Source organism: Leptolyngbya sp. FACHB-711, assembly GCF_014695615.1.
Classification (GTDB): Bacteria; Cyanobacteriota; Cyanobacteriia; order Elainellales; family Elainellaceae; genus Leptolyngbya_A.
On sequence record NZ_JACJOR010000303.1, the window covers coordinates 1 to 57,671 of the forward strand.

33 protein-coding genes and 1 tRNA gene (1 of these 34 running past the window's edge) are annotated in these 57,671 nt (G+C 52.4%); 14 read left to right on the forward strand and 20 right to left on the reverse strand.

Features of this window, described 5'->3' with window-relative positions; genetic code table 11:
• From H6F80_RS12035 to H6F80_RS12075, 9 genes are all read right to left on the reverse strand, one after another.
• Positions 1-972 (reverse strand): TldD/PmbA family protein (locus H6F80_RS12035; protein WP_190791788.1); only part of this gene is annotated, 972 nt, incomplete at its 3' end.
• An 81-nt stretch (positions 973-1,053) separates the two neighbouring features.
• Positions 1,054-1,917 (reverse strand): Tab2/Atab2 family RNA-binding protein, encoded by an 864-nt coding sequence (locus H6F80_RS12040; protein ID WP_190791789.1) that lies wholly within the window; start codon positions 1,915-1,917, stop codon positions 1,054-1,056.
• A 43-nt stretch (positions 1,918-1,960) separates the two neighbouring features.
• Entirely contained in the window at positions 1,961-2,497 is a 537-nt protein-coding gene (locus H6F80_RS12045; RefSeq protein ID WP_190791790.1) for a cell division protein SepF, read from the reverse strand.
• 308 nt (positions 2,498-2,805) lie between these two features.
• Positions 2,806-5,604, reverse strand: coding sequence for a malto-oligosyltrehalose synthase (gene treY / locus H6F80_RS12050; RefSeq protein WP_242067309.1), 2,799 nt, complete (start codon positions 5,602-5,604; stop codon positions 2,806-2,808).
• Between the two features lie 280 nt (positions 5,605-5,884).
• Positions 5,885-7,714, reverse strand: a complete 1,830-nt coding sequence (gene treZ, locus H6F80_RS12055; RefSeq protein WP_190791791.1) for a malto-oligosyltrehalose trehalohydrolase — start codon at positions 7,712-7,714, stop codon at positions 5,885-5,887.
• Between the two features lie 204 nt (positions 7,715-7,918).
• A complete protein-coding gene (glgX, locus tag H6F80_RS12060; RefSeq protein ID WP_190791792.1) occupies positions 7,919-10,078 on the reverse strand; it encodes a glycogen debranching protein GlgX in 2,160 nt (719 codons plus the stop codon).
• A gap of 542 nt (positions 10,079-10,620) precedes the next feature.
• The gene (locus H6F80_RS12065; RefSeq protein WP_190791793.1) at positions 10,621-12,444 is read right to left on the reverse strand and encodes an EAL domain-containing response regulator; all 1,824 of its coding nucleotides are present in this window, start codon (positions 12,442-12,444) and stop codon (positions 10,621-10,623) included.
• 8 nt (positions 12,445-12,452) lie between these two features.
• Positions 12,453-15,608 (reverse strand): GAF domain-containing protein, encoded by a 3,156-nt coding sequence (locus tag H6F80_RS12070; RefSeq protein WP_190791794.1) that lies wholly within the window; start codon positions 15,606-15,608, stop codon positions 12,453-12,455.
• A gap of 522 nt (positions 15,609-16,130) precedes the next feature.
• The gene (locus H6F80_RS12075) at positions 16,131-17,585 is read right to left on the reverse strand and encodes a slr1306 family protein (RefSeq protein WP_190791795.1); all 1,455 of its coding nucleotides are present in this window, start codon (positions 17,583-17,585) and stop codon (positions 16,131-16,133) included.
• A 416-nt stretch (positions 17,586-18,001) separates the two neighbouring features.
• On the opposite strand from H6F80_RS12075, the gene H6F80_RS12080 reads away from it, so the two are divergent.
• Positions 18,002-18,967 (forward strand): glycosyltransferase family A protein, encoded by a 966-nt coding sequence (locus tag H6F80_RS12080; RefSeq protein ID WP_190791796.1) that lies wholly within the window; start codon positions 18,002-18,004, stop codon positions 18,965-18,967.
• Between the two features lie 12 nt (positions 18,968-18,979).
• Here the strand turns inward: H6F80_RS12080 and H6F80_RS12085 are convergent, their stop codons facing one another.
• On the reverse strand, positions 18,980-20,794 hold the full coding sequence (locus H6F80_RS12085; RefSeq protein WP_190791797.1) for an ABC transporter ATP-binding protein: 1,815 nt from the start codon (positions 20,792-20,794) through the stop codon (positions 18,980-18,982).
• A 602-nt stretch (positions 20,795-21,396) separates the two neighbouring features.
• On the reverse strand, positions 21,397-21,513 hold the full coding sequence (locus tag H6F80_RS12090) for an RNA polymerase subunit sigma (protein ID WP_206755064.1): 117 nt from the start codon (positions 21,511-21,513) through the stop codon (positions 21,397-21,399).
• Positions 21,514-21,721: 208 nt separating this feature from the next.
• Here H6F80_RS12090 and H6F80_RS12095 point away from each other — a divergent pair, with 208 nt between their 5' ends.
• Entirely contained in the window at positions 21,722-22,684 is a 963-nt protein-coding gene (locus tag H6F80_RS12095) for an SGNH/GDSL hydrolase family protein (protein WP_199296527.1), read from the forward strand.
• A gap of 76 nt (positions 22,685-22,760) precedes the next feature.
• Here the strand turns inward: H6F80_RS12095 and H6F80_RS12100 are convergent, their stop codons facing one another.
• Both H6F80_RS12100 and H6F80_RS12105 read right to left on the reverse strand, forming a co-directional pair.
• Complete coding sequence (locus tag H6F80_RS12100; protein WP_190791799.1) at positions 22,761-23,945, reverse strand: MFS transporter; 1,185 nt, start codon at positions 23,943-23,945, stop codon at positions 22,761-22,763.
• Positions 23,946-24,186: 241 nt separating this feature from the next.
• Positions 24,187-24,657, reverse strand: coding sequence for a GNAT family N-acetyltransferase (locus tag H6F80_RS12105; protein ID WP_190791800.1), 471 nt, complete (start codon positions 24,655-24,657; stop codon positions 24,187-24,189).
• A gap of 57 nt (positions 24,658-24,714) precedes the next feature.
• Between H6F80_RS12105 and H6F80_RS12110 the strand changes: the two genes are divergently transcribed.
• Positions 24,715-25,692: an NAD-dependent epimerase/dehydratase family protein gene (locus H6F80_RS12110; RefSeq protein WP_518523565.1), complete on the forward strand. Its 978-nt coding sequence runs from the start codon at positions 24,715-24,717 to the stop codon at positions 25,690-25,692.
• Between the two features lie 75 nt (positions 25,693-25,767).
• Positions 25,768-27,186 carry a low-complexity tail membrane protein gene (locus H6F80_RS12115; RefSeq protein WP_190791801.1) on the forward strand — a complete coding sequence of 473 codons (1,419 nt, stop codon included), beginning with the start codon at positions 25,768-25,770 and terminating at the stop codon, positions 27,184-27,186.
• Here H6F80_RS12115 and H6F80_RS12120 read toward each other — a convergent pair.
• Positions 27,183-28,391 carry a serine hydrolase domain-containing protein gene (locus H6F80_RS12120; protein WP_190791802.1) on the reverse strand — a complete coding sequence of 403 codons (1,209 nt, stop codon included), beginning with the start codon at positions 28,389-28,391 and terminating at the stop codon, positions 27,183-27,185. The genes H6F80_RS12115 and H6F80_RS12120 overlap by 4 nt on opposite strands.
• A gap of 329 nt (positions 28,392-28,720) precedes the next feature.
• On the opposite strand from H6F80_RS12120, the gene lnt reads away from it, so the two are divergent.
• On the forward strand, positions 28,721-30,382 hold the full coding sequence (lnt, locus tag H6F80_RS12125) for an apolipoprotein N-acyltransferase (protein WP_190791803.1): 1,662 nt from the start codon (positions 28,721-28,723) through the stop codon (positions 30,380-30,382).
• Here lnt and H6F80_RS12130 read toward each other — a convergent pair.
• A complete protein-coding gene (locus H6F80_RS12130) occupies positions 30,379-32,445 on the reverse strand; it encodes an N-acetylmuramoyl-L-alanine amidase (RefSeq protein ID WP_190791804.1) in 2,067 nt (688 codons plus the stop codon). The genes lnt and H6F80_RS12130 overlap by 4 nt on opposite strands.
• Positions 32,446-33,255: 810 nt before the next feature.
• On the opposite strand from H6F80_RS12130, the gene acsF reads away from it, so the two are divergent.
• The 4 genes from acsF to H6F80_RS12150 all read left to right on the forward strand — a co-directional run bounded on the left by acsF (position 33,256) and on the right by H6F80_RS12150 (position 45,756).
• Positions 33,256-34,332, forward strand: coding sequence for a magnesium-protoporphyrin IX monomethyl ester (oxidative) cyclase (gene acsF / locus H6F80_RS12135; protein ID WP_190791805.1), 1,077 nt, complete (start codon positions 33,256-33,258; stop codon positions 34,330-34,332).
• Between the two features lie 121 nt (positions 34,333-34,453).
• Positions 34,454-34,530 (forward strand) — tRNA-Met (locus tag H6F80_RS12140).
• A 220-nt stretch (positions 34,531-34,750) separates the two neighbouring features.
• Positions 34,751-43,888 (forward strand): type I polyketide synthase, encoded by a 9,138-nt coding sequence (locus tag H6F80_RS12145; protein ID WP_190791806.1) that lies wholly within the window; start codon positions 34,751-34,753, stop codon positions 43,886-43,888.
• Between the two features lie 20 nt (positions 43,889-43,908).
• The gene (locus H6F80_RS12150) at positions 43,909-45,756 is read left to right on the forward strand and encodes a type I polyketide synthase (RefSeq protein WP_190791807.1); all 1,848 of its coding nucleotides are present in this window, start codon (positions 43,909-43,911) and stop codon (positions 45,754-45,756) included.
• Positions 45,757-45,831: 75 nt separating this feature from the next.
• Here H6F80_RS12150 and H6F80_RS12155 read toward each other — a convergent pair whose 3' ends face one another.
• Positions 45,832-46,791, reverse strand: coding sequence for a methyltransferase domain-containing protein (locus tag H6F80_RS12155; RefSeq protein ID WP_190791808.1), 960 nt, complete (start codon positions 46,789-46,791; stop codon positions 45,832-45,834).
• A 218-nt stretch (positions 46,792-47,009) separates the two neighbouring features.
• Between H6F80_RS12155 and H6F80_RS12160 the strand changes: the two genes are divergently transcribed.
• Positions 47,010-47,327 (forward strand): hypothetical protein, encoded by a 318-nt coding sequence (locus tag H6F80_RS12160; protein WP_190791809.1) that lies wholly within the window; start codon positions 47,010-47,012, stop codon positions 47,325-47,327.
• A 15-nt stretch (positions 47,328-47,342) separates the two neighbouring features.
• On the opposite strand, the gene H6F80_RS12165 is transcribed toward H6F80_RS12160, so the two are convergent.
• A complete protein-coding gene (locus tag H6F80_RS12165) occupies positions 47,343-47,990 on the reverse strand; it encodes a helix-turn-helix transcriptional regulator (protein WP_190791810.1) in 648 nt (215 codons plus the stop codon).
• A 362-nt stretch (positions 47,991-48,352) separates the two neighbouring features.
• Here H6F80_RS12165 and H6F80_RS12170 point away from each other — a divergent pair, with 362 nt between their 5' ends.
• Positions 48,353-49,243: an alpha/beta hydrolase gene (locus H6F80_RS12170; RefSeq protein ID WP_190791811.1), complete on the forward strand. Its 891-nt coding sequence runs from the start codon at positions 48,353-48,355 to the stop codon at positions 49,241-49,243.
• A 23-nt stretch (positions 49,244-49,266) separates the two neighbouring features.
• Positions 49,267-50,988 (forward strand): glycosyltransferase family 39 protein, encoded by a 1,722-nt coding sequence (locus H6F80_RS12175; protein WP_190791812.1) that lies wholly within the window; start codon positions 49,267-49,269, stop codon positions 50,986-50,988.
• Here the strand turns inward: H6F80_RS12175 and H6F80_RS12180 are convergent.
• A complete protein-coding gene (locus tag H6F80_RS12180) occupies positions 50,973-51,185 on the reverse strand; it encodes a hypothetical protein (RefSeq protein ID WP_190791813.1) in 213 nt (70 codons plus the stop codon). The two genes, H6F80_RS12175 and H6F80_RS12180, sit on opposite strands and share 16 nt — an antisense overlap.
• A 239-nt stretch (positions 51,186-51,424) precedes the next feature.
• Here H6F80_RS12180 and H6F80_RS12185 point away from each other — a divergent pair, with 239 nt between their 5' ends.
• Positions 51,425-52,282 carry a Ycf66 family protein gene (locus tag H6F80_RS12185; RefSeq protein ID WP_190791814.1) on the forward strand — a complete coding sequence of 286 codons (858 nt, stop codon included), beginning with the start codon at positions 51,425-51,427 and terminating at the stop codon, positions 52,280-52,282.
• 60 nt (positions 52,283-52,342) lie between these two features.
• Here H6F80_RS12185 and H6F80_RS12190 read toward each other — a convergent pair whose 3' ends face one another.
• Together H6F80_RS12190 and H6F80_RS12195 are read right to left on the reverse strand one after the other, a co-directional pair.
• Complete coding sequence (locus H6F80_RS12190; protein ID WP_190791815.1) at positions 52,343-54,472, reverse strand: S8 family serine peptidase; 2,130 nt, start codon at positions 54,470-54,472, stop codon at positions 52,343-52,345.
• Positions 54,473-54,539: 67 nt separating this feature from the next.
• Positions 54,540-56,093 carry a S8 family peptidase gene (locus H6F80_RS12195; protein ID WP_190791816.1) on the reverse strand — a complete coding sequence of 518 codons (1,554 nt, stop codon included), beginning with the start codon at positions 56,091-56,093 and terminating at the stop codon, positions 54,540-54,542.
• A gap of 158 nt (positions 56,094-56,251) precedes the next feature.
• Here H6F80_RS12195 and ileS point away from each other — a divergent pair, with 158 nt between their 5' ends.
• Positions 56,252-57,671, forward strand: partial view of an isoleucine--tRNA ligase gene (ileS, locus tag H6F80_RS12200; RefSeq protein ID WP_518523566.1) — the start only. 1,763 nt of this gene lie beyond the right edge of the window; the window shows 1,420 of its 3,183 coding nt (coding positions 1-1,420); it begins with the start codon at positions 56,252-56,254; its stop codon lies off the right edge, out of view.

The following is a 57,671-nucleotide window of genomic DNA, read 5'->3' on the forward strand; positions in this document are numbered from 1 at the left end:
GCCCGGACGGAAACCATTTCCAGTCGTGCCGCTGCCCAACTGCCGACCTACTCGGCGATCGGTATAAAACAACTGCAACATGCCGTCTTTGATAAAGGTAATTGGTTTGGTCGGGGTGCCTTCGTCATCAAACGGACAGCTAAAGGGACCGCGATCGGGTTCCTGACTGAGCGTGATGCTGGGGGAAGTCACCGTTTCGCCTAAGCGATCGCTCCAGGGAGAAGCCCGCTCGATTACTTGTTTGCCGCTCAGAGCCGCCTGAACGGTGCCCCAGAGCATATCCGCAGCTTTTGCCGTAAACAGGACGGGCACTTTTCCCACGGGGGGAGCCGTATTGCGTTTTGCCCAGTCTAATCGCTGAATAATCTGCTGTGCCAGAAGCACCGGATCAAGCGGTTCACGCTGGGTTTGCCCGTCGGACACGCTGAGGAAATCATCACCGCGCACCCATTCAGCAGAGAGATAGCAGCTTAGGGTCGTGTCGGTATAGCCGCAGTCTAAGCCTTCAGTATTCATTAAGCGGGTCGTTTCTGCGTCGCACTCCCACTCAGCGGTACAAAGAATTTCCGGGTATGCTTCTCGCACCAGGGCGATCGACTCCTTACCCCATTCCACTAGCGTTTCAACAGGAATTGACTCACCCAAATCCGGGTAAGACTGACCCGAAGGCGGTGAGAGTTCGATCGTCTCTGGTTCATTCAGTTCGCTGAGGGCAAGGGCACGATCGACCAGAGCTTGAGGCTCAACCGCACCATAAGCAACCGCTAAGCCCGGACAGCCGTTGCGCCAGAGTCGAAGGGCAACGCCTTCAGACTGCGAGCTTTCAAGCTGTTTTAGCCGATTCGCCTCAAAAAAGACCGGACGTGAGAGCGAATGTGACTCAAACACCTCTGCGGCTTCTGCGCCCGATCGCTTTGCAAGTTGCAGCAGTTGCTCTGCCCGTAATTCCGAGGGGGAATGGTCAGATCCCATAGTTCTTGTGATTGGAGAAAAGGTCAATGAGGGAGAACAGAGACGTTTTGCTTCTTCCCTATCTTCCGGGATTGGGGGACATTAGGCTAGCTTCACTTCCTGGAGCAGCCAGAAGCCTGCGAACGCTTCGGTTTGGGTGGGCGACTGCACCGCAATAAAATGTACGCCGTTCGCCTCTTGTTTAGCAGCTTCAAACTCTTTTGCTTCAGATTGCAGCGCAGGTTTCGGCAGCGAAGCCAAAACCCAGGAGTCAAGCCCGCCCGTTTCCAGCAAGAGCTGAGCAGGCGATTCGCTTTTGTAACGAACAAAGGCAAGCTCTAAGCCCGACATCCAGGCGGCAAGGGGCAGGGCACGCGAGGAATAAATGATTATTCCAGGAATCGGCTGGTCGGGCGCGATGTCAAACAGACTCAGTGGAAAAGATTCGCTAAAGCCAATTTCCCATTCCGGCATTTCCAAAAAGGCAGCCGCCTCCAGCGTGACAGATGCCCATCGATCGCCCACGAGCGCATCCGGCAGAGGCTGGGGCTGGGACGTAGGCATGGCAACCGAGGGATTGTTACTCGCCTGATAATTCGGCAGGGTGGGGTAATAGTCCTGCATTCGTGATTGAATCCACTGTGGCAAAACGAGCGTACGCCGACTGGAGTAAGCCGGAATTCCTGCTTCTTCGCAGGCTTTGGTGATCATGTTGCTCATTTGTCGCCGAAAAAAGCGGATTTTATCCGGGGGCTGGCTTGCCTTTTCGATCGCCCGATCGATTGCTTCCCGCAGCCAAACCGAGTTGACTTGAGCGTTCGGGCAAAACTCGGCATAGCGAAACAGCGAATCTGGCTGTCGCTGAATGTCCATTGGACTTTCGCAAATCAGCACTTCCCAGAGTTTTTTTTGGTTCTCGTCCAGCACGGGGCGCGAGTAGAAATCTAGCTCCCAAACAGTTGTCATTGTTCGATGATCGGTGTCCGATGATGGGTGGCAGCGATCTCCATCATAGGGGGCGAGGGGGACGGGTGGATGAGGAGGTAGGGAGATAGGTGGATGAGGAGGTAGGTGAGGCGGAATTGGGGGGTATCCAGGGATTTTGTTGCGCTTGGGCGATTTGCTGCATGGTGGCTTCGACGCCGGATTGGGTGATTTGGACGAAGCTGGGGGTAAAGAGGAAGATGTGAGTGCTGAGCTGTTGCTGATGTCCGTCGATCGCAAATGCCCCGCCTGCCACATAGTCCGCGCAGCGTTGCGCCTGAACAGGGTCGAGTGATCCCAGGTTTAAAACGACCGATTTGCGTTCGCGCAGTGCCAGAACCGCCTGAGCAGCTTCTTCAAACGATCGCGGCTGCATAAGCGTGACTTCCATCAGCACACCGGGCATACCCACGACTTTTCCCGACGCAGACCGCTGCATAGGCGATCGGCCGTCGTTTGGCGGTTCGCCTTCGATTAGTTCGCCATCTTCGTCATACTCGTCGTACTCGTCGTAGCCCTCGCCTAACCCGATCACATCCCGCAACCGTTGGAAAAGATTCATGACCGTTCTGTCCTTAGACCAGATCGCTTGTTCTTATTGTAGTGCGATGTTGGCGATCGGATACCAATTTTGGACGCTAGATGTTGATTTTTCGTCTTAAAAGAATGCTTTATCGGTCAGGGTTCTTCCCCGACTGCCCCTTGCCTTCTAATCTTGCCTTCTAATGCTAAGAGGAACCTGGCTCGCTTGAGGGAACTCAAAGTTCCCCAGATTTGAGGAATTGAGGGGCTATATTGCCCCTTTCATCCTCTATTTAGGAAGCAATGTAGCCCCTTTTATCGCTTTCAAACCAGGGTCTCAAACCATTCCTACTCCTGACTCACCAACAGCGCAACCGGGAAATGAGTTAGTACTTCCTTAATCCAGATCGTTTCCTCGCTGGAGATTTCCCGTCCCGTAATCACATCGCGCCATAGCGAAGACGATCCGGGGGGTTGCAGCAGGCGAGTTTCGTGCCAGACCTGTTCGCCGATCGGGTATTCGCCTTCTTTCACGATCGCTGTCGGAAAGCGGGGCGCAATGACGATCGCCTTGGTGTCACCCAACTCGCGCATAAAGGCAGTCAAATGCGCCTTCAGGCTGCCTACTACAGCGATTTTTTCGTAGCTGCCGCGCTGAAACAGGTCGGCAAGGGCGTGACGCGCTTTGAGTACCTGGTGAATCAGGAAGAGTTTGATCCGTCCGTCGTCAGGAGACTTCAGCAGTTGATTAATGCAGCCGAAAATGTCGGTGTCGATCTGCTGCTTCAGGTCTCTGAGGAAATGGAACCGCTTTTCGTAATCCACCGGACGGCGGTTATCGGGATCGACCAGGCTCAAATCCCATAGCTCTGTGCCCTGGTAGAAATCGGGTACGCCCGGAGCGGTCATCTTCAGCAGCGTTTGAGACAGCGAATTACAAATGCCGTAGTGCTGAAGCTTGCGCTGGAAAGGGCGGAATTCTTGCAGGAACAGATTGTCGTCGGTGTTCTTCAAAATGCGATCGACAAACTGCGTATAGGCAGCCTCGTAGTCGCTGTCGGGCAGTTGCCAGGACGAGTGAACTTTCGACTCGCGGCAGGCTTTGATCACGTATTCTTTAACCCGATCGATAAACGTATCGTGTTCGGCAGCATCAAACGGATAAGCTCCCAGCAACGTTTGATACAGGAAATATTCGTCGTTGTGAGCAGGAGCATCCAAGCCGTCTACGGTGTCTTTGAGGGGTGCATTAATGGCATGCCAGTTTTTCAGATGGTGTTCCCATTCCTGAGGCAGTTCCGACAGCACGTTGAGTCGGGCACGTACATCTTCGCCCCGCTTGGTGTCGTGGGTCGCTGTTTCACTGATGGCATGGGGCCACTGGGCAGCTCGATTCTGGTTGTAGGCGTGAAAGTCTTCGATCGAGATGCCAAACTGAGAAATGCTCGAACCCACTTCATTCAGAGAAACCAGGCGATTGTAGGCGTACATTGCCGTGTCTTCAACACCTTTCGCCATCAGCGGTCCCGTAAACTGCTGCATTCGCATAATGAAATGGAGCCAGAGTTTTTTGTCTTCCTCTGGCAGTTTTTCGTCAAATTCCAGCAGCAGGAACTTTTCGATAAACGACACCTCATTGTTGAAGTTGGGAATCTTCTCTTTTGCCTTCTCAATGACCTGCCGCAGGCATTCCTGATCAGGTTTCCGAAATCCTTCGGAGCTGACATAGGTGCGATAAATCGGGAACATGGCCAGCACTTCCACCAGTGCCCGCTTCAAACCATACATAGTGAAGTCACTGGTATAGCGATAGCGTTCCGAAAGCTGTTTCAGCAAAATTGCCAGGTTATCAATATCGCCTGCTAGATGTTTGCCGATGATCAGGCGTTTCTTTTCGTCAATCAGTTCCTCGCTGGATATTGCTCGACCGATAAAGTTTTGATAGATAGCATCAAATTCGGTTTCGCTGGACTGTTGACAGAATAAGCAGTTTATCTTGCTCATAAAGTCATAGCCTGTCGTTCCCTGAACTGCCCAATTAAGCGGTAGCTCTTCATGAGGTTCCAGGATCTTCTCAACGACGAGATACACATCCGGGGCTTGTTCTCGCAAACGAGCAATATATTGTGCCGGATGATACAAACCGTCAATGTGATCAATTCTCAAGCCTGTAAATTTGCCTTCTTCAACAAGCTGAAAAATAAAGGAATGGGTCGTGTCAAAAACGCGCTCTTCCTCAACCCGCATTGCGATCAAATCGTTCACCGTGAAGAATCGCCGATAGTTTAGCTCTTCGTTTCCAACCTTCCAATAAGAAAGGCGGAAAAACTGTTCTGATAGCAGGTTGTCCAGCAAGTTAAAGCTTGCAGAATTGCCAACTTCACCGTTGAAAGTCTGAATGTTTTCTTCGATAAATGCTTTGATTTCAGGGCTGTCATTCCACAATTCCCAAAGCATTCGCTTAATAAAGGTGATCTGGTCATAGCGTTCTCGCCGCTCTGTTTCTGATGGAATGTAGCGCAGCATATACAGAACGCCCAGCAGTTTCACAAAACTCGGATCATTGCGTCCTAACTTCTCGCGAATCTGCGATAGATTGTGCATCAGCACATGGCTATACGACTCGATCCGAATCGGGAAACTGAGCGCGTAGTAATTAATCGAAATGCCTTGTTCGTTGTATTTAAGCTGGAGTTCACCGCTTTCTAAACAGTCACCGTAAAACTTACCTAAAAAGGGCGCCAGTACCTTTCCCTTTAGCCCTTCGTAAGGATGATTCCAGTCGATGTCAAAATAGTCGTGATATTGGGAGTCAGGACCGTTCTCCAGCACATCTACCAGGATGTAATTTTGGCTGTCGAACGCCATGTGGTTGGGCACAATGTCCTGCAGCCAACCCATATCCCGGGGCTTGAGTTCCTCAAGGAGTGCGTTAAAGGCTTCTTCCCCCCCTAACTCTGGGCTGATTTGTTTAGGGTTGACGGTATCATAACCGTGGGTGCTGCCCTGACGCGCTGTTAAAACGGGTGAGGCATAAATATCTGAAATGCCCAGTTCTGCCAGGTAAGAGACGATCGCCTGAGCGTGAGCAAACCTGAAGTCCGGGGTGAACTGAAGCCGATAAGTCGCTAAGGGAATTCGCATCATAGGGGGGCTAAAGGCTTTTAATTCAGAGACCAGTGAAAACTGCTGTTTGGTTTTTATGTAAACAATGATCGGCGACCAATATATGGGCAACCCATGTATAGTCAACCAATGCGCTCATATCCGGGGTGCGACGGCAATTTGCTTTTCAGGTATGAGTATATTGCCACACTTATTCTGAAAAGAGGAGTCCTGTAAGGTAGATTCCAGGCCGAGGAAATTCTTCCAACAGAACAGGCAAACGCTCGATCGCCTTACCGGGAACGGTTGACAGCTCAAAACGCTATTTGCTATACACTACAACGCTTTCTGCATTCAGCTGAAACGTCTGTGGCTGTGCTGCATTGACAGTGACGGTTTCGGCAGAGGTTGATCCACTTCCACTCCAAGCGGCATCGCTGGAATCAAGCAGCTTTTTCCAGTTGCCGTCCGCTAAAGTGAGGCTGAGATCCACAGGCTTCGCGTGAAAGTTAAATAAACAAACCACCTCCTGATCCTGATACCAGCGACGCAGCGTAAGCACCTGTTCGTCATCCAGCACGGCAACCTCCATACAGTTCCGGTCTTTATACGTCAGTGCTGGAATTTCTCGCCGCATGCGAATGAGGGTTTGGTAGAACTGCCAGAGGGTTTTGTGCTTGCCTTCATGCCGCTTTTCCCAGTTCAGCTTCGATCGCATAAACGTTTCTTCCGACTGCGGATCGGGAGCTTCGCCTTCTGCATGAAACGCAGCAAACTCTTCTTTGCGACCCTTTTGCACCGCTGCCACCAAATCGGGATCGCCGTGGCTAACAAAATACTGGAACGGAGCTTCCTCGCCGTACTCTTCGCCCATAAACAGCATCGGAAGAAAGGGAGACAGCAGCATCGCCGCCGCCGCCAGTTTCAGCGCGTCAAACGACACGATTTCAGTCAGTCGATCGCCCAGCATTCGGTTGCCGACCTGATCGTGATTTTGAGTGCAAATCACAAACTGACTGGGAGGGCAGTCGCTTGCTGTATTGCCGTGATGTCGTTTGCGGCTGGGCGCATAGCTCCAGGCATAAACAAAGCTATCCCGGTAGGCTCTGGCAAGCTTGTCGAGGTCGCCGTAGTCGGCATAATAGCCATGGCTTTCTTTAGTAAGAATTGTTCGCAGCGAATGGTGAAAATCGTCGCACCACTGCGCATGAACGCCATAGCCGCCTGCTTCCGGCGATCGAATAATGCGCGGATCGTTGAGGTCGCTTTCGGCAATTAAATATTTTCTGCATCCGGTTTCAGCTGCAATCTGATCAGCTGCTTCTGCCATTTCTTGCAAAATGTGCTTTGCGCCAAAATCGTAAATCGCGTGAACCGCGTCCAGCCGCAGCGCGTCCAGGTGATAATCTCGTAGCCAGTAGCGCACGTTCTCAACAAAATAATTCCGCACTTCGTCGCTGTAGGCATCGTCAAAGTTCATTGCACTGCCCCAGGGCGTCCGGTAGCGATCGGTAAAGTAGGGCGCAAACTGGCTGAAATAATTGCCTTCCGGTCCCATGTGGTTATACACCACGTCCAGCACCACCGCCATGCCCTGCTGATGACAGGCGTTCACCAATCGCTTTAAGCCTTCCACGCCGCCGTAGGACTGCTGCACCCCGTAGGGATATACCCCGTCATAGCCCCAGTTGCGATCGCCCGGAAACTGAGCAATGGGCATAATCTCGATCGCATTGATCCCCAGCTCCAGCAATTCGGGAATGCGGGGAATGATCGCATCAAAGGTTCCTTCGGCTGTGAACGTGCCGACATGAAGTTCGTAAATCACCAGATCTTCAAGCGGAACCCCTTGCCACTGCTCATCGCTCCAGGTGAACTTGCCCTGGTCAACCACTTCAGAAGCCTCATGAACACCCTGCGGCTGCGATTGCGATGCGGGATCGGGGCGATCGACCTCGTTATTGAGTCGATAGAAATATAGCGTGCCGGGTTCGGCAGCAATCGTGGTCTGCCAGTAGCCCTGTTCGCTGCGCTGAAGCGGAATGAGCTTGTCTTCGGGCGACACGAGATGAAGATCGACCTGCTGGCTGAGCGGCGACCAGACAGTAAATTGACACTGACCGTTACCAAGATAGCGGGATCCGATTTGCATGGCGGCGTTTGTGAAGTTCAGAATGCGGGCGAGAAAAAGCGGATTATCAAACAAATCCTTTATTTTTCTACACATTTCGGCAGGGATTCACATCACCCCTGAGAACTATCCCGTTAGAACCTCCCCGCCCTGATAGGGGGTTTGCTGGATTTGCCGCTCCCCCCGCTCCTAAACAACCGCGATGTCCACCTACCGTTCGAGCGATCACGCCATGCCCAAACACTTCAGCAGCACGATCGATCGCTCTGCGACTGTAATTGGCTTGTCATCGGTGTATTGATGCGAAGCAGTTCCCCCTTCATGGCAATCACCATCTTCGATCATGCGCGGTTGCGTGGTGTCGATCAGCGTCAGCCATGCCCATTTATTCAGTCCAGCCGGCAAGAAGAAGTCCAGCGGCTCGTAGTGGGCGTTAAACAGCATCAGGAAGCTGTCATCCACAATGCGTTCACCGTATGCACCGGGGGTGAGAATTTCCTGACCGTTGAGGAAAATGCCGATCGCCTTGGCAAAGCCATCGTGCCACTGCTCTTCGGTCATGCGTTTGCCGTCTGGGTTGAACCAGGCAATATCGTTTACGCCAGACCCGCGAATTGCCCGTCCCTGAAACCACTTACGCCGCCGAAAAATGGGATGATTGCGCCGGAAGTGAATCAGCTCGCGGGTAAAGTTTAGCAGTTGGTCGTTGTCCTCCTGCAAATCCCAGTGCAGCCAGGAAAGCTCATTGTCCTGACAGTAGGCGTTGTTGTTGCCTTTTTGCGATCGACCCATTTCATCGCCGCTCACCAGCATGGGAATGCCCTGGGATAGCATCAGCGTGACGAGAAAATTGCGCTGCTGTTTTTGGCGCAGAGCTAGAATATCGGGGTCGTCGGTGTCGCCCTCTGCGCCGCAGTTCCACGATCGGTTATGGCTTTCGCCGTCTCGGTTTTCTTCCCCGTTCGCTTCGTTGTGCTTTTCGTTGTAGCTCACCAGATCGTGCAGCGTGAATCCATCATGCGCTGTGATGAAGTTAATGCTTGCACTGGGGTTGCGTCCGTTGCTTTGGTACAGATCTGAACTGCCCGTAAACCGATAGGCAAACTCCGCCAGACGGCTATCCTCGCCCCGCCAGAAGTCGCGTACCGTATCACGATATTTGCCGTTCCACTCCGACCACAACAGCGGAAACTCTCCGACCTGATAGCCGCCTTCGCCCACATCCCACGGCTCAGCAATCAGCTTTACATCCGCCAGGATTGGGTCTTGGTGAATAATGTCGAAGAAAGACGCCAGGCGATCGACCGCATACAGTTCGCGGGCAAGAGCAGAAGCCAGGTCAAACCGAAAGCCGTCTACGTGCATCTCCAGCACCCAGTAACGCAGGCTGTCCATAATCAGCTTCAGTACCTGGGGATGGCGCACGTTCAGCGAATTACCGCATCCGGTGAAGTCCATGTAATAGCGGGGCATTCCTTCCACCAAACGGTAGTATGATGCGTTGTCAATGCCGCGCAGCGACAGGGTTGGACCCATCTGGTTGCCTTCGCCCGTGTGGTTGTACACCACGTCCAGAATCACCTCAATTCCGGCGCGATGCAGTGCCTTCACCATTTGCTTGAATTCCGTCACCTGCTGTCCCTGCTTGCCGCTAGCACTATAGCCTGCATAGGGAGCCAGGTAGTTGATCGAGTCATAGCCCCAATAATTGCGCAAGCCCTTGCCCGCTAAATGCCCTGGACAAGCCAGAAAATGATGCACGGGCATGAGTTCGACTGCGGTCACTCCCAACGATTGCAAATGCGAAATGGCAGCCGGATGCCCTAACCCTGCATAGCTTCCCCGCAGTTCAGGCGGAATCTCGGGATGCAGCTTGGTAAAGCCCCGTACGTGAACCTCGTAAACGATCGTCTCATGGCGCGGTGTTTGCAGCAGATCATCGCCTTCCCAGTCAAAATACTCATCAATTACGATGCTCTTGGGAACTAGATGGGCATCGTCTAATTCTGAGTAAGAGAGATCTTCTGCTTCATCGCCCCAGCGATAGCCAAAAATTTCTTCCCCAAACCGAATATCGCCGTCCACGGCTTTGGCATAGGGGTCAATTAGCAGCTTACTCGGGTTAAAGCGGTGTCCTTCCTGCGGGGCAAAGGGACCATGTACCCGAAATCCATATCGCTGTCCGGGACCGATCGACGGCACATACCCATGCCAGACAAAGTTGCTGACTTCGGTAAGTTTTAGGCGGGTTTCGCGTCCTTTCTTGTCGAACAGGCAGAGTTCTACTCCAGTGGCGTGTTCTGAAAACAGAGCAAAGTTGGTGCCCTTGCCGTCCCAGGTGGCTCCCAGGGGATAGGGCTTACCGGGCCAGACTGATAGGTACATAGCGAATGTAGATGTTTTGGATCTTTAAAGTAGCGAAACCGCTGATTTTAGACCAGGGGCAATTGACCAGCAGAAGCCGGAGCAAACTGAAGCGATCGCAGCTTGCTCCCACTGCATCAGACTTTCAGACCAATTGCTGGCAGTCAAGTCTTTTATTAGTTTTCATGATGAGGCGAAAAATTAGAGTCTATCCTGAGAAGGAGTTAATCAGAAATCTTTGTCTTCCTCATTTTTGCCCTGTCTCATGAGAGCCACGATCGAGTATTGCGCGAAACCGTACACAGCGCTGCGATTGGGTTGGATATTGCATCGTCCCCTAAATCTCCCAATGCTGGGGGACTTTGAGGATTCGTTCCCCCCAACTTTGGGGGGCTAGGGGGGCGAATCATACTCAAATTCAGCAACGCCAAAATATGCTGGCACGCTATGTTGGTACGCTGCTTCAGTCATGCCTATAGCATTATCCACAATTACAATTTGTACCTAGTTTGGCTCTACTCTTGAAGTCGAAATCGTAAATATATCCCGAACTGTTGCAACGTTTATCCGTTGGCGATACCGCCCAAAGATTGAGCTAACAAATTAGTCATTTCTTCTACGGGCAAAGGCTTAGAGAATAAATATCCCTGGCCCATCTGACAGCCTAACAATTTTAGTTGGGTCAGTTGCTCGGTTGTTTCAATGCCTTCTGCAATCAATCTCATGTCCATTGTTTTAGCAACTTGAACGATCGCAGTCACTAAACTCAAGCTACTTTCTTCATGAAGCCGTTGAATGAAAGAACGATCGACTTTGAGATGATCCAGGGGGAAGGAGTGAAGATAGCTGAGCGATGAATAACCCGTACCAAAATCATCGATGCTGAGCCGAATATGTCGATCGCGGAGATCGCGGATTACGCTGGCAGCAAAGTTATTGCTTTGCATAATTACCGTTTCTGTAATTTCTAAGTTTAAGCACTGAGGATCAAGCTGAGTTTTGGCTAAAACCTCATCAATCTGTTTGACATAGTTTTCCTGGGCGAGCTGGTGAGCAGATACATTCACACTGACAGAAAAAGATGAGTGAGCAAACCGCTGCTGTTGCCAGGCATAAAGCTGTTGGCAAGCTGCTTCTAATACCCAGTGTCCCAGCTTCAGAATCAGTCCTGTTTCTTCTGCGATCGGAATAAATTGGTTGGGCGGAGTTAATCCAGCTTCAGGGTGATACCATCGAACTAACGCCTCAACACCGACGATCGCCCCGGTTGCTAATTCCACGATGGGCTGATAATGCAAAACAAATTCTTCATTGAGAATGGCTTTGCGGAGATCGGTTTCAAGCTGAATTCGGTGACAAATTTGTTGATACATTAATGGATTAAAAATTTGATACTGATCCTTACCCAAGGATTTAGCTTGATACATTGCAATATCTGCATCTCGTAGCAGTTCTTCAGGATTGCGGTAAGCTAAACAATCTAAAACAATCCCGATGCTGAAAGAAATAAAAAACTCTCGTTCTCTCAAACTAAAAGGAGCGGAGCAGCAATTAGAAATCCCTTGAGCAATTTCAATCGCGGTGTCTGCTTCGGCGGGATGGTTTAATAGAACCACAAATTCATCTCCTCCTAAGCGAAATAGGAGATCTTGCGATCGTAAAACGGACTGTAGCCGATGAGCAATTGCCATCAGCAATTCATCCCCTGCTGGATGTCCTAACGAATCATTAACAATCTTGAATCGATCGCAATCCAAATAAAACACAGCAAAGCGGTGGTGCGAGTTGCTAGGTTCCAGAAGGGTTTGAAGCCGCTTCATGAGCAAAGCGCGATTGGGCAACTGGGTTAAGGGATCTCGAAATGCCATATTGAGCAATTGAGCATTAGCAGCTTCCAGTTGTTGGGTACGCTCTTTGATTCGCTGCTCAAGCTGCACGTTTAACTGGTGAATCGTTTGCTGCGCTGCAACGATCGCAAGTTGATGCTGTACTCGCGCGAGAACTTCCTCCATGTGGAAGGGCTTAGTGATGTAGTCTGCCCCTCCAATTCGGAAAGCCTCTACTTTATCGGTAACATCATCGGCTGCACTTAAGAAAATCACCGGAATATGGGCTGTTTTGGGATCTGCTTTCAATCGCTGACACACTTCGTAGCCACTGATTTCTGGCATCCGAATATCCAATAACACTAAACTGGGCAGCGTTGTTGCGATCGCCGTCAGTGCCATTTTGCCGTTTGTTGCTTTCCGGGTTTCATAGCCACTAGAGTCCAGGATGGTTGAGAGAAGATGGATATTCTCCAAAACATCATCCACGATCAGAATATCAGCCTGAGCCAGCGGATTCAGGGATGATGGTTGAGGGAGAAAAGAATTCTCATTGCTCATGGGTCTGGCTAAATGCTCCCTTGATCGATGGTTGAGTTTTCAGGTTGAGTCAGGCTAGTTAACTGATCAAATTGGTACCGTTTCACCAAGTTCGTTAACGCTGTAACTAGCGTGGAATGCTCTGAGGGAATTTGAGCAATTAATGCCAGGCTCTTCGTGTCATTTCCTTGAGCCGCTGCAAAGTGAAGCTGAGCAATCCAGTCCGGTGGCATCAGGGCAGCCAGGGTAGACGCATCAAGCGGGGACTTGTGGCCAGGAGAGCCCGACTGCGGAATTGCTGTTTTGGAACTAGGCTTTGGGAGAAATGTAATGCCGATATGCTTGGAGAGCACTGCTTGTAATTCTTCGCGCCGAAACGGTTTGCTGACAAAACTATCACAGCCTGCAGCAAGGGTCGCCTGTCTTTGTTCAGCAAAGGCACTGGCGGTAATGGCAATAATACAGGTGCGCTGTAAATTTGGTTGCTGTTGTTCTAGCTCCCGGATTCTTTGAGTGGCTTCATAACCGTTCACGATCGGCATATGAATATCCATTAAAATTACGTGGGGATGCCATTCTTGCCAAAGCGCAACGGCAGTTTGACCGTTCTCAGCTTCTCGAATGTCGAATCCTAAATGACTCAGAATTTTCTTAAGGAGTAACCGATTTGTTGCGTTGTCTTCGACAATGAGAAGGCGATGATTGACTGCTCTCCAAGGAATATCAGCGGAGGGGGCAGCGGATATATCGTTCATTTCGGGAAAGTTAGAGGCATTTTGAGCTAAACCAACGACAATCTCAAAGCTGAAGCAGCTCCCCTGGTCAACTTGGCTCCGCACCGTGATTTCACCGCCCATCAACTGCACAAATCGCTGGCTAATTCGCAAACCTAAACCCGTTCCTTCCTGGGATTTGCGTCCCGATCGAGTTTGTTTAAAGGCCTGAAATAAATTGCCTAACTCATCGGCTGCAATGCCTGCTCCCGTATCTTCAATCTTAAAGCTCAGCTCAATAGAGTCTCCAGATTTACCTGTAACTCGGTCAGAAGAGACAAGAGCATGAACTCGCAGGTTAATCCAGCCTTGCTCTGTAAACTTGACTGCATTTCCCAATAAATTAATCAAAATCTGACGCAGCTTGTTTTTATCTGCTCGAATTCGCTGGGGAACATCAATCGTCCAATCGAATCTGAGCTGTAAGCCTTTGGCTTCGGCTTTTAGCTGGAACATGGCTTGCAAGCTGTGGAGCAACTGGTACAGGTCAAATTCGGTTTCATCGAGCGTTACCTGCCCTGCTTCGATTTTTGAGACTTCCAGTACATCGTTGATTAGCCCCAATAAATGCTCCCCGCTTTGATTGACAATTTCGATCGATCGCCGCTGATCAAGGCTAAGGGATTCATCTCGCTGCATAAGCTGGGTAAAGCCCAGAATGGCATTGAGTGGCGTCCGAAGCTCATGACTCATATTTGCCAAAAACTCGCTTTTAGCCCGATTAGCCGCATCCGCAGCTTCTTTAGCCTGCTGTAGCTGTTTGGCTTGTTCCTGCGTTTGGGTTAACAATTCTGCCTGTTGAACCGCTACCCCTAACTGGTTGCTAATTTGAGTCATCATCTGAACTTCGGAGAGTTGCCATTCACGAGGTTCAGTATTGTGATAAGCCGCTAACAAGCCCCAAAGCTTATTACCAAAGAAAATAGGGACAATAGCGTAAGAGCGAGCCTGCAAAAACTCCAATAGCTGCAAGTAGCAAGTATCAAAACCTGCCTGATAGATATCTGTAACACAACAGTAATTTAACCGCTGGTGATACAGTTCCTCAGCGTTTTCCTGTAAATAGGTATCGCGAATAAGGACTTCTGCACCGTCCAGTTTCTTCACTATACAGCTAGGTTGCTCAAGGGTTGCAGGGGTCAATTCCTGCTGATAGTCTTCGATTGCAATAATTGTATTCCACCCTTCCTCCACGGATTCAGCCACAACCTGCCCAGTCCAATCGGGCTGAAAACGATAAATTAGAGTGCGATCGCAGCGAACTGCTCGACGAAGTTCCTTGGTTGTAGCGTCAAAAATTGCTTTTAAGTCTAGACTCTGCCGCATTTGCTGAATTACGCAGGCAGTCGTTCGCTCTCGCTCTGCAATCCGCTGAAGTTTTGCTTCAACCGCAATCCGTTCCTGAATTTCGATTTCTAGAGCCTGGTTAGCTTGAACGAATTCGGCTGTACGAGATTCAACCCGAAACTCCAATTCTTCATAGGCCTGACGTTTTTCCTCCTCAGCCCATTTACGTTCAAGTTCGGTAGCAGCCCGAGCAGCAAATACACTGAGCAAGGCTTCAGTGCAGTCATCTAGCTTCATAGGTTTAACATCCAGGATACAGAGCGTTCCGATGACTGCTTGGTTGGCATCTAGCAGGGGAATTCCCGCATAACTATCAAGTGGACTGTCTGCTGGAAGAAAATTATTATCAGGGAAAAGCTGCTTTAGCCTACCGCCGTAGCTACAGAGTTGTTTACCTTGCACCACTTGTTCACAGGCAGTTCCCGATAGGTGAAATTGGGTATTTGCGATCAAGCGGTCGTCCGACCAAAAAGAAAGGGTTTGCAGGGTCGCAGGAGAACTCTTGACTTTCTCTGAAACCACAACGCAAGGAACATTGAGAGCAGAAGCTAAGTTTTTTACCAGTGCCGGGAAAAAGTCTTGCCCTGTGACCGAAGCAGTCCCGGCTACGATGGTTCGCAGTGTTTCTTCCGCCCGCTGTCGTTCCATCACCTGTTTCTCGAGTTCCTGGTTTAAGCGTTCTAACTGCTTTGGGGTTCGCAACGTCAGGAATTGAGGCAGTAACTCAACTAGTTGTAATGCTGTGTAGCAAGACACCACAGCCGTAATTGCTCGCACTGCACTAGATAGCCAGTAGGCAGGATGCCAAAGCGTCCAGATATCGAGAAGATGCCCGGTTCCACAAAGGACAATGGAGGCCCCAAACAGTAACAATACTGGCGAGAACGGGATATCCTTCCGTCTCCATACAAAGCAGACCAACATCAGGGGAATCGAAAAGTAGGCAATTGCAATTAATGCATCGCTACTGGCATGCAGCCAGACCAAAGGAGTCTGCCAGAGATAGCAGTGTCCATGCGGAATGTAATAACTGGGGGATACAAGATTCCGGATGAGGTCGAACATTATTCAGAATCTAGAGATGTTCCTAATGTTCCCTTATCACCTGGTGAGTCTGCAATGAGGTTGGAAGGTATTATTTCCTTCACCCTGAAGTAGGAATCTTAATTTCTTCTGATCGATTCGCGGTGATTTACTCGGGTAATCTCGCTATTGATTCCGCTGAAATGATTAGGCTTTATCAGCAATAATTTATCAGCAATAAAACAAATGAGTAATAAATAGGATGAGTGGACCAGGGAGAGAAGTAGTTTCAATCCTGCTGCAATCAGGCAATCGCAGGCTGATGATGGCTGAATCGAAAGTTGTGCAATCCAAAAGCAACCTTCAGGACGGCATCGGCCAAGCAAGGGAATTAGAACGGATTTAGGAGCTTTAAGCTCCCCTCTAGCTCCCCTTCAAAAGGGGCGAAGTTGATCAACAAAAACTCCCAAACCGAAGCCTGGGAGTCTTGTATCAATTCAGCACGATTCGTTCAGTATTCGATCGCCCGCCGAATAACTTTGTTTGCAGTAACTTTGTTCGCAGTTATGATGCTTCAGCCGCAGCCGGAGGGGTCAGCCGACCGATCGCTTGCTTCACCAGGGTTTGCAGGAATGCCGACCGCTGGTTTGCCTGGAAGACCGATTGCAGTTTTTGCATTAGGCGATCGGGCTGGAACGCGGATTCAGCCTGCGTAAGATAGCTTTGTTCCTCGAAGTATTCGGTCAGGCTCAAGCCTGCGACCCGTGTGAGATAAGCTGCGCTCACCCCCTGGAGCATTCCACCTGCCACATAGGTAAGTGCGTGAGTTTTCAGCAGAGGCGAAATTGCTTGGCTTGCGACTTCGACTAAGCCTAGCTTCACCATTTGGCTTGCCAGGGCTCCGGTCATTGTCTTCGCCTGCTCCAGCGAGAATTTTTGCTGATAGATTGCGCCTAAATCCATCACCATTTGAGCATTTATCGTGGCGGTTGCCAGCAGGTCAAGACTGGAAACCGGGTTCGCAAAGGTTGCTGCTGCCGCAATCCACTGATATTGCTCGATAATGGGCAGGGCACGATCGCGCCGCACCTGATTCAGCTCGGTTTGGATCGATCGCTGGAGAGCCTGCGCCTGCCGCACGACGGTGGCATAAACAAGCTGCTGCTTCTCGCTGGTAAGAATGTGCTGAATCCGGGTCTGAAGGGCAGCAACTTCGGGTTCTGGATGCTCCAGTCGCTCTTGCATTGAGCCATCTGCCTGCACCTGACGCACCTTTACCGGAGCGGGCTTTGCCGAGACTGCGATCACATCTTCGGCTGCCAGAATGCCCGCCACGCGATCGCGCAACTGCTGCAAAATTACGGGGCGATCGTCTGACAAATACTGATCCTGCTTATTGAAGACCAGCAGCACGCGATGCCGCTGAGCTAGCAGCGTTTGGATGGTTTGAAACTCAGAGTCGGTCAGGTCGCCTGTAGTAAGAAACAGAATCAGATCAGCTCCGGTCACTTCCTCGGTATGAGCTTGTGGCGTTTCACAACTGCCTGCAATGTCCTGCGGCTGCTCAATTCCCCCCTGCCGGAAAAGCTGGGAGAGGGTTGTTTTCCCCGTAGCGCGTCCGCCCAGGAAAGACAGAGAAAGCTGCTGGCGATCGAGGCTTTGACTCAGGGTGCTGAGCTGTTCCTGAAAGCTAGTAATCGAAGGATGAATTTCGCTATTTTCTCCTCGCTCGGCAATAAGATGACTGATGCGCTGCTCGACAGCGGCAAGGGTTTTGTCAACCAGAGCGCGATCGGCAGGGGTGGTCGGCAGTTTCAGGCGATCGGTCAGAGATTTTGCCGTGCGCTGCTGAAGCCACCAGATTCCCGACCCCAGCGTGATTGCACCCCAAACGATCGTGCCGCCCCAATGAGACAAGCCAGCATCCAGACCGTTTAGCATGAGCGCGCCGCAGGTCAAGCCGAGTCCGCCCAGCAGAATCGGTCGCCGTAACAGAATCGAGGAGACAGGGGAATTCATAGGAAGTCCTGGCAAAAGAGAGGTCTGTTACTAAATTTACTAAATTTCTACTGGTTTGAGTTAGCAGCAGCGATCCAATAACCGAATTGATCAAGTACGGTATTCCTGCGGCGTTGTCCTGCTTGTCTATTTTTAATCCAATTTTAATCCAAAAAAATCCCTATCAGAAGAAATTAAGCGAAATCCTCCCCTGGTCAGACGCTTATAGCAAGCTGAACTGTTAACTATTCTGTAGGGTTTAATCGGATCAAGGATTAAATTGCAATGAAAGGAAGAAATTTTATTCACAAGCTGTTTCAGATTTAACTGCTGCTTCCTTAGAATTCTGTTTATCTAGATATTATTCGATCGAACTTCGATCGCTACTTTGTGAACCATTGTGTTGATTCCTTCTCGTATTATCCATAACACTTCAGATGCAAAAGATTGCGATCGGAATTCTCGGCTATAACGAGGAGTTTGGCATCGGGCGACTTCTGGACTCGCTGCGATCGCAGACGTTGATTCAGCAGGAGTACAGCATTTCCATTACTGTCGTGTCCAATGGTTCAACCGATCGCATGGCTGCGATTGCCAGAGAAGCTCTGCGGGAATTTGCCCCGTTTGGAATTCAAGCTCAGGTGATTGAACTTCCGATTGCTGATAAGTGCAATGCCTGGAATCACTTTGTGCATCATGCCACAGAGCCAGCAGACTATTACATTTTGCTTGATGCGGATGTCGTTTTCATCACCCCAACTGGACTCAGCGAATTAATTGATACCTTGAAGCACAATCAAAATGCTCGCCTTTGTGCAGGTAAAGTAATGGATCACAACGGCAATGTTGTCGTGCGGAAGCTGGACGGCAAATGCTACGCTGCACAGGGAGAAATCCTGCGGCAAATCGTGATCCCGGAAGGGATTGTAATGGATGACGCCTACGTTTTAGTCACAGCCGTCACCCATTGGTACGAGATTGACGTTGAGACGGGCATGCAAAAAGGCTATCTTGCCCGCGTGCAAAACCCGACCGTACAATCTGGCTCCACCCCCCGCGATCGGAACCTGACTTACTGGCTAGCTTGCCGCAAACGCACGATCATCGGCAGCTATGTGCAGGAACAGATCGACTTTTGCATGAGAACGCTGTTCGGTGGCGGCGATTCTGCCAAACAGATTGTGATGCAGCTTTTCCAGACCAATCCTCACTGGTTTTCAGAGTTTCTCAAACAGAAAGCCGATCGCCCCCCGTTTAAGCCTTCTGAGGTGGCGCGATCGGCTGGCTTAAAGAACATTATGCAGTTTAGCGTTTACTGCTATTGCTATTTGCTTTCCCTCAAAAGCGTTTGGAATCACGAGTTTGGACATCACGCCTGGAAGCTCAAGAGTCGATATTGGTAATCGGGTCGTCTGTTATGCCAGCAGTTCCCCGGTTTCCTGCAACTGGTGCAAGCGGTGATAAATGCCGCCCTGATTTAGAAGCTCTGTATGACTGCCCACTTCCACAATGCGACCCTGATCCAGCACTACGATTTGGTCTGCTTCGCGCACCGTGCTGAGCCGATGGGCAATGATGATCGTCGTTCGGGTTCCCAAAATCGATCGCATTGCCAACTGAATCGATCGCTCTGATTCGTAGTCCAGGCTAGAGGTTGCCTCATCAAACACCAGCACATCCGGGTGCATCAGCAATGCTCTGGCGATGCCCAAACGCTGACGCTGGCCGCCCGATAGGCGCACCCCCCGTTCGCCGACGATTGTGCGATAGCCCTGGGGCAGTACCCGCACAAACTCATCGACTCTGGCAATCTGACAGGCTTCTTCGACTTCTGCAAACGTCGCCTTCGGATTGCCGTAGGTCAGGTTGTCGAGCAGTGTCCCGTTAAACACATCCACTTCCTGATGGACGATCGCCAGTCTGCGCCGATAGCCTGTAACATCGAGCTGTCGGGTATCCTGCCCGTCGATCAAAATGCGTCCCTGCTGCGGATCAAAGTAGCGAAACAGCAGTTTCACCAGCGTTGATTTGCCAGAACCCGATCGCCCCACTAAAGCAATCGTTTGTTTCGGTTCGATCAGCAGGCTGATGTCTTGCAGCACTGGACGATCGGCTGCGTAGCCAAAGGACACGTGATCGAAATGCACCTTCCCCGTAAACTCATAATGTTTAACGGCTGCGGGCTGTTCCAGTTCAACTGTGTCCTGACCGTCGGGCAACTGCATAAACTCGTGGTAGCGCAGCATCGAGGAATAGCGGCGGGCAAAGACTTCGGCTAATCCGCTAATCGGTTCCAGTTCGGCATACGCCATGCTGGAAATGGTTAACGTTGTCACGAAATGACCCAGCGAAATCTCGCCGCGCACCGTTGCCCACAGTGTTAGTGCCAGAATCAGGAATACGCAAATCTGAATCACAAATCGCTGCCAGGTAAACAGCGTCACATAGCCCCGATGAACTCGGTTGATCACCACATTGAGTTCGCGATCGAATCGCTGTCTTTGCCGCTTTAGCTCCGCCGCCTCGGTTGCAAATGCCTTTACTGTTTTTATGTTGGTGATAATTTCCGAGGTACGACTCTCGGTGTTTTCCATATAGCGATCGAGGCTTTCTTCTTTGCGAATCAAGTGTTTTAAGCCCCTGAGCGTAAAGGCAAGAATGAAGATAAAAGACGCTAGAAACAGCAGCGCGATCCGCCATTCGATCAGCAAAATCACGACAAAAATTCCCACAATTCGAAATAGTTTGGGAACCAGTTCTCCGGCAATTTCGGGATATGTCCAGGTATGGTTTGATAATCCTCGTGCGACCCGTCCGGCAATACGACCCGGATTGTTTTCGTCATAAAATTCGATCGGTAATTTGAGAATTTTTGCCACCGATCGAATCGAATGATCGCGTCGTGCCCGCAGGGGAATCTCCCAGTGATACCAGTGACTAATCCAGGGCTGAATCGGCGCCCGTACGACCGTTACTAGAAAGATCAGTCCTAACAGCACCGCAAGGGTAAGCCCGCGACTCGCCGGAATTCCAGTCGTTGCCGCCAATCCTCCAAGCAACTGCTGCAAGATGGTATCGATCGGTTGACCCGATAGCACGTTGAGTGTTTGTCCGATCGCATAAGGCACAGCCAGATCAAGAATTTCAAACAAACTGCTTGTGGCAATGCTGAAGATAACCGCAGACCAATACGGTCGAAAATAATGTGCTAAATCACGAAAGTTAGCCATAGAAAAATGCGGTGGAGCAAATTGAAGTGAATGAATAAAATCAGCAAAGGATTAGCGGAAAAGTGTTAGTGAAAAGTGTTAGCCGAATTGGGGACAGCGAAACAATTCTTTTCCCTGGCAAGATGAGGGAATATTTGAAAAGTGTCTAATGTGCAGACGACTGATCGACCGTTTACCGCAGCAGAATGACGATCGATCGCTTTGACAATACAGATTGTAGCACGACTGTAGTATGCAAGCCACACAATCTCAATGAAATGGGCTCATCCGATTACTTAGAGCAAATTAAAGCATGCTGTTTAGCCTTGCCCTGACTTGAAGGCAAGACCCTTAACCTTTCTCAGAAAAAACGATGATTGTTCAGTCCATCTAGACAGGTCAATGGTTACCTGATCGATTTCACGGTTTCAGGCTGGTATCAGGCATTACTTTCTCTTCGATGGCTCTCCTTAATGGATCTGATGCGCGATAGGAATTGAAGCGATCGAAATGAAGATATGAAGATAAAACAAAAGGGCAAGCACCGCAGCACTGCCCCAGAAAATTCAAGAAGGAATGATTAATGCAAATATCAGTCAACGAATGATCACTTAACGAATAGGTTAGCCGATCGCATAGGCAGACTGAAGTGCCCAGATGATCAAAAAAGCGATCGAGCCGAGAATTAGCACAGCCGAGAGTGTGACCATTGGCGTGCTGTCTGCGCTTTGAAATTTCATGATTCCTCGATTTTGGTCGGTCATAGGGGGGTGATCCTTTGCAGTGAAACAATCATGCCTTCATGTTGAAGCAGCATGAAAGAGAGGTGCCACCTCCAGAAGGCAGGTTAATCGCTTATCAATATCATAATTTTAGCTAAACAAGGGAAACCTCCAGTTATCCAGGTCACACCATTAAAATTTCTTATTTGGTAAAGGTTCAGTCGCAATGCCTATTCTGATGTCAACCTTGCTGATCATCGCGATCGCTGGAGTCCTGGAGCTGGGACTGCGATCGTTCTTTGGTTTTGGTAAGCCGCTGCTGTACGTTGCCGACCCGCAAATTGGCTATCTGCTAGCTCCGAATCAAACCACTCGTCGGTTTGGTCATCGAATTGCAATCAATCAATACTCAATGCGAAGTTCACCGATCACCCCCCAACGAAATCAGGACACGCTGCGGATCTTGCTGTTAGGAGATTCGATCGCAAACGGGGCGTGGTGGACTGATCAAGACGAAACGATTTCTGCTCTGCTGCAAGCCCAGCTTCAGACACGATTATCAAAAAATCAAACCGTTCCATTGCTCCAAACCGAAAACCTTGAGCAAGTCGAAGTTTTGAATGCTTCTGCAAATTCCTGGTCGCCGCGCAATCAGTTGGCTTATCTAAAACGATTTGGCAGCTTTGAATCACAGGCGATCGTGCTGCTGATCAACACCGATGATTTGTTTGGCACGGTTCCTACTTCCGTACAGGTGGGGCGCGATCGCAACTATCCGGCTCAGACTCCGCCGTTTGCCCTAGCTGAGGTGATTCAGCGTTATGCCTTCAAGTCAAAGCCAATTCCTGAACTTGTCCAGCTTCAGCTGGCAGGAGGCGATCGGGTGGGAGAAAACCTGGCGGCAATTCAAGAAATTTACTCGATTGCGATACAGTCTAACGCTCAGTTTTTTCTGGTGATTACGCCGCTCCTGCGCGAACTCAAACCGCCCGGCTCGCGCGACTACGAGAAAACTGCCCGCGATCGTCTGCAAGCGTTTACTGAAACGCAAGGAATTCGATTTTTGGATGTTCTTCCCCGGTTTGCTGCCAATTCTCAGCCCGAAACGCTTTATCGCGATCACATTCATCTCAGCCCGATCGGGAATCAGCAGCTTGTGCAGTACATGATTCGATCGATGGTGGATTAACCCTGGGATCATTCCAGGCAGCGAGTCATCCTAGAAAGCAATCGTCGCGATCAGAATGGAATCGCCGCAGTTTTTCTCACACCTCTGGCGTTGCTTTCCAGCGCAGCATCACTGCCAGCATTGCAAGCGTCATGCCCAGCATTAATCCCCCAGCCAGTCCATAGGTTGCGCCTAAACCAACCTGTTGGCTGAGCGGTTGACTGATCAACGGCGAAATAAACTGACCCAGAAAAAAGCTCGTCGTTAGTCCACCCAAAATTCTTCCCCGCAGCGCGACCGGAGTAGATGAAGTCAAGCAGACATTCATATTGGGCATTAGCAGTCCGACTCCTAATCCAGCGATCGCCAAGCCGACCAAAACCAGATTGTAGCGAGAGACAAAACTAATAATGAGATAACCAATTCCCATCAGCAGGAAGGCGATCGCATAGAGCTGGGTAAAAGTGAACCGCGCTTTGAGCCGCTGATAGCTAAGGGCACTGATTGAGGTCGCAAGCGTGGCAAGGGCGATCGCTAATCCACTTTGAGATGCATTTGCATTCGCAATTTGCTGAAGATAAAAGGGAAGCTGCACAGGGATCATGTAAAACACAATCTGACTCATCAGCGCAATCCCATAGGTCATGATCAGCACCGTCCAGGGAACTGCCTCCGCAGGAAGGTTCTCGGTTTGGTTGGGCGATCGGTTGCGATCAGGTTCGGGCAGCACCAGCAAAATTAAAGGAAAAATGAACCACGCCAGCAAATAAATTAAAAACGGCAGCCGCCAGTTGACATCGGCGAGATAGCCGCCCAGGGTTAGAAACACCATGCCGCCCAATCCCATAAAGGCAGCTTGCAGTCCAAGAAACTGGGCACGGGTAGCCCCCAGGTAATAATCGGCAATCAGGGTAGTTGCTGTGGTCATAATGCCTGCCACGCTCAAACCCAGCAGCACTCGCCCGACCAGAATTGACCCGAGCGAATCCAACAAATAGCCAGAGCTTCCAGCTAAGCCATAAAGAAACACCGCCGCCGCTAACAGTCCTTTGCGTCCAAAGCGATCGATAATGCTGCCTGCGATCGGTGCGCCCAGGGCAATCAACAGCGCGGGAACAGTCAAGACTAATCTGACCCAATAATCGGCATTGGGAACCGTTGAGAAATGCTGCCGCATTGCCGGAAGCGAGGGGGCGATCGTTGCTCCTGCCATGACGGTGAGGGTACTGACGAGTAGCAGCGTTGCTTTTACAAGCAGGCTATCAGGGCTGTAGGATTTCATAGGATTGCTCACCCGGTTTCCACTAGATGGGTTGGGGACGAGGGCATTTCAGATCTTGATTCAGCATCGCCATCGATTGATTCCATTCACAACACCGAAAGAGCGATGTTGATAATCGTGGCTCGAAAGAGAAGGAATGAGTACAGAAATTCGATTAATTTTTGCAGTTGCTATTTTCTGCAGTTGCTATTTTTTGCGATATCAATGGTGATCCCCTTGATTTTTAAACCCATCGAATCGCCTAATTCAATCGCTTTAAATATTTCACCGTATCTTCCTGATAGCCTAACTGACTATAAAACGATCGTGCCCGACCATTTCCACCAAATGCATTGAGCGTAATAAAGCTGAGGCTTCGCGCCTTTGCCCAGGTTTCGGCATACGCCATGAGTGCCTGACCAATGCCCTGCCCTGATGCTTCGGGAATGACGACGATATCGGAAATGTGGGCGTGGCGTTCTTGCGTGAAGAAATCGGTCAGCGTTTCCAGAAAGATAAACCCCAGCGATTTGCCCTGTGAATCAACGGCAATAAAAATATTTTGCGGTGTGGGATAGCTGATGATTGCCCGATCGATTTCCTTTGCAATTGCCCGAATCACCTGATCGGGATCGCGTTCAGTGGGAGAGCCAAATTCCACAAAGCGCGGAACAAGACTGAGGATAAACGAGCGATCGTCGGTCGTTGCAGGGCGAATTTGGACAGGCAGCATCGGCAGATTCAGCTTTAGATTCAATGCAAGGATAAACGAATCCCAATCAGTTTTACGATGGGTAACAGTATTTCAGCTAGGGGGAAAGGCACAATGCGAATTTTGGTGATGGGCGGAACTCGCTTTATTGGGGTTCATCTGACGCGCCTGCTGGTCGAGCAAGACCATGAAGTGGTGCTGTTTAATCGAGGCAATAAACCTGCACCGATCGAAGGCGTTGAGCAAATCCACGGCGATCGAACCGATACAGACCAGCTTAAAGAAAAGCTTGCAGGCGAATCGTTTGACGCAGTGTTTGATAACAATGGACGCGAACTGAGCGACACTCAACCTCTGGCTGAAATCTTTCGCGATAGCATCAAGCATTTTGTCTACGTCAGCTCAGCAGGGGTCTACCTCAAATCTGACCAAATGCCCCACCAGGAAAGCGACCCCGTTGACCCCAAGAGCCGACACAAAGGCAAGTTTGAAACCGAAACCTATCTGGCAGAACAGGGCATTCCCTTCACCTCGGTTCGTCCGGTCTATATTTACGGACCGCAAAACTATAACGACCTGGAAGCCTGGTACTTCGATCGAATTGTGCGCGATCGTCCCGTCCCCATTCCCGGAAACGGAATGCACATCACCCAGTTTGGTCACGTTCACGATCTGGCAAGTGCAATGGTCGCGGTGCTGGGTAATCCCAGAGCGATCGGGCAAATTTACAACATTTCGGGCGATCGCTATGTCACCTTTGATGGCTTAGCGCGTGCCTGTGCCGTTGCCGCCGGAAAAGACCCCGCCTCGCTCAAAATTGTCCACTACGACCCGAAGCAGTTTGACTTCGGCAAAAAGAAAGCCTTTCCGATGCGTGTCCAGCACTTCTTCACCGACATTTACAAAGCGCAAAAAGACCTTTACTGGAAGCCTGAATTCGACCTGATTTCCGGCTTAAAAGATTCCTTCCAGAATGACTATCTGGCGATCGGGCGGGATGCCGCTGAGGTGGATTTCTCACTGGATGAGGAGATTCTGGAGAAGGTGGGGGAATGAAGAGATGAGAAGACATCCATCCACTCATCCTCTCAGGTAAGATCCAATCAACAACCTGTCCAACGGAGAACAGCAATGCGTTCCTTCTGGCTTGATCCTTATCTCTGGGTGCATCTTGCGGGGGTGGCGGTTGTGCCGATCGCGCTCGAAGGGTGTTTGCTGGGGTTTGCGGCGAGTAATTCGCTGTTGCCGCCCTGGGTAGAACTGGGGCTAGTAGGCGCAATTGGGGCTTTGCCGATTTTGTGGATGCAGTGGCAGCGTCCTTTCTGCATTTATAGCCTGATGTTTCTGGCGGTGCAGCCCCGGCATCTCAGCGACGAGCAGCGGCGGCTCTTGCGGCGGTTTAAGGAGCCTTTGGGCAAGGGGCTTTCAGTGCTGACGGCGGTCTTATTGTTCGTTGTGCTGTGGCCACTTTATCAGCTTGCGCCGATCGCCTGGGAGTCATCCACGATCGTTCCCGGTGGAGCATTGGGGGGGCTGCTGCTCGCAACGGTGAGCTTTCTGATCAGCAATTTGTTTTTGCAGGTTCCGGTGAGCGTGGCGCAGGTCATGCTGACGAAGGAACAAACGATCGCCGCGACCGAACCTTATCCAGTCAATGCGGTGGCGAGAGACTTTACCTTATTCGGAGTTTGGATCAATCAGCAAATCCTGCCGCCGCTCCGGGCTACAACGATTCCGGCAACTGCTGCCGCTGGCACGGATGGAACGGAAACGGGAACGATCGATTCTCTGGGCGATCGCCGCAAAAAGAACGCAAAAACTCGCTACCCCGATCCTCAGCCTCGCTCTGAGAACGCACAACCCCAAGCAGGCTCCCCCCCAAATTCGGCGGCACAAACAAGCGCACCCCGCACAAAGCGTAACTTCGTTCCGGTCGAAGTGATCGATGCTGAGTTTCGAGAGTTGGACACAGAAGACGAATGGGATGAAACAATCGTTTCTGAGGAGGAAAGCCTGACCGAAGATCCCGCAGCAAGCCCCGAAGCGCAGCCAGCAGTCGCGGCAGCCAGCTCAGACACGGAAACACAGGTTGCCGCAAATTTAGAAACCGACCTAGAAACAAGCCTGGAAACCAACCTGGAAACCAACCGGGAACCACTTTCCGAAGCCATTGAAACCTCAGACCTAGCTGCTTCCCAGGCAACCGCAGAGGAAATTGCAGAAACCGCAGAAGCTGCTGCTGAACCGATTTCAATAGAGACAGAAATAGAGACAAAAACCGAAGATGAGCTGCTAGAACCGATTCCTGAACCGATCGAAGAACAGCCCGAAACAAGAATCACCCCTCTAACAGGCGCAGATTCGCTGCAAATCTCTTCGATGACCTTGATGGAAACGGAAGATGTCAGTGAAGATGCAGCCCTGGATGTGTCAGCCGTCGAAGTCGTGACAGCGGAAATTGTCGAGGATGTGAGCGAAGATGCAGCCGTACCCGCTGAGACGATCGAGTCCTGGCTGGAGGACGACTGGGAAGACGAAACACCGGGCTAGGGCATTCCTAGAATAATTCGTAGACTGCGGCGAGCGATTTCGTAGACGGGTTCGGTATTGCGATCGCTGGTATTTGTCCAGGCGATCAGCATCAAATCATGGACGGGCAGATAAAGGGCAACCATCGAAAATCCGGTTGTTTGATTAATTTGTCCCCAGCCTTCGCCCCAAGCAGTCGGCAAGCGGGCAATTCCCAATCCATAGCCGCCCTCATCGGAGTCTACCAGAGTCAGCATTTTCTCCACCGAGGTTTCATATAACAGCGCATTGTCGAGAAATAGCCCGCGAAAGAGCTGCACCAGGTCAGGCGCACTCGAAATCATGCCTGTATCGCCCAGCCCGATCGCCGGATTAATTAAAGGTTTGGTCACGCTCTGCATCGCTCCATCCTTGTCCCAGTCGGCGTATCCCTGCACAAAGCCACCCGGAATTTCTTCTTGCTGCTCCAGGAATGTATTTTTGAGATTGAGCCGATCGCTAATGCGGGAGCGAATGACCCTGGATAATGGGCTACCCGTGGCTCGCTCAATGATCATGCCCAGCAGAATATAGTTGGCGTGGGAGTAGGAAAAATCATTTAAGGAACTCGGAGGGCGATCTTCCGCTGCGGCAGCATCGTTGAGCAGATAAGCCAACACTTCCTGCGGTTTCCATTGACGCGACGGGTCAGCTCTCACGGTCTCCCAAAATGCCTCGCGCTCCGGTTCGAGCAAGCCGCTGGTATGGTTGAGCAACTGGCGAACCGTAATTTTCTCGCTATTTAGAATTTGCTGGCTCAAGTCTGCCGGAAGCCAATTTGTAATCGAAGCATCCAGATCAAGCACGTCCTCTTCGGCAAGCTGCAAACAGACGATTGCTACAAACATCTCGGTCAGAGTGCCCAGCCGAAAGCGATCGGTCGGCTTCAGGGGCGTTTGTGCTGCGAGATCGGCTTTTCCGGCAACCCCCATCCAGTTTCCTTCTGAAGTGGATAGGTACAGCACCGCTCCTGGTAGCTTCATCGACTCCACTTTTCCACTCAACATCTGCTGAAGCTTATTCGCCGTTTCTGCCGGGAATGGGGCAGGTTTTGTTTGCGCCGCCGAGAGCGTTGCCTGCTGCGTCCCTAGCCTGACTTCCTTCTGCTGTGCCTGCTCACCCCGCCGACAGCCAGCCGTGCCCGTCAGCAGCAAAACTGTGAGAATCACAAGAATTCGGTGCTTCATCGATCGCCAGGGAGGTGGGGGGTAAGGGGGAACTTATATTGTGGCAGATGTATTGTTGCAGATGAAGGCGGAGCGGTGGATGAAAGGATAAGGGAAATGAAATTGGGGATAAGGAATTAGCAAGCTTTTGATAGGACGATCGCACTTGCAAAAGCGTGTTGTCTCAATCAATTAATCCTGAAGATTTAATCCTGAAAATCTAATCTTGAAAATTAATCCTGAGATACTGAACTTCCCTCAACCTTAGCCACTCTGCACCCCTCCACTCCCCCAAATCCCCAAAATCGTTCTAAATAATAAAGGAGCTTCCCAAACGACCTACTTTACCTATGCCGCTACCCGATCGCCCCGAAGGGGAAACTGCTTCGCATCGTTACCCTGCTGTTTTACCGATTTACCGGGCTATTTTGGATTCCAAGCTGCCGCCTCATTTGCTGCTCTGGATCGCCCTCTGTGCGGGCATTGTAATGGGATTAGCACCTGCGCCTGCAAATGCCTGGTTTCTTGCCTGGATTGCGATCGTTCCTTTGTGGGTTTTGGTCGTGCGATCGCAGCCGGAATCGAGCCAAATCGCGGCTAGAAACCACTTTCCCACCTTTAACTTTTTGCTGGGAGCTGCCTGGGGGGTGGGCTACAACGGCACGGCATTGTTTTGGATTAAGGATTTGCATCCGCTTACCTGGATGGGCATTCCCTGGCTTGCCAGTATCACGATTGCGATCGCCTGCTGGCTGATAATTATCCTTTGGGGTGGGCTGCTGGTGGGCATCTGGGCGGGGAGCCTGGCGTGGATTAATCGGCGGGGGCGACTGGCTCCGGTCAGCCGTGTTGTGGTGGGCACTGCACTGTGGTGCATTCTGGAAACGGTGTGGAGCTGGAGCCCACTGGAATGGACGTTTTTGTCTTATACGCAGAGTCCGCATGATCGGTGGATTTTGCATTTGGGGCAGCTTGCAGGACCGATGCTGGTGGCAGGGGCGATCGTTGCCTTTAACGGATTTTTGGCAGAAGGGTGGATGGCAAGAGACGGAGGGCGAGGGCGACTGGCACGATCGCTTTGGGGGCTGGGTTTGGTCTGGCTGATTGGGCTACATGGGGTTGGGTTTGGTCTGGCGAGCCGATCGCTGGCAACGCCCCCAGAAGCAGCACTGTCGATTGGGATTGTGCAGGGAAATGTGCCGACGCGGATCAAGCTGTTTGAAGCGGGAATTCGCCTTTCGATTGATAATTACACCAGAGGCTATGAAATGCTGGTAGGCCAAGGGGTGCAGGCAGTTTTAACGCCTGAGGGAACCTTTCCCTGGCTCTGGCTCAGTCGTCCGCTGCAAAATCCGTTTTATCGGGCACTGCTCGATCGCCGCATTCCTGCCTGGGTGGGCACGGTCGGGTTAAACCAGGGCAATTTGACCCAATCACTGGTGACGATCGCAGGCGACGGAGAAGTCTTGAGCCGCTATGACAAAGTGAAGCTTGTGCCGCTGGGCGAGTATGTGCCGTTTGCCGAGACGATCGGGCAATTCATCGGGCGGCTATCGCCGGTTGAGGCATCGCTTACGCCCGGTCACGGCGAGCAGCAAGTGAAAACGCCTTTTGGACAGGCGATCGTTGGGATTTGCTTTGATTCTGCGTTTTCCTATATTTTCCGTAATCAGGCGCGATCGGGCGGCGAGTTTATTCTAACGGCTTCCAACAACGATCCCTACGGGCCGGCAATGATGGCACAGCACCACGCTCAGGATGTCATGCGAGCCATCGAAACCGATCGCTGGGCAGTGCGGGCAACCAATACCGGATTTTCGGGCATTGTCGATCCACACGGCAAAACGGAATGGCTGTCTGAATTTCGCCTGTATCAAACTCACGCCCACACGATTTATCGCCGCCAAACTCAAACGCTCTACGTCCGCTGGGGAGACTGGTTTACGCCGCTGGTGAGTTTATTGGCGATCGGCTTGTTGGTCAAAGACGCGGCGAAATCTAACCCGATTTAGCGACTGGCAGCGGTTCTAAGATACTGCAAAATGCCTCTCGCGATCGCCGTTGCCATCTGGTTTTGCCAGTTGGGGTTGGCAAGACGGGGGGCATCTTGGCTGCCGGTGACAAAGCCAATTTCGACCAGAACCGCAGGCATCGAAGTTCTTCGCAGCACATAAAAGCGAGCCTGCCGCACGCCGCGATCGTTCATGCCCAGGTCGCTCATAATACTGTGGTGAATCGTGTCTGCCAGTCCTGCACCGCTGGAATAGTAATAGGTTTCAACACCGTTCACCTCTGGGCGATCCATGCTGATTGAGTTAGCGTGAATGCTGACAAAGAGCGCGGCGTTCACCTGCTCGGCAATATCCACACGCGGCTGCAAATCAATTTCGCGATCGTCGCTACGAGTCATCACTGCCTGAATGCCCTGCTGCTCTAGCAAGCGTGCCACCTGCTGAGACACATTCAGCACAATATCGGCTTCGCGAATGTTGCCAATTCCAACTGCGCCCACGTCTACTCCCCCGTGTCCCGGATCGATCGCCACCACCAGTCGTCCATTGCCAGGGCGAGGTAACGGCTGGATTGAATTCGATTGCGGCGGTAGGGATCGGAATGAGGGAGGGTTTCCAGACAAAGCCGCAGCAGAAGGACTCGCAGCCGATCGCGCTGGGGTTCCTTGGAGGGGCGATCGCTCCATTTCTAGTGATAGAAGCTGCGGACTGACCAGATTCAGGGAACCAAACCGCACTCCCGTTGCAGGCTGCAAGGAAATCACGACTGTATCCGCATCTTCCTGCCGCAGCCGCACCCGAATTAAAGGACTGTTTGCCGTTAGCCGTGGTCCTGTAATTCGCTCTGCTAACCGTGCCGGAGACAGCACAATTTGATACGTGCCGTCTTGCCAGCGAGTCGTAGGTGCCACAGGGCGATCGGACTCGATCAAAAGCTGGTTATTCACCGGATTGAGTTCCACGCCTTCGATCGTCACCGTGCCATTCGATGCAGAAACCCTCGTTCCCTGAGCCGTCAATGGAGTCGGATTCGGCTGAGCCGCGATCGATCGACCCGATGAATTCTGAGCCGCATTGGCTCGTTCTGAATTGGCTCGTTCTGCACTAATTCGCTCTGCGGTTCCCCCCACGGACGATCGATTGGCTTGACGTGAAGTTGTCCGGTCAGACGCAGACGGATTGCGAGCGGTGCGGGCAGTCGAGCTGTTTCCAGTGGGCAGCATCACAATTCCACCCAAATTGCTCACCGTTGCCTGCCAGTCCTGACTGCTAGGGTCAACCTCCAGGCGAATTCGCACGGTTGGGCGACGATTGGAAGAACGATCGCTCACCTGCTCAAACTGCACCCGCTCCACGCCAAATCGATCGATCGACACTTCCTGCTGGGTCAATTCTGGCGAAAGCACTGCATTTTCAACCGTCAGAACCACCGATCGCCGATCGCGGCTACGCTCAACTTCGACCTGGGGCACCCCGCTCCTGAAGCGCACAAACAACCCGTCTGACGTTGCCTGAATGCCTGCAATTTGGGCTAGCGTGGGGTCAATTCCCTCCACGGAAGGAGTGCTTTGCATCGCATCAGGCGGATTGGCAACTGGATTGGCAATTGGATTGGTAACTGAAGCAGCGGGAGGAGCCTCACGAGAAACTGCGACCGATTCGGGCATCGGCTGAGGAAGCTGAACCGTCCACTGCGTTGGCGAAAGTCCGCGAAACCGAATTTGCTGCGGGTCGATCGTATAACCAGGAGCCAGTTCAAGAACAATGCGCGTCGTCTGACCGTCAAACTGCTCGATGCGAATCTGCCGAATATTGCCGCTGAAATCACGATCGATCGGAGCCTGCTCCATCTCGATATCTGGTAGATCAATCACCAGACGAGTCGGATTGGTTACAAGCTGGGCGCGGGGCTGTACGGGTTCACGGGTTCTAAACTCAAGCTGATTTTGCCCTGGGTCAAACCGCCAGGATGTCACTCCCGTTGCCAGAGCCGGAGCGACGACACTGGGAGAAATGACACAAAAAACGCTAACGGCACTGGGGAGCCACCACTGAATCTTCAAAGCTGCTTTTCCTTACAATTCCTTACAGTGCGATTGATACAGTGCGATCGATGTTTGGCTGTCAAATCTTCAGGTGTGATGCTGTCTGGGTCAGTCGAGAGCCTGTTTACTAGATCTGGTTCACTAGATCCTCTGTTACATCGCTGTTACATCACGAATGAACAGAGAATACAGGTCAGGCAAACGGATAAACGAAATCGAAATGAGCGAAATCAGTGTAGCCTAACGCTGCTGTATTGCAACTTCAATCGGAAGCCCGTTATGAACTGAAATCAGGCAATTCGACCAAAGACTGCTCTTATTTCGAGGCGATCGTCCCAAATTCGCGAGTTTGCTCAATTGCTCAGGCAGTTTGATGCTAGGTCTTGCGCCTAAAATAGCAATTCAACGAACAGAGACGCTAAATCTGCGACACCCAATATTAAGCCAATTCCTGCAAAGGTCAAGGCTTGTCTCAGAAAGATTTAGGAAGATTGCTGACAATTCTGTGCGCTGTCGCAATCGCCCGTCATTCAAGCACTGACCCTTTTGTTTCCACTTCCCCACCCCTGTCACAATTCCCCATCCTCTGTTGCAACTCTTAACGTTGCCGCTCGTTGTAGAGCCTGATCCCTTGATAGACTAAGGGACGTAAAAGATTTTGACTGATTTTGCAATCCGTCTTTTACAGGACTTGCCATCGCCGCAAGACTTTCATTCGTTAAAAGTCCACCCGTTAAAGTCAGCAGCCTTCCTCTGGGTTTGCTTAGGTTTGATTCGCTTAAGTAACTGGGGTTTGGGCATCATACTGAAGCAAGAGAAAAGGAACACATGGTAGATTCGCTGAAAAAACCTGAAATTGCAGAGCTGCGACCTGGAGTTAAGGTTCCGGCAAAAGACACCATCCTCACCCCCCGGTTTTACACCACCGACTTTGACGAGATGGCAACAATGGACATCTCGCCGAACGAGGATGAGCTGCGGGCAATCTTAGAAGAGTTCCGCACCGACTATAATCGCCATCACTTCGTTCGCAACGAAGAATTCCAGCAGTCCTGGGATCACCTCGACGGCGAAACTCGTGCTCTGTTTGTCGAGTTCCTGGAGCGATCCTGCACGGCTGAGTTTTCTGGATTTCTGCTCTACAAAGAGTTGTCCCGCAAGCTGAAAGACAGAAACCCGCTGCTGGCAGAGTGCTTTTTGCTGATGTCTCGCGACGAGGCACGCCATGCCGGATTCCTCAACAAGGCAATGTCCGACTTTGGGCTTCAGCTCGACTTGGGCTTCCTCACCGAAAGCAAGAGCTACACCTTCTTCAAGCCCAAGTTCATCTTTTACGCCACTTATCTCTCAGAGAAGATCGGTTACTGGCGTTACATCACCATCTTCCGCCATCTGGAGCAACACCCCGAACACCGGATTTATCCGATCTTCAAGTTCTTCGAGAACTGGTGTCAGGATGAAAACCGCCACGGCGACTTCTTTGACGCGATCATGAAGTCTCAGCCCAGCATCCTCAACGACTGGAAAGCTCGCCTCTGGTCGCGGTTCTTCTTGCTGTCAGTGTTTGCCACGATGTTTCTGAACGACATTCAGCGATCGAGCTTCTATGCTTCGCTGGGTTTGAATGCACGCGACTACGACATCCATGTGATCCAGAAAACGAACGAAACCGCAGGACGGGTCTTTCCCCTAATCCTGAACGTGGATCACCCCGACTTTTTCAAACTGCTGGATGAAGCCGCTGCTGCTAACCTGAAGCTGATGGAAGCAGGCAAAGGCAATGCCCCCGGCGTGGTGAAACTGCTGAAGAAAGTGCCCCACGTTGCCAAGATTGGCGTAAATTTGTTGCGCCTGTATTTGATGAAGCCGATCGACACGGCTCGTCTGGAAGGCTCGGTTCGCTAGTTTGACCTCACCCCTCAACTCGGCGGTTCTGCTCAGGCGGAGCCGCTTTTTTCATGCGATCTCAAAATTTCTACTCAACCTTGTCACAATTGCCAATTCCTTGCTATATTAGATGAGTCGACGCGGGGTAGAGCAGCCTGGTAGCTCGTCGGGCTCATAACCCGAAGGTCAGTGGTTCAAATCCGCTCCCCGCCACCAATTAGGAAAACCCTAGATTCTAAGGAGTCTGGGGTTTTGACCTTTTAAAGGAACTGAGTAGAAGCTGAAAAAAGACAGCGCAAACCTTGCTCTGCAGAATTCCCACAATCGAGCGAGGAACAACGTAGCCGTAGCCCATGCTGTACTAACATGGCTTCAATTCGATCGCAGCATGATGCAGAATAGGCTCTTAGCAGATCTGGTGTGAGTGAGGATGAGCATGGATCGCCCAACCCAGTTTGGACATCCCAGCGGGGATATGGCTTTGCGCCAATTGATGATCCCTTTATCCTGTAGTGACGGGGAGCCGCTGCCTGCCGATCTCGATTACTCCAAAGGGGAAATTGCTTCGCATCGCCTCCAGTTGCCCGATCTGCTGCTGCGAGCGAGTGAAACGGAAAAGGGTGTGCTTTATGTGCTGCCCGATCAGAGTTGTCAGTTTGTGTCTTATGCCGAATTGCTGACTCAGGCACAGCGAGTTCTTGCCGGACTGCGATCGATCGGACTCCAGCCCCAAGATCCAGTGGTTTTGCAAATTAGCGATCGGCTCGACTTCTTGCCGTGCTTTTGGGGCTGTCTGCTGGGGGGATTTGTGCCCGTGCCGATCGCGGTTGCGCCGAACTATCGTGCTGATCACAGTAAGGCGATCGCGCTACTGGAGGCGTTGCGGTGGTTTGTGCGTCCGGTGGTGATTGCGAATGGGGAATTGCAGGAAGCGATCGGGGATTTTCTTAACGATCAGGAATTTGCCCCCCACCCCTTTACCAGGAGGAAACTTCCGAACCAGCAGGAGGATTTATCCTTTGCTCAAAGTGCTTTATCTGCTCAAAGTGCTTTATCTGCTCAAAGTGCCTCACCGATAGAGAATTCAGGCAGCAGTACAGCAAAGTCCGTTTCACCAGAGATTTTGCTGGCTGAGGAGCTGCAGCAGTTTGAACCCGATCGCCAGATTCATTACAGTGCACCAGACGAGCTGGCTCTAATTTTGCTGACTTCTGGCAGTACGGGCATTCCTAAAGGAGTGACCCTGAGCGGACGCAATCTGCTCGCCAGTGTGTATGGCATGGCAACCGTGAACCGACTGACGGCAACAGAGACCACGCTGAACTGGATGCCGATCGAACACGTTGCCAGTCTGGTGATGTTTCATCTGACCGAGGTGTATTTGGGCTGTTCGCAAATTCACGTCGCGAATGAGCTAATTTTGCAGGAACCGCTTCGCTGGCTAGATTTGATCGAGGCGCATCGTGTCACAGCAACCTGGTCGCCTAATTTTGGCTATGGGCTGGTAATCGATCGTCTGCAAGCAGGAACCTCAGCAAAAACCTGGGATTTGTCCTCAATTCGCTGGATGGGCAACGGCGCAGAGGCAGTCGTCGGCAAAACGACCCGCCACTTTCTAGCGCTGCTGGAACCCCACGGGTTAAGCGGAACGGCGGTCAGTCCGGGGTATGGAATGTCGGAAACTTGCTCTGGCATTGTCCATTCCGATCGCTTTTCGTGCCAAACCACGTCGGACGAGGACACTTATATCGAGCTGGGCAAACCGATTCCCGGCGTATCGCTGCGAGTTGTGGATGAGGCAAATCAGCTTGTTCCCGAAGGAACGATCGGTCAGCTTCAGGTGCGCGGAGTGACAGTGACGGCTGGCTATTACCAGCGACCTGATCTGAATGCGGAAGTTTTTACGCCGGATGGCTGGTTTAACACGGGCGATCTGGGCTTTTTGCAATCCGGTCGCTTAACGATTACGGGTCGCCAGAAAGAAGTGATTATCATCAACGGTGCAAACTACGCTAATCACGAAATTGAGGCGATCGTAGAGGCACTAGACGGAATAGCGGTGTCCTTCACGGCGGCTTGTGCAGTGCGGCGATTACCCGCTGGCGAAACTGGGAAGCAATCCAGCGATTCGACCGAGCAACTCGCGATTTTCTTTTGTCCAGAGACAGGGTGTGACAATCTGGCTGCTGTGATGCCGTTGATCAAGACAATTCAGCGGCGAGTGGGAGAGGCGATCGGCATCAGTCCCCGATTTGTCATTCCGGTAGAGCAGAAGGAGATTCCCAAAACGGCGATCGGCAAAATTCAGCGATCGGTGCTGAGTGGAAGATTTGGAACGGGGGAGTTTGATGGAATTATCAGGCAAATCAACGAATTGTGGGGACAGCAGGCAATCGATCGACCGCAGACGGAGCGACAACAGCAGATTGTTTCGATCTGGCAGGACGTTTTAGCACTGGAACGGGTGGGAATTCGCGATAACTTCTTTGAACTGGGCGGCAACTCGCTGCGGCTCATGCAGGTGCTTGCCCGACTGCAAACGGAATTCGATTGTCCTGATCTGCATACTGTAAGCCTGTTTCAGCATCCGACGATCGAATCTTTGGCGCAATTTTTAAGCGACTTGAGCAACACCAGGGAAAATCCAACGGTTAATTCCAGCCTTCAGCAGGCACAGCAGCGACAGCAAACCCGCCGATCGTCTCTGATTTCGTCTGAGGTTGCCGTGATTGGAATGGCTTGTCGGTTTCCGGGGGCGGAGTCGATCGATCAGTTCTGGCGCAATTTGTGTGACGGAGTGGAGTCGATCGCCTTTTTTAGCGATGAAGAAATCTTGGCTTCGGGGATTGATCCAACGCTGCTCCAGAATCCTGCCTATGTCAAAGCAAGTCCAATTTTGAAGGATGTTGATCGCTTCGACGCAGAATTTTTTGGCTACAGCCCCAGAGAAGCAGAACTAATCGATCCACAGCAGCGGCTGTTGCTGGAGTGTGCTTGGGAAGGTCTAGAAGATGCAGGCTATGACCCGTTTTCTTATCCCGGATCGATCGCGCTTTATGCGGGTGCGTCAATGAATACTTACCTGCTAAATCATGTTTATCCAAACCGCGATCGGCTAGATGCCCACGAAAATATGCAGGTGTTTAACCTGAGTTCGATGGGCGGATTTCAGGTGACGATTGCCAACGATAAAGACTATTTGACCACGCGCACGTCTTACAAGCTGAATCTCACAGGCGCGAGTGTGAACGTGCAAACTGCTTGCTCGACTTCGCTGGTGGCGATTCATTTGGCAGCGCAAAGTTTGCGATCGGGCGAATGTGAGATTGCGTTGGCGGGTGGGGTTTCGGTGCATACGCCGCAGCAGGTGGGGCATCTGTATCAGGAAGGGCTAATTTTGTCGCCGGATGGTCACTGTCGCGCTTTTGATGCAAAGGCACAAGGCACGATTTTTGGCAGCGGAGCGGGGGTGGTGGTGTTAAAGCGGCTGGACCAGGCGATCGAAGCGGGCGATCGAATTTATGCGGTCATTAAAGGTTCGGCGATCGGCAATGATGGCAGTCAAAAAGTGGGCTATCTAGCTCCTCGCGCCGAGGGTCAAGCAACGGTTGCCGCAGAAGCTCTGGCAATGGCAGATGTCCCCGCAGACACGATCGGCTATGTCGAGGCTCATGGAACCGGAACCTCGTTAGGCGACCCAATCGAAGTTGCCGGACTAACCCAGGCGTTTCGCCTCAGCACTCAGCAGCAGCAGTTTTGCGCGATCGGCTCCGTCAAGACGAATGTGGGACACTTAAACGTTGCGTCGGGCGTGGTGGGATTTATCAAAGCAGTGCTATCGGTGCATCATCGCCAGATTCCGCCGAGCCTGCATTTTGAAGCTCCAAATCCGCAAATTGATTTCGATCGCAGTCCGTTTTACGTCAACACGCGCCTGTTGGACTGGCAGGAAGCGGGGCATCCACGACGGGCAGGGGTGAACTCGCTGGGAATCGGCGGCACCAATGCCCACGTCATTCTTGAAGAAGCTCCGACGATCGCGGCTGTGACGCAGGCGGATGATTCCTCCCTATTGGGAAATGCGGCATTGGGAAATGCGGCGGATCGTCCTGATCATTTGCTGACGCTATCTGCCAAAAGCGAATCTGCTCTGAACGATTTGCTTGACCGCTATGAAAGGTTTCTCAAGCAATGTTTGCATTTGGGGGGCAATGCAGAAGCGCTCACCTGCCTCAAACAACCCAATCGCTTTCTCGCCGATCTTTGCTTCACCACTAACGTCGGACGATCGCACTTTGAGCATCGACTCGCATTCGTATCCAACTCAATTCCGCATCTCCTCGAACAGATTGCCCAGCGTCCCCGCTCCATTCGTTCTGGCATTTCTTCGCCCATCGCATTTCTCTTCACCGGACAGGGTTCGCAGTATTCCGGGATGGGTCGGCAGCTTTATGAAACGGAACCCGTGTTTCGGGAAACGATCGATCGGTGTGAGGCAATCTTACAAGGAGAAATCGATCGACCGCTGCGGCAGTTGCTCTTTGCCGAAGATGCTGCCGAACTTTTGAATCAAACTCTCTATACCCAGCCTGCCATTTTTACGATCGACTATGCTCTAGCGCAGCTCTGGATGTCTTGGGGCGTTGAGCCAGATATCGTCATGGGGCACAGCATCGGTGAATATGTGGCGGCTTGTGTGGCGGGGGTATTCAGCCTGGAGGATGGCTTAAAGCTGGTGGCGGCGCGGGGTCGGCTGATGCAGGTGTTACCGCCAGGGGGCATGGTGGCAATCAGAAGCGATGAGGCAACGGTGCGATCGTTCCTTGCTGATTTTGAGGGTGAGACTGACCCGGAAACGGTGACGATCGCTGCCATCAATAGCGATCAAAATATCGTTGTGTCTGGAAAAATTCCATCGCTGCAAACTCTGGTCGATCGCCTCACCGATCGCGGCATTAAAACGACCTGGCTCAATGTCTCCCATGCGTTTCATTCGCCCCTGCTGGAACCACTGCGATTCGCGCAAAGCGCAACTCCGAACGAACCGAACTTTGAGCAAATTGCGCGCCAAGTCAGCTATTCCACACCGCAGCGCCAGCTGATTTCTAACCTGACCGGGGATTTTATCGCTGACGAAATCGCCTCCCCAGACTACTGGAGTCGCCATCTGGTGCAGCCTGTTTTATTTGCTGCCGGAATGAAGACCCTGATTCGATCGGGTTGTGCAATTTTCCTGGAATGTGGAGCGCATCCGGTGCTGCTAGGGATGGGACGTGAACAGTTTCCCGATGACCCCTTAGGGGGAACAGCTTCGCATCGCCGCATTTGGCTGCCAAGTTTGAGACGCGATTTGCCCAGAGAAACAACCAGAGCGATAACCAGAGGGAAAACGGCTTCGCATCGCTCGAATACCGAAACGCTGCTGCAAAGCCTGGGCGAACTTTATCAGCAGGGTATCCCTGTAGATTGGCAGGCGTTCCACCAAGGCTTTTCTCGTCATCGGATGTCTCTGCCGACCTATCCGTTTCAGCGACAACGCTGCTGGATCGATCCGCCTGGGCAATTTCCCCTTCAGGAAGCGGCGAAGCGATCGGCTCAGCCTGTTCTCACTGCTTCCGAAAGTCATCCTCTGTTAGGAAACCGTGTTTCTACGCCGCTTAAAATTGCGCTGTTTCAGTCGCTTCTCTGCGAACATTCGCCGGACTTCCTCACCGATCATCGCCTTGAGGATCGCCCCATTTTGCCGGGAACTGCCTTTGTGGAAATGGCTCTGGCGATCGCTGTGCAACAGTTGAAAACCGAGACGATTTCGCTGAGCCAGATCGAGTTTCAGCAGCCGCTCATTTTGTCATCCACACCGCAAACGGTTCAGACGATCGCCACCCCAATTCCTCTGTCCAACCGCAGCGAGGTAATTGGTTCCGGGATTCGCATTGAAATTTACAGTCAACAGCCCGATCATCAGCAGCCCGATTACCAGCAAGATTCTGGCTGGACACTTCACTGCACAGGACAGGCGCAGGTTTGCGATCGTCCGATTCTACCCAGCGCAAGCCTGGCACAAATCCGGCAGCGTCTTTCTGAGCGGCGATTCGCTGAAACCCACTATCAAAGCTTTGAAGCCGCAGGCATTCGATATGGGGCAAGCTTCCGGGGGGTTGCACAGCTCTGGCGCAAAGACGGTGAAGCGTTAGGGCAAATTTCATCCTGTGATGCTCAGCCCTATCAGATTCATCCTGCCCAGCTTGATGCCTGCATTCAAGTTGCAGCGGCAGCCCTGCCCGCTCGTCTGCAAGGCGTGACTTATTTGCCTGTGGCGATCGAGTCTTTCAGCCTGCTTCAGCGTCCGGCGGGAACGGTTTGGAGCCATGTGCAGCTACGCTCTTGGGCGGACAATTCGACTCACATTACGGCTGATTTATCGCTGTACAGTGACTCTGGTGAATGCCTTGCCCACATCGAAGGACTGACCCTTCAGCGAATTCAACCTTCATCCGATCGGGTGCGATCGTTCTCCTGGCAGGACTGGCTGTATGAGATTGATTGGCAACCTGTTCCCCTGGTTTCTTCACAGGAGGCAATGACTCCAGCAGGGAAAATGCTTTGCAGCGATCGAGGTTACTGGCTGATTGTGGGCGAAGCAAATGATTCGATCGACGCTTTGACTGGGCTGCTCGAAACCCAGCAACAACCCTGGGCAAGGCTTGATCCGGCTGATTTATCCTCTCTAAAGGAGTGGGCTTCGTTTGAAGGTTCTGAAAGCTCCCTAAATTCCTTACACCGAGGGGACTTTGAAAGTCAGAATAATCGGCAAGATTCTCCCCAGAATGAGGGGGCTAGCGGGGCAAACCTGCGCGGGGTTATCTTCTTTGCGGATGCCGTGACCCCTGAACTTTTAACTCTCGACTCCCTGGAAGAGTTTGTTTCTGAGCAGTGCAGCCGTTTGTTGGCGATCGTTCAGTCTATAACTCATCTGAACCCGCCACCGCAGCTCTGGATTGTGACGCGAGGCGTTTGTCAGCCGTCGATCTTGCTGGAGGCAACCGGACAGGCTCCGCTGTGGGGCATGGCGCGATCGATTCGGCTAGAGCATCCCGAACTGAACTGCATCACGATCGATCTAGAAAACCTTTCGGGCGCAGAAGCCGCAAGTCTGCTCTGGGCAGAGTTCGTCAGCCAGGACGGGGAAAACCAGATTGCCTATCGCAATCAAACCCGTTATGCAGCGCGGCTTGTACGACATTCTGTTGTAAAACATTTCACGGAGAAGTTGCCTGACGTTGCTCAATCGCTCCGCCTCGAAATTCTCAATCGCGGCACGCTGGATCAGCTTGTTTGGCAGCCGATCGATCGCCGTCCTCCCCAACCCGGCGAAGTCGAGATTCGCGTCTGGGCAACGGGGCTAAATTTTCGGGATGTGATGAACGTGCTGGGGCTGTATCCGGGCGAAGCGGGTTTGCTGGGCCTGGAGTGTGCCGGGGAAGTGGTCGCTGTCGGCCAGGGTGTGACCTCGGTTCAAGTGGGCGATCGGGTGGTGGCACTGGCGACGGGCAGCTTTAGCGAATGGGTCACGGTTGATGCGCGGCGAGTGGTTCCCCTGCCCTCTGATCTAGACTTTGCCGCAGCCGCTACGATTCCGATCGCCTTTTTGACTGCCTGGTATGGCTTGCATCACCTTGCCCAGATCAAACCCGGAGAACGGGTGCTCATTCACTCGGCAGCAGGTGGAGTCGGTCTGGCCGCAGTCCAGATCGCGCAGCAGGCAGGGGCAGAACTCTGGGCAACCGCAGCTCCGGCGAAGTGGGACTTTTTGCGATCGATTGGCGTTGAACACGTCTTGAGCGATCGATCGACTGAATTTGCCGCAGCCATCCAGGCTCAAACTGGGGGACAAGGAATGGATATTATCCTCAATTCCCTGTCCGGCGAATTTATCCCGGCAAATCTGTCAATTTTGCGTCGGAGCGGTCGCCTGATCGAAATCGGCAAGCAGGGCATCTGGTCAACCGAACAGGTTGCTCAGGTTCGTTCTGATGTGGCATATCACATCATGGATCTAATGCAGACCACCCAGGAACAGCCACAAACAATTCAGGCCCTGCTGAGCCAGCTTTTGCAGCAGTTTCATTCGCGCGGGCTGCAGCCCCTGCCGCACAAAGTGTTCGATCGGAGTCAGTCGATCGCAGCCTTTCGCTGGATGCAGCAGGCAAAGCACATCGGCAAAATCGTCATTGCCCACCCTGAACCTGCTCCCGTTTCACATCCAGTCTCACAGCCTTTCACCGTCAAACCCAGCGGCACTTATTTGATTACAGGCGGCCTCGGCGCACTTGGACTGCACGTTGCCCAATGGCTTATCGATCGCGGCGCAACCTCCCTTCTCCTGATCGGACGCAGCAAACCCACCCCCGAAACCCAAACCAAACTCGATCATTTCCAGGCTCAGGGAATCCAGATCACGATCGCCCAACTCGACATCACGGATCAACAATCCCTCCAAACCCTTCTCACTCCCTACCTCCACCCACCCACTCGCCTCCCTTCCCCTCCGCCCCTGCTCGGCATCTTCCACGCTGCAGGCGTCCTTAATGACGGCATTCTCCAGCACCAGACCGCCGATCGCTTCCAGTCCGTCCTATCCCCCAAAGTTCGGGGAGCCTTAAATCTGCACGAGCTAACGCAGCATCACCCGATCGACTGCTTTGTGATGTTTTCCTCAGCGGCTTCGCTTCTGGGATCAGGCGGACAGTCCAGCTACGCAGCAGCAAACGGTTTTATGGATGCGCTGGCTCAGGTTAGACGATCGCTTGGCTTACCCGGACTCAGCATTCACTGGGCAGCGTGGGAATCCACAGGAATGGCAGCCCGTTCTAGAACGGCTCAGGCTGAGGGAAGAGAGACGATGCAAAGCGCTTTCCCCGTTGGGGTAATCTCCCCCGAAATCGGACTCATTATCCTGGAAACCCTCTTGAACCAATCATCCGTGCAGGTCGGCGTTTTGCCGATCGATTGGGCAAATTGGAATCCGCCTGCGGCACTCAAGCCCCTCGTCGCACCATGCTCTGCTCAAGCCTCTCCTCCTTCCTCCCCTTCTTCACGTCCTCATCCCCCCACTGTTTTCAAGGACGCTGAAGACTTTTATCAAACTCTGGTCAATGCCCCGTCAGACGATCGCCCTCACCTCATCACCCATCATGTAAAAGCCCACATCGCAAAAATCTTGGGCGTTCATGCAGAGACGCTGACCGATCTGCATCAGGGATTCTCCGAAATGGGCATGGATTCTTTGACGATCGTAGAGCTGAGAAATCGGCTGCAAACTAGTCTGGGAAAACCGTTGTCGGTCGCGCTGCTGTATGATTATCCGACAATCACCACACTGACCGATCATCTGCTGCAATGGCTATTTGGGACGGCGATAGAACAAAGTTCCTTTCCTGAAGGAAGGGAAACTCCAGCAATGCAAAGTACTTCCCCGAGTGGGGGAATCGATCTGCCGTCCGAGATTGAGTCCCTTTCGGATGCAGAAGCCGAAGCCTTACTGCTGCAAACCCTGGAACAGCTTAACTTATAGGAATGCACAGCCCGATCGCAATGACAGAAAAAGCAACCGAAACCCGAACGCCAACTCAGCGTGCCCTCCTCGCAATTCAGCAGCTTCAGGCAAAACTTGACGCCCTAGAGCAGGCACAGCACGAACCGATCGCCATTATCGGCATGGGCTGTCGCTTTCCCAGTGCAGATACGCCTGAGGATTTCTGGAAACTGCTTCGCAGCTGCACCGATGCCATTACCCCGGTTCCAGATGATCGCTGGCAAACTGATGATCTTTACAGCACTGACCCGCAGGCTCCCGGTAAGCTCTACACCCGTGAAGGCGGCTTTGTGCCCCACCCGTACGACTTTGACGCGCCCTTCTTTCGGATTGCCCCCCGCGAAGCGATCAGCCTCGACCCGCAGCAGCGGCTTTTGCTCGAAGTGGGCTGGGAGGCACTGGAATCCGCCGGACTGTCAGCCGATCATCTGATTGGAACTCAGGGCGGCGTGTTTGTCGGCATTTGCAGCATTGACTATTGGCAGCAGTTGCTCAGCCGCGATCGGGCTCAGATCGACGCTTATCTCACCACCGGCAATACCCATAGCACCGCATCCGGGCGGCTTGCCTATTTGCTGGGCTGGACAGGACCGAGTTTATCGATCGATACAGCCTGCGCTTCGTCACTCACGGCGGTTCATCTCGCCTGTCAAAGTTTGCGGCAGGGGGAATGTTCGGTGGCATTGGCAGGCGGCGTCAATCGGATTCTTACCCCCGAAACCAACATCAATTTTTCTAAGGCGCGAATGCTTTCCCCCGACGATCGCTGTAAAAGTTTCGACGCGGCAGCAAACGGCTTTGTGCGGGCAGAAGGCTGCGGCTTGATTGTGCTAAAACGCTACCGGGATGCAGTAGCAGCGGGCGATCGCATTGATGCCGTAATTTTAGGATCAGCCACCAACCACGACGGGCGCACCAGCGGCTTAACCGTTCCCAGCAGCATTGCCCAGCAGGCAGCCATTCGTCAGGCGTTAAGCAATAGCCGGATTCCGCCCGAGCAGGTCAGTTACCTTGAAGCCCACGGAACCGGAACGGCGATCGGAGATCCCATCGAAGTGAATGCGATCGCGGAAGTTTTTGGGCAGGATCGATCGGCTCCACTCTGGCTCGGCTCGGTCAAAACGAATATTGGACACCTGGAAGCTGCCGCCGGAATTGCCGGACTTATCAAAACCGTGCTGGCACTTCAGCATGGAGAAATTCCGCCCAATCTGCATTTCCAAACCCCCAATCCCCACATCGACTGGCAACGGCTCCCGGTGAAAGTGCCGATCGATCCCGTTTCCTGGACAAGGCAAGACCAGCCCCTCAATCAGCCCAGAACCGCCGGAATCAGTGCCTTTGGGTTTAACGGCAGCAATGCCCATATTGTGATCGCAGACCCACCCGTGAGCGATCGCCCTCAGCCTGCCCCGGTTCCAACCCAACATCTGTTTACCCTCTCTGCCCGCAGCGAAACTGCCCTGCATCAGCTAGTCGATCGCTACATCGTTCACCTGAGCCATCATCCTGAACAATCGATCGCCGACCTTTGCTTTACTGCCTACACCGGACGATCGCATTTTGCTCACCGGATAGCCGTGGTGATGACTTCAAGTTCTGACCTTCAGGCAAAACTGACGGCATGGCGATCGGGTCAATCTGTAATGGGTTTCTTCCAGAGCAGTGCGGCGAGCCAAAACAATTTAATCGAGAAAGGCGGGGAAGCGATCGTGCAGGAGCTAACCGGATTCGCTCAGCAGTATGTTCAGGGAGAAACGATCGACTGGGAGCAAATTGATCCAGTTCGGCGACAGAAGGTGGTTTTGCCTTTTTATGCCTTTCAGCGTCAGCGATATCAAGGATAGGGCATTGCTCGCGAATCGGCAAACCTGAGCTGGCTGGGTTGAACGGGTTTCCGGCTTCTGGGGCTGTCCGTTCGATTACCCTAACGGGGGAACTGCTTCGGATCGCACTGCCCGAAACATCCCAAAACGGCAAAGACCTGTACCAAAGGCAAGCCGCATCAGCAGCAGTGTTGGCACTTCTCGCAGCGATTTAATCAAGCCCGATGGACCAAACCGCACCAGTCCTGCCGGTCGAGCAATACCCTGCCAGATCGAATCCAGCCAGGAAGGAAGGGTAGGTTCTGTCCAGTTGGCAGTGACGACTTCGCCTTCAACTAACCTGGTTGCTTGCAAAAGTTCAGCAAAGCCTTCAATGCTGGAGAATGCCGGGTGCGACCACTGATCCAGGAGTTGGCGCATCACGGGTCTTTCCCAGAAATTAAGCGGCTTCTGGCGATCGTCTCGCTGGTTCCAATCTGCCATAACCATGATGCCTCCCGGCTTGACAACCCGCATGAGTTCTTTGGCGAAAATGGCTTTGTCAGGCATATGGGGTCCGGCTTCGATCGACCAAACCACATCAAAACGGGCATCGGGAAACGACAGTGCCATTGCATCATCCACCTGAAACTGCACATTTAAATCGGCGGGCGTGAGCTCCTGAGCACGTTTCACCTGCTGAGGGCTGATGGTCACTCCGGTGACAGCAAACCCGTAGTCTCGCGCCAAAATGCGGCTGCTGCCGCCAATGCCACAACCCACATCTAGCACCGTTGTGCCCGCAGGCAACCGATCTAAGCCGCCCCAGCGCACCATTTCATGCACAAAGTCTGCTTTTGCCTCCAGAAAATCCTTGCGTTTTGGCGGCGAACCGTAATGTCCCAGGTGAATATGCTCGCCCCAGTAGAACTCTAGAATGCCGTCTTCAGTCCATTCATCGTAGGAATGAGCGACCGAATCAGCAGATTGATAGCGGCGAGCCGTTAGGAGATAAACCCCTATCCCCAGGATCAGCAGGAACAGGACAATTCCGATCGCCGCAAAAAACAAACTCATTGAGATCAAGCCTTCATTTTTGTGACATTTTCTTAACAATTTTATTGTATTGCGGGATTGCAGGTTGAAGGGGGGTTAGGGCTGGCGATTGGGCGATGTGAAGCAGTTCTCCCGATGGGGTAATCGGCTTGTGGAACGTGCTACGCCAAGCCCTGAACACTCCGGGTTCGCGGCATGATGGAAGGTGCATGAAAATCTGAAATCCATTCCCAAGCCCCATGACTCACTTTTCTGCTCCAGACTCCGAACTGCAATTAACGATCCAAGACAGCTTACAGGCGATCGCCACCGACTTGGGACAGCCGATCGACGAAGCCGAAGCGCAGCAGCTTTATCAAGATGCTTTGGGACTGCTAGATCACATTGCCTGGGAACCGATTACGCTGGCACGCCTGGCAGGCACGCTGCTGGTTTATCAGTCGCAGGAGATTGAGCCAGAAGAGTTGACGTGGTTTCGATCGCAGGTGAAGCAGTGCCAGGACGATGAAGAGATCGAGGAGCTGATTGAGTCACTGCACCGCGTTGATTCGTTATAGGGGGCTTCAGAAAGTCTATTCTGCGGACGAGATACGATAGGCACAGCGACGATCGCCGGCAATCAGATGCTCAACTCGCTCAATTTTCACGTCTGATCCCAGCAGTGCCGAAAAAACCTGTAGCTCTGAAGCACAAATCTGGCTGCATGTCCGGGCTGCCGAGTGAATTGCACAGTGATTTTCGATTAGCAGCACTGCGTCTTCCGCTTCCTGCACAACTTCTGCCATATAGCCTTCCTGGGCACGAAGTTGAGCGATCGTCTTCACTTGCGCCTGCCAGCCATCTTCGGGAAGCTGTGCCTGATAGTTGTCGATTTGCTGTTGGGTGCGTTTGGCAAGCAAAGCGTCCAGTCCGTCCTGACCAAAAAGCTGCTCAACGCCCTGCAGAACATTCACCAGCAGTTCGGCATGATTATCGGGAAAGCGTTTTGCTGCCTTTTCGGTGAGCTGCCACTGCTTGATCGGGCGACCAACCGGACGGCGTTCTTCTTGATAAGTAACCAGGTTATCTGCCTGCAATGTCTGGAGGTGTTGCCGAATTGCCATTGCAGACACCTGAAGCTGAGCGGCTAAAACGGCGGCAGTTTGCGGTCCATGCAGCTTGAGCAAATGCAGAATTTGATTTTTGGCTTTGAGTTTGTCGCTTTCCAGTAGCTCAGTCATTGTCTTTTCCCCCTAACTCCCTGAAAAATGCGCCTTGCGCTGTTTCTGCATCCTGGACTTCTGCATCCTGGACTTCTTCACCCCGTATCCTGCGATCGCTTCGCTGTTCTCTCTTCGAGGTAATCGACTCCATCCTACTTTCAGAATGCCCTAACCGAAAAGTCTCTAGCAAAAGCGATGAATTTATTGCCCGCGAATCTCGGTTGGGGGTGGAACGTTAATTTAGGGAATGCTGCCCTGCCTGCTTAGCGTTATTCTAAATTCCGATCGCCAGCGTGCTTCTACAATTGAACGACTGCAAATGACTGCAAATGACTGCAAACGACTATTAATGAACAATTAAACGATTGATGGACGATCGCATGGTGCTCCTGAAATTCCTGTCGCTGCTGCGCTCTTTAGGGCTGGTGATTTTGCTGCTGTATGCCGGGTTCTGTCTGGCTTTGTATTTTGGGCAAACTCGGCTAATTTTCTTTCCACCCCGATCGCTTGATGCCACTCCTGCGACCGTGAACCTGGCTTATGAAACCGTCGAGTTACCGATCGAGAATGCGATTAGCGCAGAGCGAAACCCTAAAGGAACCGTTACCGGGTGGTGGATTCCGGCAAGGCAGCCAAATGCGCCTGTGTTGCTTTATTTTCACGGAAATGGCAGCAATATTGGTGATTTGGTGAATCGGGCGGCACAGTTTCATCAGATGGGGTCAGCGGTGCTGCTGATCGACTATCGCGGCTATGGGGCGAGTACAGGCGGGTTTCCCTCGGAGGCAAGCGTTTATGAAGATGCGATCGCTAGCTGGAACTATCTCACTCAAACACGCCAGATTTCGCCCGATCGCATTTTCTTGTTTGGACAATCAATCGGGGGCGCGGTGGCGATCGATCTGGCAAGCCGTCAGTCGACGCTGGGGGGAATCATTGTTGAAAGTACGTTTTCGTCGATGCGACAAATGGCAGATGTAGGAGGCTATTCACGTTTTTTGCCGGTCGACTGGCTGCTGACGCAATCCTTTGATTCACTCACGAAAGTTCGATCGCTTCGGTCTCCAATTTTGCTGATTCACGGCACTGCTGATCGCACCGTTCCCACCGTTATAAGCCAGAGCCTTTACGAGGCTGCCCCTCAGCCCAAGCAGCTATTGCTGATTCCTGGCGCAACGCACAACGATGTCTCACGGGTCGGCGATCGAATTTACTGGCAAGCGATTCAGCAATTTATCCAGAAATATGCGCGTCCACAGCAGGCGCAATAACCTGATAAAGTACCTCCTCAGGAGTGGGTGTCAAAGTTCGCGATCGAGCAAGGGTTATGGGCGATGCAAAGCAGTTTCCTGCCGGGGACGATCGGTTGCAGCAGAAAAAGAAACAACAAGGAATTTGGATTGCAGAAGCAATGCGAAGCAGTTCCCCCTTTGGGGTAATCGGGCTGCTCGTTGTGCTGATACTCGGCGTTTCTTTTCGGTGGGCAAACCTGGAAGCCAAAGTGTACTGGGTGGATGAAGTTGCCACTTCGATTCGCATTGCCGGAACCACCAAAGCACTGCTCACCCAGCAGCTTGCCACCGGACAACTGCTTACCGTGCAGCACCTCCTGGATGTCCAACAGCTTCATCCTGCCCTTCCCTGGTCTGCCACCCTTGCCGCTCTTTACCATAGCCCTGAACACGCTCCTCTGTACTTCCTCCTCGCCCGGTTCTGGCTGCAGCTGACCGGCAATGGCATCGCTCAGATTCGATCGCTCTCGGTGTTGTTCAGTCTGCTGTCTCTGCCGGTGCTGTTCTGGCTGTGCGAAGAGCTGTTTCATTCGCGTCGCACGAGCTGGATCGGGGTGATACTGCTGTCGGTGTCGCCGTTTTTTGTAGCATATGCTCAGGAAGCGCGTCCCTATAGCTTGTGGAGTTTGACGCTGCTCTTGATGGGAGCGACGTTACTAAGGGCAGTGCGAACGCAACAGCGTAAAGATTGGCTGCTGTATGCTGTCGCTGCTGCGATCGGACTTTATACATCGCTGCTGTCGCTGTTGGTGTTGGGGGGACAGGGAATTTATGTTTCCCTCTGCTGGGGCAAGCAACGGCTTTGGTGGATTAGAGCGGCGATCGGGGCAATACTGCTATTTTCTCCCTGGGTTGGGGTGATCCTTTCCCAGTTGACCACCCTACACGACAACACTACCTGGACGCGGCTGCCGTTGGGACTGCTGCCAATGCTCGCAACCTGGATTTATACGCTGGCAGTGCTATTTTTTGATGTTCCTGTCGTACTCAATCCACCGATTGTAGGAATGGCCCAGGTAACGATCGCCGCTGCTTTAGTGGGGCTAATGGGCTTTGCGCTGCGGGAGCTAATTCAAAAAACGCCTCGAAAAGTCTGGCTGTTTGTCGTGGTCTTTTGGGCTGCCCTTCCCGTTCCTCTCATTGTGTTTGATTTATTCGCAAACGGGCGGCTTTCGACGGCTCCGCGCTATATGATGCCCGTGCTTCTGGGCGTTCTGCTAACGATCGCCTTTTTCCTGTCCGATCGCATTCCTGACTTATTCAAGCATCCGTTCCGACAGCGATTCTGGTCGGGTGTTTTAGTGGGGTTAATTGCGATCAGCATTTGTTCATGTTTGTTTCAGCTTCAGCAGCCTTCCCGCTATCACAAAACGCGCAGTCTCAGCAATCCAGCGATCGCAGCAGTGATCAACCAGGCAAATGCGCCCCTGGTGCTGGCAGAAGCGTCCCAAGTGATGGATCTGCTATCGATCAGCCATTTGCTCAAGCCCGAAGTTCAGATACGAATCGCGCCTGCTGAGACCGTCTTGACCTGGGCAAATTCCTGTCAAACCACGTTTTTGTTTAACCCGTCTGCGCCCTTAAAGCAACTTTTTCAGCAGCAGGGCATTATGCTCAGGAATCGCTACCAGCCTCAGCCGCTTGTGCCAACTGAAATGAGTCTTTCCCTCTGGCAAGTTCAGCCCGCCAAAGCGAATCAACGCTGCGCCTATCCGCTAACCTGATTGAGCGAACGGTAAGACACGATCGCCGCAACCGCTAGCAAAAGCTGAACTTGCCAGGGAGCAGAAACAAGCGTGATCACCAGTGCCAAAAGAGCGATCGAGAGGCAGCCAACAGCAACTTCAGGAAAGCTGTGAACTACCCGGTCGGACAGAAGCGCGGCTCCGATGGTGGTACAGAGAGCAGTGAAAAATAGCATAGCTCAATCAATTAGGTGAGGTTAAGCTGAAAGTTGTAGAGATAACAACAGCACAGACTGAATCAAAACCGAAATAGATAGATTTATTAATGTAATGTAATACATGATTTTTTGTAAAGCAGTCTTCCTCCAGAGCGGTGGCTCATCAGGGTGATTTGCGATAACGATAAGCAAGACAAGCATAAAGCAAGTACGGTAGAGTAAGCTCGATCGGAGAGTGCCTGAAATCGGAGAAAAAAATGCTTGCCTATATTCTGGCGATCGCAGTCGCTTTGGGAAGCCTGAGTTTGTATCTCGCTGCTTTCTTGTTGCCGGAAGTCCATCGCAAATACGACCTGATCTGGAGCGGTGTAGGGCTGTTTTACGGGCTGGTGCTGTGGGTGTGTGCAGGACGAATGACAGGCGGGGTGCTGCTGGGGCAGGTTGCTAGCGTTTCTCTGATCGGCTGGTTTGGCTGGCAAACCCTGAAGCTGCGCCTGGTTGAAACTTCAAGAATAGAAACTTCAGGACAGGCAAAACCTTCTCATCCAAGCAATAGCTTATCGCCCAGTTCTGCTTCTCCAATTGCCCCGGCGGATGTGATCAAAGCGCGAATTGCTCAGTATCGGTTGCGGCTGCGCCAAAATTCCGAGCCTTCCTCGGTTCTAGTCAACCTCGATCGCTTGGTTGAAAATACGGTCTCTGCCCTCGATCGGCTACGAATCTGGATTGGGGCTCTGATGAGTACAACAGTCAGCGAAACCATTCAGCCTCCCCAAAATTCCGCTCCGTCTTCCTCTTCTCCTGCCGCAGCGGTTCAGCCCTCTGTCTTTCCTCCCCAGACGGTCTTTCCTCCTCAAAGTAGCTTCCCTGTCAGTTCCCCCTCTAAAGACATGGATTCTAGCAGAGACAGAAATTCCAGCTCTCCCGAAATCGCCACTGTTCGGATCGAAGTCGATAGCTCTCCCCAGCCTGAGCTGGCTGCCGAATGGAGCGATCTGGACTTTGACAGCGACCCGGAAATGGAAACAATCGACGGCTCGATCGAATCGATTCCCGATGCAGTCAAGCGACCTCGGCGATCGTTTGATGCCATTCGTAGACCTGATCTCGATTGATCAAATCGGCTTTGTTAGGAATCTCAAAATAAGGAATTTCAAAGCATTTCCCAAAAGAAATTACCCGATCGCTTCTGGCAAATTTACCGCCAGGAAAGTCTTTCGGATCAGGAGCGTCGCGTCGATCTCCTCCAGGCTTGCCAGCGTTTTGCGTCCGAGCTGAATCAGGCTGTCCTGTTCCTGCTGGCGAATCGTCAGACGGGCAAAGGGAATGTCGGCTAGCCCCAGACGATCGCGTCCCGGCTGGAAGTCGGTAATTCTGGCAAATCCGCCTCGACTCAGCACAAAAGTATTTTTGCCCTGCTCATCGATTAGGCGATTGCGACCTGCGCCACCCCACAGCAGATCAGCTCCTCTGCCGCCCAGCAAAACATCCCGACTCATGCCGCCAATAAGCGTATCGTTGCCTGCTCCACCTTCCAAGCGATCGGCTCCTGTGCCCCCGGTCAAAAGATCATTGCCCTGCTGCCCTCGCAGGCGATCGACTCCCGCATTGCCATTGAGCCAATCAAACCCCTTGTTGCCCAACAGTCGGTCGGATCCCTCTAATCCGAGCAAATTGTCTGCCTGAATTGTGCCTTGCAGGGTGTCCGATCGGGTTGAGCCAGCCTGTCGAAACTGAAACGCGCTCAGCACTGCCGCTTCTGCCTGCACAAAGCCCACTTGTGGATTCAGACCCGGAACCGCAGCGATCTGGATTGCCGTTTGTTGCAGGTCTGTAATGGTTCGAGACAGGGTCAGGCTCTTTCTGCCCCCAGCGCGTTGCAGCATCAGTGCCGCGACTGCCGCCAGATGGGGAGCTGCTGCCGAAGTGCCGAAAAAGGGCGCAAACCCAAATACAGTTGTTGAAACCCCGTTTGGACCCACAATTTCTGGTTTGAGCCGCGCCTGGCTTGCGGGCAATCGATCGCCTGCCGGACTCAGCAAAATTGGCGACCCCCCCCGGCTTGAGTCCTTGTCTAACAGGGGAGGATTCACCCCAAATGCAGGTGTCCGGCGATAAAAGGCAGAACCAACGGCGATCGCACCTGCCGCATTCGGGTGTCCATAAACGGTTGATCCTCCGGCTGCGTTTGGCTGATCGTTGACGTACTGGTAAGCGGTGTCGCTGTCTCCCCCGTTCGCAACGCTGATCCACTTCATCAAAGACGGAAAGGGCAAACTGGCAGACGTACGGAGGGCAAGCATCAGGTAACCCGTTTGGGGCATCGACTGCTGATTTTGATAGACCAGCAGCTTTCCCGGATTGTTTTGCAGCGCAGGATCTATCAGTCCCAAGCTAGGCAGAACGCCCTGCGCCAGAATGCTGGAACCCTGACCGGGAGGGAGGGGACGATCAAGCAAAAAGAGTTCGATATCGGAGCTGATTCGTCCGGCAGGCTGATCCCAGTTCAACAACAGCCCGATCGGATTAAAGCCAGAAATTTTAATGTCTTGAAACAAATCTGGTTCCGCTGGGGCAGGAGCTCCAGCCGCAAAATCATGAGCCGTATAGGTTGTGCCGCGAAAGTCAAATGTGCTGCTGGGAATAAAAGGACTTTCATACGATCGGTTACCATCGTTACCTGCGGCAGAAAAATACAGCACTCCCTGACCTGCCACCTCATCCACCGCCTGAGCCGCAATGCCGTCTTGCAGCAATAGCGCAGTCGAATAGCCAATATCGTCTACGATTACATCGGCTCCTGCCTGTGCCAGCCGTCGAATCGCGCCTGCAAATTCTGTTTCGGTTATGCCCGATCGATGAAACAGCAGCTTTGCCCCCGGCGCAACGTCGTGCACAATCTGCGCCATCGCCCGCCCTTCGTCGATGCCCACTCGATCGTCTCTCAGCACTTTCACGCGCTGCCTCAAGCCAAACGGATTGCCCTTTCCCGGTAAGTCACCGCCTCGCACATCTCTTCCTGCACCTCCCAAGACATTAAAGCTGTCGGAAATAATGCCGATCGTGATTCCTTTCCCGGTTAACCCAAAAAGCCGACGGGCAACATCAGAGCGCATCGCCCGATCGCCCTCACTCGTAATTCTTCCGACCATGTTTCCTGCTTTGCCGATCGCGGGCGGCTCTTCACGCCTGGTTAATTCTAAGGGGGAAGGGGGGGAAGTTGAGGAAAGTTTTTTGATTGGGGGAGATGAGGGGGTGAGGTGGGGCAGGAGAGCCAGGAGAGCCAGGGGTAGGGTTTGCTTCAACTCCCTTCAATTTCCTAAGCTCCTTCTTCCTAAGCTCCTTTGGCTCCCTCAACTCTCTTCCAAACTCCTACAGAGAGAGGTTAAGTCCCTGGGTTGTGGCGGTTGTCGTGAGGGTGCTGGCGATTTGGGCGGGGGTGAGGGTGGGATTTGCGCTCAGCATCAGGGCGGCGATACCAGAAACAAAGGGAGCTGCAAAGGACGTGCCGCTATTATCTGAACGGTGACTGTTGCCGCGATCGGTTGAGAAGATATCAACACCGGGAGCCACCACAAAGGGCATGCGGCGGTTGCCTGCGGGATTCGAGAAATCTGCAAGCTGGCGGTTTCGATCGACTGCACCAACGGCAATGCCCAATCCCTGAAGAGCAGTGTATGCAGGCTCCAGGGGACGCAGTGCGCCGTAGGTTTGGCGATCGTTTCCGGCTGCAAAAATCACGGTCACGCCTGCTTGAGCCGCTTCTTGCAGGGCAGCGATATTTTCGGACAATGGCTGGAACAGTGAGCTGCCTTGTGAAGAGCTAAGGCTCATGTTGATTACCTTTGCCCCGTTGCGGATGGCGTAGCGAATGCCTTGGGCGACTGCGTCACTGTCTTCAGTTTCTTCGTTGTCGCTCAGGACGCGTACGGGCATAAGGCGAGCACGGGATGCAGTGCCTTTTGCCTGAGCAGTTGCTGAAGCGGCAATAATTCCGGCAACGGCAGTTCCGTGACCATCAGAGTCGTTTGGGTCATTGTCCTGGGCGGCAAAATCCCAGCCGTTGACATCATCAATAAAGCCATTCTGGTCGTCATCGATCCCGTTTGCGGGAATCTCGTTTGCATTTCTCCACAGGTTTTGCGCCAGCTCTGGATGCTGATAATCGACTCCGGTATCCAGCACTGCCACCACCACATCCTGTCCTTCAAAGCCTTTTGCCCAGGGTGCGGCTGCCCCGATCGCATTGGTGCCCCAGTTCGGGCTGTTTGTGAGTTTGGCGATCGGCACGGGTTGCCCAACGACTTGAGCCACTGCCGCCGCTGCATTCACTAAGCCGTAGCCATAGAAAAAGTTAAAACCGGAAACAGGTGAAATCTTCTGGGTTCGCAGGCTGTATCGTCCTTCGCCCCGCGATCCGGAAACGGGGTTTGGAGACACACTGACGCGCACCCGATAACGCACTCCAGGCTGAGCCGTAAACACCAGCCGCGCATCGGAGTTAAAGGCATCGATGCTTTCGCCATACAGCAGTGCCCGTCCAGAACGAACGTCCCGCAGTTCGAGATAGGCATCAAATTGGTTTGATTTGAGATTAATTTCAATCTGCTGTCCGGGCTGAATGCCGCGCAGTTCGTATTCGTCAATAAACGATGACAGCCCAAAGCTAAATCGATCGCCCTGCTTTAGAACGCCCCGGCGTCGCTGAGCCGATCGCAAGGAATTCGCTTTCCCCGACGAGGAGATGCGCTGTTGGGTTGCCCGTCGCTGAGTACGAGCCAGGGGCACAGCCTGAGCAGCAGCCTGGAACGATTCCTGGAAAGCGGTCTGGGGAAAAGCAGCAGACGGGGCTGAAAGATTTGGAAAGGGACGACTACCCCTTTGGGAGACTGGGAAGCAATCGTTTGAGCCTTTAAAAGGAAGCATAAAAAAAGGCAGCATAAAACCGCAGAATATGCCGGGAGCAAGAGACCGAATCTAAATTAACTTACTCGGTGACAGACTCACCATGCCCAAAACCAGCCGCGATCGAGCATGATTCGATACAATCGTGACTATCCCTATCGCATTACTCAGAATTTGCTGTGACAGTGACAGAACCCGGAAGCTACAAAGACACGGTTAATTTGCCGCAAACAAAATTTGATATGCGGGCAAACGCCACCAAGCGCGAACCCGAACTTCAGCAGTTTTGGGCAAAGCATCAAATTTACGAAACGCTGTCAGAGCGCAATCCGGGCGAACCCTTCATTCTGCACGACGGTCCTCCTTATGCAAACGGCTCGCTCCACATCGGGCACGCGCTCAATAAGATTCTGAAAGACACGATTAATAAATATCAGCTTTTGCGCGGTCGCAAGGTGCGCTACGTTCCCGGCTGGGACTGCCACGGGCTACCGATCGAACTGAAAGTGCTGCAAGCGATGAAGCCCGAAGTTCGATCGCACCTCACCCCGATCGAACTTCGCAAGCGGGCAAAAACCTGGGCGATTGAGCAGCAGCAAGCGCAGGCAAAAGGCTTCCAGCGTTACGGTGTGTGGGGAGACTGGGAGCATCCCTATCTGACGCTGACGCCCGACTATGAAGCAGCGCAGATTAGTGTATTTGGACAAATGGCACTCAAGGGCTACATCTACCGGGGCTTGAAGCCGGTGTACTGGAGTCCGAGTTCTCAGACAGCACTGGCAGAAGCGGAGCTGGAATATCCCGAAGGTCACACGTCCCGCAGCGTTTATGCAGCGTTTCGCGTCGTTAGCCTGGCGGACAGCGCAGCAGAATTTGCACCCTATTTGCCGCAATTGGGCGTGGCAGTCTGGACGACGACGCCCTGGACAATTCCGGCGAACCTGGCAGTCGCGGTGAATGGCGATCTGAAATATTCGATCGTCGAAGCTGCCGATGACAAATTGCCCGTGAAATATCTGATCGTCGCGACCGAACTGGTCGAACGCCTCTCGAAGCTGTTTGAAACCGAACTAACGGTGAAGGCGACTTTGAGCGGCAGAGCTCTGGAGTTTTCTAGCTATCAGCATCCTTTGTTCGATCGCACCAGTCCGATCGTGGTCGGCGGCGACTACATCACGACGGAATCGGGTACAGGGTTGGTGCATACGGCTCCCGGTCACGGAATGGACGACTTTATCGTGGGTCAGCGATATGGTCTGCCTGTGCTGTCTCCGGTCGATGATGTCGGCAACTTTACCGCCGAGGCGGGACAGTTTCAGGGACTCAATGTTCTGAAAGACGCAAATGAAGCCATTATCCAGGCATTGAGCGATGCCCATGCACTGCTGAAAGAAGAAACCTACGCCCACCGCTATCCCTACGACTGGCGCACCAAAAAGCCCGTGATTTATCGCGCTACGGAACAGTGGTTTGCTTCGGTAGACGGCTTCCGTGAAGAGGCAATGCGATCGATCGCCGAAGTCAAATGGATTCCCGAACAGGGCGAAAACCGCATCACAGCAATGGTCTCGGAGCGATCGGACTGGTGTATCTCGCGGC

Excerpts from the sequence above, each read along its gene's own strand:
- H6F80_RS12160 (WP_190791809.1), top strand. The coding sequence starts at position 47,010 with ATGACTCACTTTTCTGCTCCAGACTCCGAACTGCAATTAACGATCCAA.
- H6F80_RS12185 (WP_190791814.1), top strand. The coding sequence starts at position 51,425 with ATGCTTGCCTATATTCTGGCGATCGCAGTCGCTTTGGGAAGCCTGAGT.
- H6F80_RS12155 (WP_190791808.1), bottom strand. The coding sequence starts at position 46,791 with ATGAGTTTGTTTTTTGCGGCGATCGGAATTGTCCTGTTCCTGCTGATC.
- acsF (WP_190791805.1), top strand. The coding sequence starts at position 33,256 with ATGGTAGATTCGCTGAAAAAACCTGAAATTGCAGAGCTGCGACCTGGA.
- lnt (WP_190791803.1), top strand. The coding sequence starts at position 28,721 with ATGCCGCTACCCGATCGCCCCGAAGGGGAAACTGCTTCGCATCGTTAC.
- H6F80_RS12195 (WP_190791816.1), bottom strand. The coding sequence starts at position 56,093 with ATGCTTCCTTTTAAAGGCTCAAACGATTGCTTCCCAGTCTCCCAAAGG.
- H6F80_RS12120 (WP_190791802.1), bottom strand. The coding sequence starts at position 28,391 with ATGAAGCACCGAATTCTTGTGATTCTCACAGTTTTGCTGCTGACGGGC.
- H6F80_RS12115 (WP_190791801.1), top strand. The coding sequence starts at position 25,768 with ATGCGTTCCTTCTGGCTTGATCCTTATCTCTGGGTGCATCTTGCGGGG.
- H6F80_RS12105 (WP_190791800.1), bottom strand. The coding sequence starts at position 24,657 with ATGCTGCCTGTCCAAATTCGCCCTGCAACGACCGACGATCGCTCGTTT.
- H6F80_RS12145 (WP_190791806.1), top strand. The coding sequence starts at position 34,751 with ATGGATCGCCCAACCCAGTTTGGACATCCCAGCGGGGATATGGCTTTG.
- glgX (WP_190791792.1), bottom strand. The coding sequence starts at position 10,078 with ATGTACCTATCAGTCTGGCCCGGTAAGCCCTATCCCCTGGGAGCCACC.
- H6F80_RS12040 (WP_190791789.1), bottom strand. The coding sequence starts at position 1,917 with ATGACAACTGTTTGGGAGCTAGATTTCTACTCGCGCCCCGTGCTGGAC.
- treY (WP_242067309.1), bottom strand. The coding sequence starts at position 5,604 with ATGATGCGAATTCCCTTAGCGACTTATCGGCTTCAGTTCACCCCGGAC.
- H6F80_RS12080 (WP_190791796.1), top strand. The coding sequence starts at position 18,002 with ATGCAAAAGATTGCGATCGGAATTCTCGGCTATAACGAGGAGTTTGGC.
- H6F80_RS12070 (WP_190791794.1), bottom strand. The coding sequence starts at position 15,608 with ATGTTCGACCTCATCCGGAATCTTGTATCCCCCAGTTATTACATTCCG.
- H6F80_RS12100 (WP_190791799.1), bottom strand. The coding sequence starts at position 23,945 with ATGAAATCCTACAGCCCTGATAGCCTGCTTGTAAAAGCAACGCTGCTA.
- H6F80_RS12095 (WP_199296527.1), top strand. The coding sequence starts at position 21,722 with ATGCCTATTCTGATGTCAACCTTGCTGATCATCGCGATCGCTGGAGTC.
- H6F80_RS12180 (WP_190791813.1), bottom strand. The coding sequence starts at position 51,185 with ATGCTATTTTTCACTGCTCTCTGTACCACCATCGGAGCCGCGCTTCTG.
- H6F80_RS12075 (WP_190791795.1), bottom strand. The coding sequence starts at position 17,585 with ATGAATTCCCCTGTCTCCTCGATTCTGTTACGGCGACCGATTCTGCTG.
- H6F80_RS12065 (WP_190791793.1), bottom strand. The coding sequence starts at position 12,444 with ATGAGCAATGAGAATTCTTTTCTCCCTCAACCATCATCCCTGAATCCG.
- H6F80_RS12045 (WP_190791790.1), bottom strand. The coding sequence starts at position 2,497 with ATGAATCTTTTCCAACGGTTGCGGGATGTGATCGGGTTAGGCGAGGGC.
- H6F80_RS12170 (WP_190791811.1), top strand. The coding sequence starts at position 48,353 with ATGGTGCTCCTGAAATTCCTGTCGCTGCTGCGCTCTTTAGGGCTGGTG.
- H6F80_RS12150 (WP_190791807.1), top strand. The coding sequence starts at position 43,909 with ATGACAGAAAAAGCAACCGAAACCCGAACGCCAACTCAGCGTGCCCTC.
- H6F80_RS12085 (WP_190791797.1), bottom strand. The coding sequence starts at position 20,794 with ATGGCTAACTTTCGTGATTTAGCACATTATTTTCGACCGTATTGGTCT.
- H6F80_RS12165 (WP_190791810.1), bottom strand. The coding sequence starts at position 47,990 with ATGACTGAGCTACTGGAAAGCGACAAACTCAAAGCCAAAAATCAAATT.
- treZ (WP_190791791.1), bottom strand. The coding sequence starts at position 7,714 with ATGCAAATCGGATCCCGCTATCTTGGTAACGGTCAGTGTCAATTTACT.
- H6F80_RS12090 (WP_206755064.1), bottom strand. The coding sequence starts at position 21,513 with ATGAAATTTCAAAGCGCAGACAGCACGCCAATGGTCACACTCTCGGCT.
- H6F80_RS12110 (WP_518523565.1), top strand. The coding sequence starts at position 24,715 with ATGGGTAACAGTATTTCAGCTAGGGGGAAAGGCACAATGCGAATTTTG.